Genomic DNA, 57,671 nt, shown 5'->3' on the forward strand with positions numbered 1-57,671 from the left:
GGCTCGTCTTCAACAACTGGCTCGTTTTCAGCAACTGGCTCGTCTTCAACAACTGGCTCGTTTTCAGCAACTGGCTCGTCTTCAACAACTGGCTCGTTTTCAGCAACTAGCTCGTCTTCAACAACGGGGTCGTCTTCAGCAACTAGCTCGTCTTCATCAACGAGTTCGTCTTCAACAACTGGCTCGTCTTCAACAACAGGCTCATCTTCAACAGCGGGCTCGTCTTCTGCAACCAGCTCTTCTTCAGCAACTTGCTCATCTTCAACAACTGCTTCATCTTCAGTAACTAGTTCGTCTTCAGCAACTGGTTCGTCTTCAACAACTGGCTCGTCTTCAGCAACTGGCTCATCTTCAACAACTGCTTCATCTTCAGTAACTAGTTCGTCTTCAGCAACGGGCTCATCTTCAGTAACTAGTTCGTCTTCAGCAACTGACTCATCTTCAGTAATCAGCTCATCTTCGATTAATAATTCATCATCAAAATCTTGCTCTAAACTATCTAAATCGTGGCCTCCCGCCATTGCATTAGCAAGATCTTGCTCAGCTTGACTAAGCTTCAGCTCTGGAGTATCTGATCCTGACGTTTCCAGCTCAGTCTCATCGGCTAATTCTGCGTCACTATCAATCTCTTCATCATCGAGTTCAAGCTCTGGATAATCATCAAGCTCTAAACTTGGTGTTACTGTATCATTGCTAAGAGGTTCGTCTTCCAGTGCTAAATCAAATTCATCACCGAGTTCTTCATCTGCAAGCGGATCATCTCCCAGATCTATTTCAACTTCTTCGATATCATCGTTGAGCTCATCAACATCAGACCATTGTGGAGGCTCTACGTAATCGTCTTCTTGCTGCAGTTCATTGAGTAAATCATCAACACTTTTTAGTGAAGGATCATTATATTCTTCAAGTAAATCATCTTCATCAAGTAAATCGTCGCTTGATTCTTCACTCGTTTGTGCAAATAAATCATCATCTAAACCTTCAAGCTCTGATCCAAGTTCATCTAAAAGCTCAGGCTCTGCTGCAAGCTCTGGCTCTGCTGCAAGCTCTGGCTCTGCTGCAAGCTCTGGCTCTGCTTCAAGCTCTGGTTCTTCTACAAGTTCAGGTTCTTCTTCAAGCTCTGGCTCTGCTTCAAGCTCTGGCTCTGCTGCAAGCTCTGGCTCTTCAACAAGCTCTGGCTCTTCAACAAGCTCTAGCTCTTCAACAAGCTCTGGTTCTTCTGCAAGCTCTGGCTCTGCTGCAAGCTCTGGCTCTGCTTCAAGCTCTGGTTCTTCTACAAGTTCAGGTTCTTCTTCAAGCTCTGGCTCTGCTGCAAGCTCTGGCTCTGCTGCAAGCTCTGGCTCTGCTTCAAGCTCTGGTTCTTCTACAAGTTCAGGTTCTGCTACAAGTTCAGGTTCTTCTGCAAGCTCTGGCTCTTGTTCAATAGTTACTTCTGATTCGTCAACTAAACTTGATGCAATAGATTCAACGTCTTCGACGTCTAGTTCATCTTCTACATTCGATAACTCTTCCATCGAATCAGAAAGAGCTTCATCTAGCTGCGTGCTTTGTGCTTGATCTGTTAAACTTTCAATATCACCGAAGTCAAATTCATCGTCTTCTTCAATAAGTGCAGATCCGGCTTCTGGTTCCGATTTTTCTTCAGCAGCATCCTCTAATAAACTATCGATATCACCTAAATCAAATTCATCATCATCTTCTACTAGTTCAGTCTCTGCGGCAGCTTTTACAGCGTCTTTTGTTACTTGCTCATCACCTTCATCTAGCAGACTGTCAATGTCGTCTAAATCAAGTTCATCTTCTTCAGTCAGTTCCGGCTCAGCAACTGCTTTATCGCCAGCTTCATCAAGCAGACTGTCAATATCGTCTAAATCAAATTCATCTTCTTCAGCCAGCTCCGGCTCTGCTGTTTCTTTATCGCCAGCCTCATCAATTAGGCTGTCAATATCGTCTAAATCAAATTCATCTTCTTCAGCCAGCTCCGGCTCTGCTGTTGCTTTATCGCCAGTCTCATCAATTAGGCTGTCAATATCGTCTAAATCAAATTCATCTTCTTCAGCCAGCTCCGGCTCTGCTGTTGCTTTATCGCCAGTCTCATCAATTAGGCTGTCAATATCGTCTAAATCAAATTCATCTTCTTCAGCCAGCTCTGGCTCTGCTGTTGCTTTATCGCCAGCTTCATCAATTAAACTGTCAATATCGTCTAAATCAAATTCGTCTTCTTCAGCCAGCTCTGGCTCTGCAGTTGCTTTATCGCCAGCTTCATCAATAAGGCTGTCAATATCGTCTAAATCAAATTCGTCATTATCGCCGTCATTCTTATCTGTCGATTGATTACTACTTTGTTCATCAATCAATGCATCAATGTCAAAATCATCACCTTCATCTGCTAACTCTTCACTGAGCGCTGCTAAGTCATCATCTGAATCAAGCGAGTCATCTAATTCAGCAGTCGGTTCATCGCTGTCATTAGCAAATAAATCATCTAGATCTGCTGCACTTAAAATATCGCCATCATTGTTGTCGGCTTTAATATCTAAATCAATGTCGTCGCCTAAGCTATCATCATCTGCTTGATCAAAATCTTGCTGCATGAAGATATCAAGTTCATCATTTTCTTCTTTAGCTTCGTCACTTTCATCAGCAAATACAATGTCGTCGCTCAGTAAGCCATCTAATTCGTCTTGATTTAATAAACTGTCACCATCTTCAAACGCATCATCAATATTGTCATCAAAAATGATATCGTCGTCATCAGGTAAAATATCGTTTTCAAGATCATCAAGCTGAATACTTACATCATCGTCTTCTTGAACTGGATCTGGAATAATTGGATCAAGTGATGGTCCTAAGTCAACATCATCCTCTGTTGTATAACTAGGGCTTTGTGGTAAAAATTCGTCATCATCGGTGCTTTCATCTTCTTTATTACGTTTACGTAAAAACATCACGATTGCAAAGATGATCAATAACGCTGGAATTGTCATTAATAAAATAAGAACTAGCGGATTGGCTAATAGCCCAGCAAAGTCAAATTCACTAGTTTCCTCGAGCTTTTTTGCTTGTTGTTGCTCTATAATTTCGTTCTGTTTTTCAATCAATTCAGAAAGTTGGCGTTGAATTTCACTGTCTTTACCAAGTTGCTCACGAATATTTTCAAGCTCTTTAGACACACCAGTTAACTGTTGCTTTAATTTATTGTTTTCAACTAAGATTTCTTCGACATTATCAACTGACGACTTGAACTGCTTTTGTAATTCAACAAGCTGACTGCCCTGTTGGGTTTTAATGCTGTTGATTTCTTGTTTTAATTCTTGCTTAGCTTCATCAACATCCACTTTGCGTGCTTGAGTTACTTTGGTTTGTGAAGCAGTAATTTCGCTGTTCGTAAGCGTGCCATTTTTCTTTTTTTCCCATAGCTCATCATCTTGCTCTGAGCGCTGTTTGGCAAGCTCAGGGCTTACTGCGCGGATATCGGCTAAGGTAGGAATTTTTAAATACGCGCCATCGCGCATATGATTGAGATTTTGATCTAAAAATGATTGCGGATTTTTTTCATATAGAGCCTGCATAACCTGATAAATACTGACCGAGTTATCTGGTCGCACTTTTGCAGCAATACGCCATAGCGTATCGGTTGGCTTTATTGGCCCAATAGAACGCCCTTGAACGCCATAATCAACGCCTTTAGGGCCTTTAAGTTGGCTGCCGTCTTGGGAGTATATCGGTGTTACCACCAATGCAGACGCTAATAAGAGGAGTGTAGCTAAACCGCGCATGCTGATCCTTTAATGTTTAAATGTTAACGCAGCGCCATTAAATTAGACGCTTAAACATTGATTATTTCTTGCAGAAATAATGAACATAAATAAATAAATAGTTAATTAAGTCTTTCTAGCAAGCTCTATTCCAGTTGCAAACTATAAACCAGTTGCGGCTTAATATCCATCGCAACACTTTGATACGTAATAGCTTAAACTTTATCAGCTGGAAGAATTTTTTATCGTTAAGATTAAGTTTATACGCTTTTAGCAGCTATGCGGCAATTATTTGGCAGTTAAAAAATAAAAAAGCGACAAACTGCCGCTTTTCTTACTTTTAATTAAAGGTAGTTCGCTATCAACTCTTCAGCTATTTGTACGCTGTTCGTTGCGGCCCCTTTTCGGGTATTATCACTTACGACCCACATATTTAAACCATGCGGATGTGAGATATCTTGACGTAAGCGCCCTACATACACAGTGTCATTACCACTTGCATCTGTAACCGGGGTTGGGTAATCCCCTTCGTCTTCTATAAGTTCAAGCCCTGGCGCGTCATTAAGTAACTGTTTTACATGTTCAAAGTCGTACGGCATACGTGTTTCAATGTTAATCGCTTCTGAGTGACCAAAAAATACCGGAACTCGCACACACGTCGGATTAACAGCAATTGTGGTATCACCCAGAATTTTATGGGTTTCGTTAACCAGCTTCATTTCTTCACGGGTGTAACCGTTATCTTCAAAAACATCAATTTGTGGGATAACATTAAACGCCATCTGCTTTGGAAATATTTCGCTATCTACAGGGCGTGCATTCATTAAATTAGCAGTTTGTTTTGCAAGTTCATCAACCGCTTTTTTGCCTGCACCCGATACTGCTTGATAAGTAGATACGTTGATACGGTCGATGCCGTATGCATCATAAATAGGTTTTAATGCCACCATCATTTGAATGGTTGAGCAATTAGGATTAGCAATGATATTGCGATTTCTAAAATCAGCGAGGCTTGCTGCATTTACTTCTGGCACAACCAGTGGTATTTCAAAATCATTTCTAAAGTGCGAAGTGTTATCAATTACTACACATCCTGCATCAGCGGCAATAGGCGCGTACTTTTCTGACACACTGCCACCGGCAGAAAATAAACCAATATGCGCTTGGCTAAAGTCAAACCCTTCAACGTCCTGCACTTCAATAGTTTCACCACGAAACTTAATATCTTCACCAGCGCTGCGACTACTTGCCAATAAAAATAATTGATCAACAGGAAACTTACGATCTTCTAACGTTTCAATAATTTGGCGACCAACAAGACCTGTAGCGCCAAGTACGGCAACATTATATTTTTGTGACATGTGTATTCCTCGTTTAACAGCCGCCATTGTGGCCGCTGTTTAAATTTTAAGTTATTCGACTACGAAACCAAGCCCTTGCAGCAAAGGCGAATATGCGCCTGCACCTAGCACTTTGACTGTGCTAAATTCACGTCGAATGGGGTAGTTTTTACGTAAGCTATCAAACCCTTCACTTGCTAAGTTGCATCGTAAAATACCATCATCACGACGCACATCGTAAACCAGATGGATCAACTGACCTAAATCAGCTTCGCTAAAGGTTTCTTGTAATGTAACTTGGGTAAGCGCGGGCACTGGTAAAAAATCAGCTAATGCTTTGCCTGTTTGCAAACCTTTAAGCTCGCACAACTTTTCATAGAGCATTTGCGTGCCACGTGCTTTACCCTCTAAGGTATGGCCTGCGATATGGACACTGGCATAACGCACAAACTCAAGCAATTCAGTTAATATAGAAGGTTCGTTTTCCCATACATCTAATACCACATCGAGCTTGGCACCACCGCGCATAATTTCCAGTAGAGCATGATTATCAACCACATCGCCGCGACTAGCATTAATCAAAATAGTGCCAGGTTTAAGCGCTGCTAAACGCGCTTTGTTCATTAAATGCAAGGTACTATGTTTACCGGTCGTTACTAACGGCACATGGAAAGTGACGATATCCGCATTACTCAACAACTCATCAATATCTGTATGCTCGGCTAATTGTCCCGCTTCATGCTTAGGTGGATCACATACTAATACAGTGACATTAAGCGCAGCTAATTTATCTCGCAAACAGCTACCAATACTGCCCACTCCGACAATCCCAATGGTTTTGTGTTCCAAGGTGCAGGCATTTTCTTGGCACAGTGCAAACAAGCTACTGATCACGTATTCAGCCACAGCAACGGCATTACAACCAGGTGCACTCGTAAATGCAATATCACGTTGTTTGAGTAAATCAGTATCAATATGATCAACGCCGATTGTCGCCGTACCTACGTAGCGTAATTTATTAGCATGTATTAATAGTGCTTCATTTACTGAGGTTACCGAGCGAGTTAATAATACATCAACATCAATGAGCTGTTCGCTTTGTAATGTACGACCATCAAAACGCGTTACTTCACCAAAATCAGCAAAATATTGCTCAACAAGTGGCATGTTTTGATCTGCAAGAATTTTCATTAACAAGTCCAGTAAGCACTAAGAGCCGCTATTGTAACGAACATAGCCGACTTTGAAAACGAAAAAGCCGAGCAAGTTGCTCGGCTTTTAGTTGTGATGTGGCTTTTTAATTAGCCTTTATATTTACTCATCACTAACGTGGCGTTAGTACCACCAAAACCAAAACTGTTAGACATAACAGTATTTAGTTCAACGTCTTTACGCTCAGTGATAATGTTTAAGCCTGCAGCTTGTTCATCTAGCTCATCAATATTGATTGAAGGCGCAACAAAGCTATGCTCTAACATCAATAGTGAGAAAATAGCTTCATGCACACCAGCGGCGCCCAGTGCATGGCCTGTCATTGCTTTAGTCGCGCTGATCATCGGTGAATTACCACCAAATACTTCTTGAATTGCTCCTAACTCTTTTACATCACCTACTGGTGTAGATGTACCGTGAGTGTTTAGATAATCAATGCTGTCAACGCCTTGCATTGCTTGACGCATACAACGTGCAGCACCTTCACCTGATGGTGCAACCATGTCATAGCCATCAGATGTTGCGCCATAGCCAACAACTTCAGCATAAATGTGTGCACCACGTGCAAGCGCATGTTCAAGTTCTTCAACAACAACAATACCGCCACCACCAGAGATCACAAATCCATCGCGGTTAGCATCATAAGTACGAGAGGCTTTTTCAGGCGTTTCGTTATATTTAGTAGAAAGTGCGCCCATTGCGTCAAATTCCATTGCCAATGTCCAGTGAAGCTCTTCACCGCCACCGGCAAAAACAACGTCTTGTTTGCCTAATTGGATTTGCTCAACTGCGTTACCAATACAGTGTGCAGAGGTTGCACATGCTGAACTGATTGAGTAGTTAACACCTTTAATTTTAAATGGTGTTGCTAAGCATGCCGATGTCGTGCTGGCCATGGTGCGCGGAACCATATAAGGGCCTACACGTTTTACGCCTTTTTCACGTAAAATGTCAGCCGCTTCAACCTGCCATTTAGATGAACCACCACCGGAACCCACAATGATACCCGTGCGCTCATTTGATACTTGATCATCAGACAAACCAGAATCTGCAATTGCTTGTGCCATTGAGATATACGAATACGCAGCGGCATCGCCCATAAAGCGCATTGCTTTACGATCAACAAACTCTTTAACGTCAATATCAATTTTGCCAGATACGTTACTACGTAACTTATATTCAGCAAATTCTGGGTTAAAAGCGATTCCGCTCTTACCTGTTTTTAACGATTCTAATACTTCTTCTTTGTTGTTACCGATGCTTGATACAACACCGATGCCCGTAATAACGGCTCTTCTCATGGGTAATTACCTTAGCTTGATACTAAATTGTGTTCTATTTTACGCTGAAACTTACAACGAAGTGGTCAGCTTTCTAGCGTACACTTGTACTCTGAACCTCTAGCTTATAAATAACGCCAGACTATTTCAAAGAAAACACGTAAAATAATGAAAAAAAGTACTCATTAATTGCATGCCATGATTAAAAACGCTGAAATTCACTTTAATAACTTAGGTACACCTATTGCAGACAACTTTAATGATGTCTACTTTTCGAACGATGATGGCCAAGCTGAGTCTGATTATGTATTCTATCAACAAAATAATATGCCTCATCGATTACAAAATCATGACCGTGCACATTTCGTTATTGCTGAAACTGGTTTTGGTACTGGGCTTAATTTTTTAAATACATGGCAACAATTTAAAAATCATCTAACCAGTAGGCAACATCAAAGCCAAGAAGTTCACAACTCAGCACAACAGAATGTGCAGCGCTTACATTTTATTTCTTTTGAAAAGTATCCGATTAAAACAGACGATCTGCAAAAGGCATTGCAAGTATGGCCTAGTTTAGCACCATTGAGTAAACAGTTACTTGCTAAGTACCCGATTAATTTGGCTGGTTGCCATCGTCTTGAATTTGATAATGGTCGAATTATACTCGATTTATATTTTGGCGATGTGCAAGAATCACTCGCAGCTATAAGCTACCCGCAAACAGGTATTATCGATGCATGGTATCTAGATGGCTTTGCACCGAGTAAAAATCCCGAAATGTGGCAGCCAGCCTTATTTAATTCAATGGTGGATATTTCTCGTAGTAATGCCACGTTTGCAACCTTTACGGTTGCAGGTGTTGTACGTAGAGGTCTTGCTGATGCAGGGTTTGCGGTACAAAAAATCAAAGGTCATGGCAAAAAAAATGAAATGCTGATTGGTTCTTTAGCCCATGCTAACCAAGCACAATCGGCGTCACCTTATCTGGCTCATCAGCAAAGTTCACTTAAAAACGTTGCTGTCATTGGCGGAGGGATAGCCAGCAGCGCTATTTTATATAGCTTGGCGAAACGTGGGGTTAACAGCCAACTTTTTTGCCAAGATCCCCAACTCGCGATGGGCGCATCTCATAATGTGCAAGGTGCGATTTATCCGCACTTACAAGCAAAAAACTCCCCGCACAGTGAGCTTTTTGCGCACAGTTTTTTATATGCGAAACGACTTTATCAGCAACTCACTGAGAATGGCTTTCACTATGATCATCAATGGTGTGGCGTATTACAACACGCGATCAAACAACCCTTAGTTGAGCGCCATCAAAATATTGAACATAAACAGCTGTGGCCAGATGAACTCATGCACGGCATAACGCCTGAGCAAGGTGATGAAATTGCCGGTGTAAGTACAGGCTACTCTGGCGTATATTTCCCGTTAGGTGGATGGGTTAACCCACCACAATTAGTGAGCGCTCTGTTCCAACAAGCCCATAAACTCAAACCAATTAAAAGCCATTTTAATTGTGATATCGAACAGCTTGAGAAAACCCCGCAAGGCTGGCTGCTATTCAGCCAAGGGCAACAGTTTGGCCCATTTAGTGACGTTATTGTATGTGCTGGTGAGCACAGCGACCGTTTTGTACAAACTCAGGCTCTGCCAATTGTTGGCGTGCGTGGTCAAGTATCCCATGTACAAGCAAGTCCTGCATCACGTAAACTAAAAACCGTGCTATGTCATAAAGGCTACTTTACTCCTGCTTATTTAGACCATCACTGTATGGGCGCAACATTCGAGAAAAACTCAAAAAGCCGCGCAGTCAAAGACCAAGACAATCAAACAAATCGCGAGCAACTGCTTCACTTTTATGGACAAACCGACTTTGCCAATAGTCTAGGTGAGATCACGGCAGCTAAAGCTGCTGTACGTTGTAGTTTTATTGATCACCTCCCTATGGCCGGAGAATGGCCGCAGCAAAGTGATTATATTCACGCGTTTGCCAATTTACGCGCAGGGAAACGCTATCAATATCAATCCTTACAAAAACCACAACAAGGACTACACATACTCACAGGCTTTGGGGCTCGTGGCTTATGCAGTGCGCCCCTGTGTGCAGAACAATTAGTTGCTGCACTTAACAATGAACCACAGCCTTTGAGTGAACGAGTAAGCCAAGCGATTCACCCAGCCCGCTTTATTGTAAGAGATTTAATTCGAAATAAAATTTAATTTAGCAAAAATAGCGAGTAGGAACCAATATGATAAAAATAATAACACCACTGATGTTAGCAATAAGCCTAACCTCACTGACTTGCGCTGCAAATTTAGACAGCGTTCCGCTACCAGCTGATTTTAAGTACTCATTACAAATTGCCGATGACTACCCACTGATACAAACTGGCTATGTTGCTCAGTCGATTACACAAGTGAGTGCTTTTTATCAACAAGCTTTAGGTAAGGCTGAGCTTATTACCGGTGATAATAAACGCCGAACGTTGTTTTATACCATCGACAAGAAAACCGTGCGGATCAGCTTATATGCTCGTGACTACCAAACCGAAATAGCGATTATGATCACGCAACCATAATCGCTTGACGGCGAACTGATCTGAATACGTATGCATAAAACAAATTGTTAAGCTTATAGCAAAAGCACCAAAGCAAAACGAGGCCCGATACCGTGAGACCCGAAGCTAATGGCTTAAAGGTGATCACTATCTTAAATACCCTAATTTATTTCCGATGTTAGAAGGTAATCGCCTGCCCAACAAGCGGATCATCTTGATAAGACAGTTAAGCAGCTCAATGATCTTGAAAAAGGCATTGTTGCTAAACTTGGGTTGTTTAAGTATTAAATGTAAAAACGGCTAGAAGGCTAGCCGTTTCATTTACGCTTTAATGACTCCTAAAATTGATATTGGAACCCTAGCGCCCATTCATTTACATCATTTTCTCTTAGCTTATAATGGCTATAGTTAATCGAAACATCTGTATTATCAAGCACTGGATAAGCTAATTGCCCGCCAAAATAAGGGCGTGTATTAGTGTCACTATATGTAATTTTTTGCCCCGTAGATGAGCGGCTATCGATTGAATAATGATAATGGAAAGCCCCTACAAAAACCTTACTCTTAACTTGGCCCAACAGCGGAAATACATAAGCAGTTTGTATCGCAGGTCCTTGTGATAACACCGGCACGGTTTGTGATACATTTAATTGCGCATTACTTGGATCAAGCGTATCTCCAACAAAGGTCATACTACCTTCACCTAAGTTGATATAGCGTACGCCAAATTGCCAATTAGTCGCTAAGGAATAAATTGCGCCTATTGACCAACTAATATCGGTATCATCGTATTCAGTATTCGCTAGTTCGACTGATTGATTAGTTGTGGTCGAGCCTGCAACGGCCGCATAACCAATCGTGCCATCCATAGACCACTCATCAGCTAGTACAGGCTGACTGACTACCGCAGCCGTAGCGAGTAAAGCCCATGGCGTCAGTTTTGATTGGCGACGTATAAAGACTAAACCAATCATTAACAACACCATGGTGCTGCCTAAACTACCTGATGAGCTATTTTTAACCGTGGTGGTTGTATAAGCTTTTACGGTCACTTTTACTTCTCCTTTAGCTTCAGCACCTTTACTGTCAGAAACTGTATACTGAATAAAATCAACACCTTCAAAACCTGCTTTGGGTTGGTAATTCAATGTGCCATCGTTATTGATAGTGACTGTGCCTTGCGTAGCTTGCGCGCTTATTAAACTAAGTGCGTCGCCATCCGCATCGCTGTCATTGGAGAGCACATCAATAACTATTTGCGTGCGATCATTGGTGCTTGCAGTATCAGCAATAGTTGTTGGGGCACTGTTCACAACCACACTAACAGTCGCTGTACCAAAGGCTGTTCCACCTTTACCATCAGACACACTGTAGTTGATTGTTGCGGTACCAATAAAATCGAGTAATGGTTGATAGCTAAGTTGATTATTAACGATTGCTACCTCACCAAAATCAACACTTGCACTGGTGAGCGTCAGTACATCATTATCTGCATCGCTATCATTACTAAGCACATCAATAACAATACTATTACCTAGTGCAATAGTTACTTGATCTGATTGTGTAACAGGCGCGCTGTTATTACTGCTCATAACGCTAACGCCGCCTGGATCAACAATTTGACCATTCGCTACGCCATCAGCATCATTGATACCACCATCAGTTATGCGTAATTGTACACACCAGTCACCTTCTTTTAGACCTTCTTGCCACAGCTGACTATTTGGTGAAGGGCAATACCCTTGCTCACCCTGAGTAGAATAGAGCTTATCGCCGTTGCTGGTATTAAAGTCAATCCACTCATTATTGATAAGCTTTCTATAAATCGCCCCCGCTGGTATTGGCATTCTTTGCGGAAGCACTATGTGGTAGTTTTCACCTTTTTGCTCCATGGCGGTTACGATAAAGCTAAAGTAGCCACCAGAGTTTTCCATACCAACATCTGCAGGTAGTTCACTTTCAAACAATTGTGCTGCACCACTGCTATTTTGTATGCTTGAGAATGCTTTTCTTAAACATGCTCCCGCATCCCCTTCAACAAGGAACTGCGCGGACTCATTTACTTGCTCAGGTAATACATTACACTCATTAATATTATCCAAATAATCAGGAATACCATCACGGTCATTATCTTGTAGACCTTCGATATTGTCTGGTATTAAGTCATTATCAGTATCGGCAGTTGTTAACTCAGGTAACTGAGCTACCACTTCAACATAACTGGTCACTGTAGTTGATAAGCTATCCACAGCGTCATCTGTTGCGGTTACTGCTATTTCATAAATACCAATATCGAGTTCAGCTGTAGAGAACACAAATGTATCAGCCGCATTACCTAGATCAACAATCCGTTCATCTGCTGCTTGCCAACTAAATGAAATATTATCTCCAGGGTTATTATCTGTTGCCAACGCTGTAATTGTTACGAGATCGTCACTGGCTAAAACAAATGGCCGCGGCTGGTCGTTTTGCTCAGTTTTCGTAACTAAGCTTGGTGCTATATTACTCTCTGAAATAGTCATAATATTAGAAGCTTGCGCGCCAGTATTAAGGTTATCGTCAAGCGTTATAACAATTGTTTCATCCGCTTCAACCTCACTATCGGCAAAGACTCTAAAGTTGATCTCACCAACGAGGCCTTGTTCAATAACCACTTCACCGCTGATTAAATCATGATCATCTGATGTTGCGGTTCCAGATACGCTGTAAGGTACAGTGATAGGATAACTTGCCGCTGGTCCATTCAAGTAAACCCGAGTGGTATAACTTTGATCCTCAGCAACAACTTTATTTTTACCTAGTGATATTTGCGGGTGAACCATTACTTGCTGGCTAGCCATTGTGGTTTTACCACTACTGTCTGTCGCTTGCCAATACACTTGATGTACGCCTGGCGTAAACAACATACTTTGATTGATAGTAGTAACAGGTAGAGGGTTTTGCTCGCTATCAAACGCAAGAGCTGTACCCAACTTAACTCGAGTAAACAATCCTGTTGCATCAACATTCACAGCAGCTGGAGGTGTAATAGTTGGTGCATCCGCTTGGCTATCAGTAAAGTTAATATAAGCAAACCCTGTGCTTTGTGCTTGCGCTGGGTCGGCAATAATATACTCAACTTTAATAGTGCCTTGGGTACTTGCGCTAAATTGATAGACAAGCTGCTGGTCAACAATACTCACTGTACCCACTGACGCCCTAGCACCAATAATTGTTATTACATCACCATCAACATCAGTGTCATTCGCCAATACATCAAGTATATAACGGCCGCTTTCAGTTCGCGCTAAGTCAAAGGTATCTTCCACAGCGACCGGTTGATCGTTTACTGACTCAACAGTAATTAACGCCGTAGCTACAGCTGAACTTGCTTTACCATCAGTCACTAAATAGCTAAAGGTGTCGCTACCATGATAATCAGCCTGTGGCTGATAACTAAATACCGTTCCTTGCACCGTTAAGCTACCAAACTGTGGTTGAGTGACCACTTCTATAACTAAATTGTCGTTATCACTGTCGCTAACCTGAGCACTAACACTGAGGTTATTATCTTCTTTAACGCGCATTACCATATCATTAGCAACAGGCGAAGCATTTACATACGTTACATCAATACTAAATGGGTTAAGCGTACTGCTTAACTGCCCATCGCTTACGGTGATCAAAATATTACTATATAGACCAACGTCATCTCGTGTCGGTATACCACTTAATGTACCACTTGTGCTATCAAACGTTGCCCAACTCGGCTTGTTCGAAATCGTCAATGATAAACTGGTATTATCAATATCTGACACAATTGGCGTAAATGAGTAACCTGTATCTTGCGCGATTGATGTTGCAGGTGAACCGCTGATTGTTGGTGCATCGTTAACATTCACTACTGTCAGTGTAAATGGGGTTAAACTTTGGCTTGCAACCCCATCCGTTACACTCACCGTGATGCCTGCATAACTTCCTACATCAGCATTGCTTGGTCTGCCTGATAGCTCCCCTGTGGTGGTATCAAAGTTCAACCAACTTGGTTTATTTTCAATACTGAAGCTGAGGTTATCGCCATCATTATCTGTCGCTAGTGGTACAAAGCTATATAAGTCATTTTCATTAACCGCTAAGCTTGGTACTCCAGTAATCACTGGCAAATCGTTAATACTATTAATCGTTACTGATACTGTGCTCGGTGCTGAATCAAGTAATCCATCATTCGCTATATAACTAAACTGATCGTCACCAAAGTAATTTGCACTGCCTTGATAAGTAACTTGCTCACCTGAGATAGTCGCAGTGCCATGAGTTGGTTGACTAACGATTGTATAGATTAATGTATCACCATCAACATCACTACCGAGTAAGTTCATAACGACTGGCATGTCTTCATCAGTAACGCCGGTTTGTAGACCAACAACTGGCGCGTCATTCACTGCGGTGATAACTAACGATACCGGCGTTATTGTTGAATCTAATAGTCCATCATTAACAACAAAGCTAAAGCCATCACTGCCGTTATAATTGGCGTTTGGCGTATATAACCAACTATCATTACTTTGCTGCACAAGCGAGCCATGTAATGCGCCTTCATCAAGACGATAGCTTAGATCATCGTTCTCAATATCTGAGCCAACCAAGGTGATCAAAACGCTATTATCTTCTGCAAGTATTAAGCTTTGCGGAATACCTAAAGGCGCATCATTGACTGGGTTTACAGTCATGGTGACAGTAGCAAGGTTAGATACCGCGCCATTGCTGTCTTTAACTGTGTAAGTAAAGCTGTCGTCACCATAGTAATCTGCATTGGCGGTGTAAATGATTGCCCCCGTTGCTGTTACTTGAGTTTGCCCATTGCTTGGTGCACTGACAACCGTCACACTGCTCACATCTAAGCTGTCGCCGATATCAACATCACTGTCGTTACCCAATACGTTAACTTCAAATGAACCTTCTTCTTGCAGTTGGGCGGTGTTATCTAGCGCCACTGGTGCATCGTTCACGGCATTAATGGTCAGTGTGACGGTCGCTGGGGTTGAGCTTAAGCCTTCGCTGTCTGTTAATGTGTAGGTAAAACTAAATACCCCATTCACATCTTGGCTTGGCACGATAGCTAAACTACCATCTAGGTTAACACTGACTGTCGCAAAGTCGTACATGCCCGCCCCCGTGCCTTGGTTTTCAAGGCTTACGTTGGCAGCATTAAAGCCACTGTCTTCTACGTCTGAGTCGTTTGCTAAAATAGCTAACGTTGTTGCGGTATCTTCATCGGTCGTCACTGCATCATTAGCAACAACTGGACGGTCATTCACCGCACCTATATTTACCGTAACGGTTCCTGGCAGTGATACACCGCCTTCGCTGTCGGTAATGGTGTACGTGAAACTGTCTTGCCCTGTAACGTTCGCATCTGGGGTATACACAAAGGTGCCCGCGGCTTGGTCAAACACCACTTGCCCTGAGCTTGGCGCTCTGACTAAGTTAATCGTGCCCGTTGGGATGGTGTCTTCCACATCACTGGCCAGTGAACGCACATTGGTCACTGCTGATGCGGTGTCTTCATCCACACTTAAGCTGATAGCTTGTACCTCAGGGAGGTCGTTCACTGGGGTAATGGTGACTGTCACTGTCGCCGCTGTTGAGGTATTCAATGCCGCATCTTTTACCGTATAAGTAAAGGTGTCTGTCCCCGTTACATTGCTATTCGGTGTATACGTGGCAATGCCGTTGGTGATACTTACCGTGCCTTTACTCGCGGGTAATACGATGGCCGCTGAAGCGACCACTAGGTCATTTTCTGCATCACTGTCATTCGCTACCAAGCTAAAGTTCACTGGCGTGTCTTCTGCAGTGGTGGCACTGTCATCCATGGCAACCGGTGCATCAGCAACCGGCGTTACCGTAAGTGTTACTGTCTGTACCGCCGATAACGCACCTGCGCTATCACGAACTTGGAAGGTGAAGCTGTCGCCGTGGTTTTCACTGCCGTCATGTTGATAACTAAAGCTACCATCGCTGTTTAAGCTGACACTACCAAATTGTGGTTGACTGACCAGCTCTGCGCTGAGTGTATCGCCTGCATCATCATCGCTGGCGTTACTTAATAACCCGTTTGCAAGTGCCACGGTTAATGTCGCGGCTTCATCGAGGTTAAACGCGAAGTTTTGCCCTACCGGCGCATCGTTGGTGTTGGTGACCTCTAATGTAAATGGCGTTAAACTGGCGCTATCAGTACCATCGTTAACACTGATAGTAATAGCCGCGTAGCTGCCTACATCCTCGTTCTGTGGCGTGCCCGCTAATTCGCCCGTGCTGGTGTCAAAGCTCGCCCAGCTTGGCTTATTAATGATGCTGAAACTGAGGCTATCACCATCAATATCACGCACTAATGGCGTAAACTGATACTGACTGTCTTCGCTTACCGTGGTGTTCGGTGTACCACTGATTGTCGGTGCATCGTTAACGTTCTTAACTGTGAGATTAAAGCTACTCAGTGCTGTAGTAATCGCGCCGTCTGATACTGAAATAATAATGTTATTATTTACGCCGACATCATCATTACTTGGCGTACCTGACAACTGCCCAGTGCTGCTATCAAAGTTTGCCCAGCTCGGCTTGTTGCTAATGCTAAAGGTTAAGCTGTCGCCATCAATATCGCTGGCTGTTGGGGTAAACCTATAAAGGGTATCTTGATCAACATTTAATGTTGGAGCACCACCAATCGTTGGCGCGTCATTGACGTTGATCACCGTTAAGCTAAATGCCGGTAAGCTTACCGTATCCATGCCATCGCTGACACTGATCACAATATTACTATACACACCCACATCACTGTTACCAGCGGTACCACTGAGCAACCCGGTACTGCTATCAAAACCCAACCAACTTGGTTTATTACTGATGCTAAAGGTTAAATTATCACCCTCGGTGTCAGTTGCCGTTGGCGCAAAACTATAAACGATTTTTTCACTCACTGACACAGTCGGTGAACCGCTGATCACTGGCACATCATTGACACTGCTCACGGTCACTGTGATCACCGCTGGTGCTGAATCCACGCTACCATCGTTAGCAACAAAGCTAAAGCTATCGGTGCCAAAGAAGTCACTCTCACCTTGGTATATTGCTTGCGAGCCAGTCAATGTAACACGGCCATTTTGTGGCTGACTGCTGATTTGATACGTTAAGGTATCGCCTTCGATATCGCTGGCGGCAAGGTTGATAGTCAGTGGCGTATCTTCATTTACTGACACCGCCTCTGCACTGGCAACTGGGGCATCATTTACAGCATTAACGGTTAAGTTAACACTAACAGGAGCTGAATCTAACGCACCATCATTGGCTACAAACGTGAAACTATCACTGCCGTTATAATCTGCCGCAGCTGAATACAACCAACTATCACTGCTTTGTTGAACTAGCGTTCCGTGTGCGACATCAGTATCAATGCGATAAGTTAAGCTGTCATTTTCGATGTCTGTCGCAAGCAATGTGATCAATAAGCTTGCATCTTCATCAAGGCTAAGGGTTTGCGTTTGTGCCACCGGCGCATCATTGACTGGGTTCACGGTCATGGTGACAGTAGCAAGGTTAGATACCGCGCCATTGCTGTCTTTAACTGTGTAAGTAAAGCTGTCGTCACCATAGTAATCTGCATTGGCGGTATAAATGATTGCCCCCGTTGCGGTTACTTGAGTTTGCCCATTGCTTGGTGCACTGACAACCGTCACACTGCTCACATCTAAGCTGTCGCCGATATCAACATCACTGTCGTTACCCAATACGTTAACTTCAAATGAACCTTCTTCTTGCAGTTGGGCGGTGTTATCTAGCGCCACTGGTGCATCGTTCACGGCATTAATGGTCAGTGTGACGGTCGCTGGGGTTGAGCTTAAGCCTTCGCTGTCTGTTAATGTGTAGGTAAAACTAAATACCCCATTCACATCTTGGCTTGGCACGATAGCTAAACTACCATCTAGGTTAACACTGACTGTCGCAAAGTCGTACATGCCCGCCCCCGTGCCTTGGTTTTCAAGGCTTACGTTGGCAGCATTAAAGCCACTGTCTTCTACGTCTGAGTCGTTTGCTAAAATAGCTAACGTTGTTGCGGTATCTTCATCGGTCGTCACTGCATCATTAGCAACAACTGGACGGTCATTCACCGCACCTATATTTACCGTAACGGTTCCTGGCAGTGATACACCGCCTTCGCTGTCGGTAATGGTGTACGTGAAACTGTCTTGCCCTGTAACGTTCGCATCTGGGGTATACACAAAGGTGCCCGCGGCTTGGTCAAACACCACTTGCCCTGAGCTTGGCGCTCTGACTAAGTTAATCGTGCCCGTTGGGATGGTGTCTTCCACATCACTGGCCAGTGAACGCACATTGGTCACTGCTGATGCGGTGTCTTCATCCACACTTAAGCTGATAGCTTGTACCTCAGGGAGGTCGTTCACTGGGGTAATGGTGACTGTCACTGTCGCCGCTGTTGAGGTATTCAATGCCGCATCTTTTACCGTATAAGTAAAGGTGTCTGTCCCCGTTACATTGCTATTCGGTGTATACGTGGCAATGCCGTTGGTGATACTTACCGTGCCTTTACTCGCGGGTAATACGATGGCCGCTGAAGCGACCACTAGGTCATTTTCTGCATCACTGTCATTCGCTACCAAGCTAAAGTTCACTGGCGTGTCTTCTGCAGTGGTGGCACTGTCATCCATGGCAACCGGTGCATCAGCAACCGGCGTTACCGTAAGTGTTACTGTCTGTACCGCCGATAACGCACCTGCGCTATCACGAACTTGGAAGGTGAAGCTGTCGCCGTGGTTTTCACTGCCGTCATGTTGATAACTAAAGCTACCATCGCTGTTTAAGCTGACACTACCAAATTGTGGTTGACTGACCAGCTCTGCGCTGAGTGTATCGCCTGCATCATCATCGCTGGCGTTACTTAATAACCCGTTTGCAAGTGCCACGGTTAAGGTCGCGGCTTCATCGAGATTAAAGGCAAAGTTTTGCCCTACCGGCGCATCATTGGTGTTGGTTACCTCTAATGTAAATGGCGTTAAACTGGCGCTATCTGTGCCATCGTTAACACTGATAGTAATAGCCGCGTAGCTGCCCACATCCTCGTTCTGTGGTGTGCCCGCTAATTCGCCCGTGCTGGTGTCAAAGCTTGCCCAGCTTGGCTTATTAATGATGCTAAAGGTATGGGTATCTTGCGTATCGCTGTCTGTAAGGGTGGGTATAAAACTATATGCTGCATCTTCAGCTGTAGTTGTACTTGGTGAACCACTTAACACCGGTACGACGTTGTATTTTTTAGTTACTGTGGCAGTTACTGCTGCGCTGGCATTGCCTGCGGTGTCTGTAACTATTGCTGAGAACGTTAACACTCCCTCTGCCAATGTTGTAACATCGATACCTGTAATTTGCTGCGTAACAGCACTAATAGTTGCGTTACCAGTAACAGAATTACTGCCATCACTTATCTGGTAACTAAGCGAACCACTTCCTTCAAGCCCAGTAAAACTAACACTCATTGCAGATTCGTTATCCGCATTAATTAAGCTTTGATCAACGCTAACTGCATGCCCGGTTGGGGTGGTATTATCTAAAGTAATTGAGCTGGTCGCCGCTGGTGAAGTATTCCCTGCGGTGTCAGTTTGCGTTACCGATACTGTTAAGGTGCCATTATTAAGTGCACTTATATCTAACTCACTGCCGCTAAGCGTCCAATTACCACCACTACCAGCTGTAACCGTGGCATTTACACCGCCAATATCAACCTTAACTGCAGCGCCTGATTCTGCCCCAGAGCCGGTGATCAATACACTATCATCTTCACTAGCGTTAACTATGCCATCGACTTCGATTGGCGTATTAATAGTAACAACTGGCGGTGCACTGTTATCCAAGGTTATCGTCGTCGTTGCCGCTGGAGAAATATTACCCGCGCTGTCAGTTTGCGTTGCTGATACCGTTAATGTGCCATTATTTAATGCACTGATATCTAACTCATTACCACTGAGAGTCCAACTACCGTTGCTATCAGCAGTCACGGTGGCATTTACACCGCCAACATCAACCTTAACTGCAGCGCCTGACTCTGCCCCAGATCCTACAATTAATAACGCATTATCTTCAGCAGCATTCACAATGCCATCAACAGCGATCGGCGTTGTGATAGCCAATGCATTTGGCGCAACATTATCTAAGGTTATAGTGGTTGTAGCTGCAGATGAAATATTTCCTGCGCTATCGGTTTGCGTTGCAGATACTGTTAATGTGCCATTATTTAACGCGCTAATGTCTAATTCACTGCCATTAAGTGTCCAGTTACCGCTGCTATCAGCTATCACAGTGGCATTTACGCCGCTAATACCCACTGTCACTGTTGCGCCAGCTTCTGCACCTGACCCTGTGATCAACACAGCATTGTCTTCAGCCGCATTTACAATACCATCTACTGCAATCGGCGTTGTAATAGCCACCGCATTTGGTGCGATGTTATCTAATGTAATTGAAGTTGATGCGGCCGTTGAGATATTGCCCGCATCGTCGGTTTGTGTTGCCGAAACTGTCAATATGCCATTATTTAGAGCGCTGATATCCAGCTCATTACCTGATAATGTCCAATTACCACTTGAGTCTGCGGTAGTCGTTTTAGTCACCCCACCGATACTCACAGTGACTGTTGCGCCTGACTCTGCTCCCCCGCCTTGGACTAATACATCATTATCCTCCGCAGCGTTAACTTTACCATCCTCCTCAATAGGCGTAATAAAGGTTGGTGCGTTTGGTGCTTGGTTATCCAACGTTATTGTTGTAGTTGCAGCTATTGAGACATTACCTGCGCTATCGGTCTGAGTTGCCAAGACCGTCAGCGTACCATTATTCAGCGCACTGATATCCAGCTCGTTGCCCGATAATGTCCAATTACCACTTGAATCTGCAGTGGTGGTTTTAGATATACCATCAACATTTACTGTAACTGTTGCACCTGACTCTGCGCCAGATCCTTGCACTAGCACATCGTTATCTTCTACAGCATTAACTTTGCCGTCGCCTTCAATTGGCGTAGTAATCGTCAATGCATTTGGCGCTTGATTATCCAACGTAATTACTGCGGTTGCCGTAGTCGAGGTGTTACCCGCCGCATCAGATTGTGTGGCGCTGACGGTGAGCGTGCCATTATTAAAGCTGCTGACATCAAACTCACTACCACTGATAGTCCATGCCCCAGAGCCATCGGCCGTCACGGTGCGCGATAAGTTATTCGCGCCATCGCTGATAGTTACACTTACACTGGCATTGGCTTCTGCGCCGGAGCCGGTGATCAATACACTGCCATCTTCTACAGCATTGATCCGGCCATCAACCTCAATCGGGGTGGCAATCGTTAAGGCATTCGGTGCTGCGTTATCTAAAATCACTGAGGTGCTGGCTGCACTTGAGGTGTTACCCGCCGCATCACTTTGTGTGGCGCTGACGGTGAGCGTGCCGTTATTAAAGCTGCTGACATCAAACTCACTACCACTGATAGTCCATGCCCCAGAGCCATCAGCCGTCACAGTACGCGATTGGTTATTCGCGCCATCGCTGATAGTCACACTGACGCTGGCATTGGCTTCCGCCCCAGAGCCGGTGATCAATACACTGTCATCTTCTACGGCATTGATCCGGCCATCAACCTCAATCGGGGTCGTTATGGTCAAGGCATTCGGTGCTGCGTTATCTAAAATCACTGAGGTGCTGGCTGCACTTGAAGTATTGCCCGCTGTATCCGATTGTGTGGCGCTGACGGTGAGCGTGCCATCGTTAAAGCTGCTGACATCAAACTCACTACCACTGATAGTCCATGCCCCAGAGCCATCAGCCGTCACAGTACGCGATTGGTTATTCGAACCATCGCTGATAGTCACACTGACGCTGGCATTGGCTTCCGCCCCAGAGCCGGTGATCAATACACTGTCATCTTCTACGGCATTGATCCGGCCATCAACCTCAATCGGGGTGGCGATCGTCAAGGCACTTGGTGCTGCGTTATCTAAAATCACTGAGGTGCTGGCTGCACTTGAAGTATTACCCGCCGAATCACTTTGTGTGGCGCTGACGGTGAGCGTGCCATCATTAAAGCTGCTGACATCAAACTCACTACCACTGATAGTCCATGCCCCAGAGCCATCGGCCGTTACGGTACGTGATAAGTTATTCGCGCCATCGCTGATGGTCACACTGACGCTGGCATTAGCTTCCGCCCCGGAGCCGGTGATCACTACGTCACTGTCTTCCGCTGCGTTAACTTTACCATCGCCCTCTATCGGAGTGGCTATTGTCGGTGAATTCGGTGCTGTATTATCTAAAATCACCGCGGTGCTGGTTGCACTGGAGGTGTTACCCGCCGCATCAGATTGTGTGGCGCTGACGGTGAGCGTGCCGTTATTAAAGCTGCTGACATCAAACTCACTACCACTGATAGTCCATATTCCTGCGCCATCAGCCGTCACAGTACGCGATTGGTTATTCGCGCCATCGCTGATAGTCACACTGACACTGGCATTGGCTTCTGCGCCAGAGCCGGTGATCAATACACTGTCATCTTCTTCGGCATTGATCCGGCCATCAACCTCAATCGGGGTGGCAATAGTTAAAGCATTAGGGGCTGCGTTATCTAAAATCACTGCGGTGCTGGCTGCACTGGAAGTGTTACCCGCCGCATCAGATTGTGCCGCGCTGACGGTGAGCGTGCCATTATTAAAACTGCTGACATCAAACTCGCTACCACTAATAGTCCATGCCCCAGAGCCATCGGCCGTCACAGTGCGCGATTGGTTATTCCCGCCATCGCTGATGGTCACACTGACACTAGCATTGGCTTCTGCCCCAGAGCCAGTGATCAATACACTGTCATCTTCTACGGCATTGATCCGGCCATCAACCTCAATCGGGGTGGCAATAGTTAAAGCATTAGGGGCTGCGTTATCTAAAATCACCGCGGTGCTGGCTGCGCTGGAGGTGTTACCCGCCGCATCACTTTGTGTGGCGCTGACGGTGAGCGTGCCATTATTAAAGCTGCTGACATCAAACTCACTACCACTGATAGTCCATGCCCCAGAGCCATCGGCCGTCACAGTCCGTGATAAGTTATTCGAACCATCGCTGATGGTCACATTAACCGTAGCGCCAGAGTCAGCGCCGCTACCTTGTATAAGCACATGCGCATCTTCCACAGCATTGATCCGACCATCTACTTCAATCGGGGTGGTAATACTCGGTGCACTCACGTTAGTATCAATGGTTATTGTAGTACTCGTTCCATTGGTAATATTACCAGCAGTGTCCGTCGCGCGTGCCACAATAGTATGCGAGCCACTCGTCATTGCTGAGCCTACGGTGATACTCCACACCCCACCACTAACAACAGTACTGCCTATTGAGCCATCAACACTTGAAATAAGAGTAATAGTGTCGCCTGTGGTGCCTGTACCTGTAAAAGTGGGTGTTGTATTATTGGTTATATTATCTGTACTCGAAGAGCCACTATCACTGGCTGCAGTTAGATCGGCTGCACTTGGTGCGCTCGGCGCGATTGTGTCAATTGTCACTGTAAGTGCGCTTGAGCTACTACTGACATTACTTGCTGAGTCTGTTGCTTTTGCTGAAATAGCATGGTCTAAACCGGCAGTTAAAGTGCTAGTGGTAATTTGCCAATTGCCATCGGTCGCTATGCCTGACCCGATTACAGTTGCTCCAGCGCCAACTTGGTCGCTGTAAAGACTAACTGTTGAACCACTCTCAGCAGTGCCACTAAATGTTGGCGTGGTATCGTTGGTAATATTATCCGTAGTAGATAACCCTGAATCAGCCGCCGCATTTAAATCAGGAGTAGATGGCGCACTTGGCGCAACATTATCATTTACCGTTATAGTAAACGCTTTTTGAAAAGTTGTTGTTGCATCGTTACTTTGTACGCACACAATGTAACTTCCTGCACTAAGTGCAGCTTGCGTCTGAATTAAGGTGCCACTGATCTGAAAACTGCTATTGTTTGTGTCAGCGCTACATGTACCGTTTACACTTGCGCCTGAGCTTACAAACGTATAACTATGACTGTCGGTGGTATCTACATCTGAGGTAGTAAGCGCCCCTATATTAGCACCAGGTCCAGTTGATGATTGATTTATACTTGCCGATGAAAGTGAAATATCCGTTGGGGCATCATTTTGCCCAGTAATATTCACTATCGCTTGATTTGTACCCGCGCTGTTTGCTATCCCATCATTAAAGACATAATCCAAAGTCACTGATGATGGAGATTCGGAACTATTTTGATAGGTAATGCTTTGTAAAACTGAGTCTACAATTGCAGATGTAGCATTAGCATTAAAGGTCAGTACCAAGGTACCTGAGGAGTTAGTCGTTACCGTTCCGACTGTGGTCGAATTATAAGTAAACGTATTGCCCTCAATTAGCGCGCCCAATAAGTTATTGTTCGCAAAAACATCTTCAGTACTCGCCCCACCGTTTCGACTAATAGTTAAACTGGCATTATTATAATTACCAATTGCGCCATTAAGGGCATCGAGCTCAGTATCAGCGATAGTCACATCTGAGTCGATAACAATTGCAGAGCCATTTTCAATGAAGGTTGCACCGCCATTCAAACTACTAAATACGGGGGCGCTATTTGGCTCAACAAAAGTTATTATGGTATCGCTACCACTTTCAGCAACGCTAAAAGCTAGACTTGAGCCTGGTGAATTACTTAATGAGAGCGTAAGCTCAGAAATATTAAAATCGGTGGCATCTGTATCAACTTCTAATGTGCTAGTGCCATTAAATCGCACATTTGCACTTGAAAGCCCTGTCACGCCAGTAATCGTTAAGGTATCACCTACGGCTAGATCGGTGATGGTATCCCCTGATAATTGTGATGCACTGCCGACAAAATTATCGTTACCTGCATTGCCCGTCATCGAATCAGTACCACCGCCTGGGCGGATGGTATCTGCGCCGCTACCGCCAACAATAGTATCATCGCCATTGAAATTGCTGGCTGTAATCGTCAACATGTCACTGGCAAAGGCTGAAGCATTTATTGATAGGGCTGCTGTAATTTCACCGCCACTCGCATTTGACACTGATACTGCTTGACCATTGGCATTAAAGTTGTCAGTCAAGGTTATCGTGGCATTATTGTCAGTTCCTATTGCCACGCCTTCAACAGCAGACACTGAGGTACTGGTGAAATCAAACGCCCCACCATCCATAAGTTTCAGTGTTTCAGTGCCCGCACTACCCGTTATAGCAGTGCTAAAATTACCAATATTAGCGGCATCAATAGCCACTGTTGCGCCACTAGCTAACGAAAGAGTGCCTATATTTAAAAATCCACCGCCGCTAATGTCTGCACCATCAGTTACTTGTACTTGGTCGGCAACACTATTCTCGCCAATTAACGTGCCCGTGTATGCACTGTTACCAATTGCAAAAATTATGGCGTCGGTTGATGAACCAGCCGTAACATTAGTGGTCCCTGTTGATACGGTGATTGTTCTGGTATTTGTACTGTCATCAGCTACAGCGTAGCTTTCAATGCCAGTTAACGTTGTAAAATCACCATCACCGGTGATAGTAATAGTTTCTGAACCTGGCGCTGTTATGGTGCCCGTAAAACTACTATGCTGGCTGGCCGTCATCGATACTGACGCACCCGAAGCAAGTGTTAAATTACTTACATTACTAATTGTGGCATTACTAATGTTTGCGCCGCTACTCATAGATAATGTATCAGCAACACTATTTTCGCCAGTAATTGTTCCCGTATAAGCTAGTGTGCCAATATCAAACGTAATGGCATCAGTTACCGAGCTAGCTGTTACTGAGTGCCCCGCGGCGCTAATAGATACTGTACGCGCGTTAGTGCTATCGTCATTTAATGTGTAGCTTTCAATTGCTGATACTGTAGCGAAATTACCATCCCCCAAAATATCCAGCGTCTCATTACCACTGCCTGATACAGTGCCTGAGAACAATCCTAGCTGTGATGCAGCAATACTTGCTGAACCGCCACTTGCTACCGTCAAGTTTTCAAAGCCGCTAATTGTGGCGCCAGAAATACTACCACCACTACCAATAGATAACGTATCAGTGCCGGTGTTGCCCGCTAAAATACCGGTTGCGCTAACTGAGCCAATATTGAGAGTATCGTCTCCGGTGCTACCAGTAAAATTTTGCCCCGCAGCGCCAAGGGTGAATGCATTTGGTGCAGATAAAACATACGTTTCAATCGCACTGTTGCCTGTTAGTCCATCCGTTGCTGAGCTAATAGTTATCGTTTCTGTGCCTGGTGCTGTAAACGTTGTAAAACTATCGTGCTGTGCTTCAGTCATAGTCACACTAGCACCACTGGCAAGTGTTAATGATTCAAAGGCAGATATTGTTGCACCACTAAGATCAGCACCAGTGCCAGCCTGCAATATATCGGTACCCGCAGCGCCGTTCAATGTACCTGTTACCGTGAAGGCATTAATATTAACGGTATCATCTGCGCTGCTGCCAGTTACATTTTGCGCTGCGCTACCAAGCGTAAAGGCCATCGCTGCGCCAAGCACATAAGTTTCAATATCCGCATCACCCGTTAGCGTTTGATCGCCATCGGCACTAGCGATAGTAAATTGATTTGTACCTGTACCATTTATAGTAGTGAAACTATCATGCTGCGTTTCACTCAATGTCAATGAACCATTGTTATATGGCGTTAAGGTTTCAAAATTAGCTAAACTTGTAAGCCCAGTTAAATCTACACCTGACACTACTGACAGTGTATCAGTACCGCCACCGCCATCGGCTGTTGACCCAGTTACGTGGCTAGTATTAGCAATTGTGAGTGTTTCATTCTCGCTAGTAAAAGTAATGCTAGGAGATAAATTAGTTCCGTTTGTCGTATTAAATGCAGTTGCTGAACTGCTTGCGGCTGTAACATTACTTACAAATACAGTTGCTGTACGAACGGTGCTATTGTCGTTACCATCATTGATAACCACCGTCACCGTTCTAGCGGTTTCATCGGGTGTATTTGAAGTGTTATTGTAGGTGATATTCTGCAAAAAGGTGGCCACTTCAGCGGCTGATGCTGTTGCACCGGTGATTGAGATGGCATCTTGTAAAGTGATGTCTGAGGCACCCGATATACCAGTCAATGCATTTTGTGCAGTAGCCGAAACACTCAAGCCTTCTGACGCGCCATCCTGGTCATTGCCAAGATTAACAGTTATCGTCGTGATGGTATCGCTGTCCGATTCAGTTACTACAGCATTTGAGGCTATGTTAACCGCACCACTGCCTTCAGAAAAAGAAAGGCTATTGTCATTACCACCTGTGCCTGAATTTAAATCAACAACAGGCTGAGTATTCGCTGTAGTAAAATTAAATGTGGTATCATCACCAATACCCGCAAAACTATTGCCTGCATTATCATCTACCGCTGTGGCATCAATTCTAATTGCATAATCACGATTACCCGATAAGTCAGTTGTCGGATTAATATAAATTTTATCGTTTGTAATCCCAATACGACCTGCACCAGGGCTTGTAGTCGTGCCATCACTGACTAATGCAACATCAAACACCTCAAAATTGCTGCTGTCTGTCACATTACGAATCGTAATATTTCCCGACCCTAACGCGATGTTTTTACTAAAATCAATCGCAATATTATTGCTTGCAGTTACGTTACTGTCGTTATCATTTGGCGTTGAACTTGCATCATCAAATATGGGAGCCGTTGTATCGATTGTGAATGCAGTAATAGTTATTGGTGTATTAGAATTACCTGCTGCATCAGTAACCGTAATCGTACAATCACTGTAAGTACCTGCACTTAATGCTGAGCTATTGTCTGTCGCAGTCAAAGTAATGGTTTGGTTACCCGTGCTGCTAATCGTTGTTGAGCTTGATGTACCACAACTACCACCGACTGATAACGTCCCTGTCTCTGTGGTACTAAAAGTATAATTTGGTGTTGTGTCATTGGAGGGCGTTATAACCGCCGTCACCTCTGCCACGGTTGGTGCTGTGGTATCAACGGTAAAGCTAGGAATGCTGAGTGCAGAGCTTGCGTTACTGGCAGCATCGGTCACCGTCACGGTACAGTTATTATAAGTACCGTCTGTCAACGCCGAGCTATTGTCTGTTTGCGTTAGTGTTATTATTTGATTACCAGTACTGCTGATCGTTGTTGAAGTAGAAGTACCACAGCTCCCCCCCATAGACAGAGTGCCTGCTTCGTCAGTGCTAAAAACATAGTTTGGGGTATTGTCACTTGTTGGTGTAGTAACCGCTGTAATTTCGCTTAAAGTTGGCGCGGTAGAATCAGAAACAGTAGGATCATCAACAACCATATTTAAAACTGCTATTTCTTGAAAATCAGCAGAACCATTGACGCCACCGCTACCATTACTCACAGTCGCCCAACTTACTACTATTTTATCTAAGTTACTCCAATCGACATCATTCGACTCCCAAGTCCCAGCTCCTTGTGTAAAAACTTCAAGTTCGCTTGAGCCAAATGTACTCCAAATCAATTCATCACTTGCAACAGCAACTCCCCCTCTGTAACCTGTAACAGTAAAACTATTGTTATTTAAATCATTACCAGTCGCCCTTCGACCTAAATTCATTGACTTAATAGCAAAAAAGTTTGTCGCTGTTAATTGAAACCCACCAGTGGAATCATTAAATGCGTTTCCATCTGCGGTACTGTAAGGAAGCATAGCAGCATTACTCGCTATTACTTTCTCATCAGTATATTCATTACTTCCTTGTAACCCTGTTCCCCAATCAATTGTAAAATCGGTACTTGTTGATAAACCGACTGTTGCTGTGTGATTATCTACTGCACCGCCAGTATTAACAGACGTATAATCTATCGTACTTTGCGCCCACGAGTTTGCTGATACAGCAAGAGCAACTGACACGCCAAGCAAATGTAAAGATTGAGTTATTTTGTTTAATTGCATAGCGTGCACGCTCCATTGTATTGTTTAAATCAAGATAGGCCCGTACTATCTTAAGGTCGATGACAAATGTTTAACGAACTAACTTCTTGATGGGTATATACCTTGTAAAACAATCTGCCAATTTATCACCTGAAATGGGCTGATTATACTCACAGCTCTAGACGAGCCAGTATTTGCTATAGTGACCGTGCCCCCCCCACTTCCGCCATCCACTACAAGTCCACTAATAGGCGTCAAATTAGGAGCAGGAGAAAAACCGGATTGTTTATAATACCCAGAACTTGAATTAGCAGCTAAATAAGTGTCATCGCTAGGTACTTGCGTATTTGCACCGTTAGTTGCAGCATGCATTACACCTGACACTGTCCCCCCCCCAGAAGACGAGAATACGGCACCATGGGTATGCGTTGGTAGTTGGTCAATCGATAATGAAGTTGCTTCGCGTCCTTCTTTCCAGCCTAATCTATAATCCATCCCTCCAGGCTGGGTTCCCATGCCTAAAGGACTACGCCCTCTCAAATCAGGTAAACCAAATGTCGTTCTGGCGTCTCCACCAAAATTATCTCCTAGCAGTGAAAATAATGCGGTATTCTCACTAATAGCTTGTAACTGGCCTGAGCAAAGCGCCAAGCGTTCGATCGCAAAGTTCCCGCCAAATGGTGTCATTGTGCCAATATATGCATCTGTAGCCATGTCTATAATCCTCTTTATTTACATTTTGGTGACTGTCGGACTTCAAACTCTACACTCGTGTCACTCACTCATTACTTGTCATACATAACCTGCGCAATAGCACAGTTTTTATTTCAGCTTAACTGGGCTGAGAGTCTTCTTGCTGTTCTTGTGCAAACGGATCTGCAGAAAAGACAGGAGGAATAAATAACTCAGGTATGGATACTTGGCGAATACTGCCAACCGATGTTTTGTCAAAACAAACTGTACCTAATTCATTTACACTGATCTCCAATGATGGCGATTTATCCGAAGTAGGAAAACGCCAATACAGTTCAGTGGTTTTATAGCGAACCAATACCATTTGCTCGCATTGGTCGAATTCATCGGGTTGCTCACAAAATTTATCGTGATAATTAGCAAGCTTTTGCTGCCCTAAAAACATCAGCACCAACGACCCCATTCCAGGGATTTCAATTACCCCAGACTCACCCGTACCTACGGTTAATTCACCACTCCCTTCTAGCTTTGAAACAACCTGACCTGCCTCTTTATTTGGCAATGCACCGTTGTTGTATGGGTATATCGCTATGTCATAACCATATCGATTAGTCACATTAATATTTATCTTCATTTGCCATCTCACATCTGAAGTTATGTTTTAAGCACTGTTTGACCCTAAAGCCGATAACACCCACACACATCTATTTATCGCCCCAGAAAAAACACTGCTCCCGAATAAACTTAAGTTTTAAACATTCAAACACACAGCTAAAAATCTTTCTGTACTAACGACAGACCTGCCTCTAAACCAAATAACACCGCAAATCGATAGCCATCAAACACTCCTTGTTGCGTGCCAATAATATCTAAGCGCAATGCGCCATCAACGGTCTTAATCACGAGTCCATTTTGCCTATCAACTTCAATGACCATGCCTGCTTGCACGCCAGTCAAAGCGCTATCTACAACGCTTGCTTGCAACAATTGAAATGCCTCACTGCGGAACTGAAATAGTGCGCACCCTGAGTCAACATTACCCGCACGAGCCATGTTTACAACTTGCTTGCTTGTTTGCTTGTGCCAATTGACTATAAGCTGCTGTTGCTCTACTTGCGGCGCGCTCTTACTGCCGTTCCCTTCTTGATTACGCCATTTTATTTCTTGTTTTTCATCTAGTTGACAGAATTTTTCAACTAGCCTTGGTAGAGCCTGTGCAACTTTGTACTGCACACAGTTCATGGTATCGAAGGGGTGAATTTCTATCTCAACATCTGCCGCAATATTGCCACAATCAACCGATTCGGTTACTTGGTGTAAGGTTAAAGCGGTTGTGTTTTCACCATTTCTCAACTGCCAATATAGTGGGAAAGGCCCTCTATAATCAGGTAAAGGACTGGGATGAATATTGACAAGGTGACCTGAAAAATACTGGATTAATGCAGGGCGGATTTTGTGCCTGAACAGATAAATTAAACCTCGGTTAACCGCCAACCTATCTAGCTGTGCAATCAAACCTTTATCATCTGAGCATTTATAAGTGAGCGTTTCTATAGCACTTTGCTGCAACCAATGTTGTAACTGCATTAAGTCATAGTTTTGCTGCGTATCAACTAATACCACACAAGCTAATTGATTGGTTTGTAATAAATATTGCACAACAGGTAAGCTTTGACAGCTGCCTGTAAAAACTGCGAATTTTTGCATTACAACCTCCTTACAACTTTACCGGCACAAACCCTGGTAAACCGCTCAATTGATAATAAAACTGCACCATGTCGCCGCTACTAGCGACAAAGTGGGTATGCTCCACATCACGAGGTTTAGCATCTATGTAAAAAGTCATATCCGGCCTAGGATGAGTTACGCCTGAGTCATATTGCTCAACACCTTCATCGGCAAAGGTGTCTATGTGGGCATATATAGCTAAAATACGCTCCCCCATATCTTTCACACCTGTGGGTAATTTAATCTTGCTTGCAGGAATAACCTTCACGCCATCTTGCAATTCAAGTTCTTGCATATTGAGCAATGTTGATTTATTGATGTTTAATATTTCACCCAACTCCACACGATCTTGCTGTGCGCTAGTATTCGTATTGAGCGAATGACTATATTCCACCTCTTTCCATTGCTGATTAAACTCGGTTTCTCCGATCACCAGCATGCCCCTAACCGACACATTTTGTGGGATCATCCAGCCATCTAGTGTTAAAAATTGCACTAAGTGCTTAGCAATACTGAGCTGCCCTTCTTTGGTAAAACCATGCTGCATGGCCTCTAATACTAATAAATCTATCGATTCTGCGGGCTCATACTCGGTTGCATCAGCCGCTTCAATTCGCAATATAAAGTCATCAAGCTGCAAGTCTTTAACTAACTGCTGTAAAGACAATATTGCGCCAGGATGTACATCCACCAAAATGACGTTGATCTGCTTTGATGTGAATATTTGGCTGTCTTTGTAGTAGCTCAACAAAGGCAGTAACAGCGGCGCAAATGGGCCACATGCAGGATATAAAATAGTAATTGATGATGCGTGTTTTAGTTTACTTTGTATCGCTAGATCAATCCCACGCGCATATCCCTTAATGCGATAAACATCTTTAATGGTGTGTTTACAATTATGAGGAGACATAATTAAACCAGATGCTGACACATATTGACGCGTTAACTGCTCTTGGCTGAGCTGCGCCAATGCCATTGATTGTACAGCTTGATCGTACATAGCTTCGAAAGCGTAAACTAACTGAAGGTGTTCAACTTGAGTGTTACTCAATACCAACGTCATCGCATCCACAAAACTTTTTTGCAAAAGTAACTGACGCTGGCCTGTTGTTAATTTAGCTTTCAAAAGAGACTCAAGCTGAGTACGTATTGAATGCTTTAATAACTCATCAACTTGGGGATCCGCGTATTGCAAACTCGCTATAGACTGTGAGCTATGTGCTTCCATACTGAAATATTCCTTTGATATCCAATTATCGTGCTAAATTCTATTAGGGAATTAATACTACATTCAGTTAAGAGCTTAGTTTAAAAGCTATAGGGTACAACTTTAATTTTCATTTATTTTATATAGCTTTAATTTATTTGATTTATATCAAACATCATAAAAAACCATAAAAAATAAAAGGCTTAGTAAATGCAGCTTAATTTAAATTATTTTGAGCATGGCACAGGAGTGTTATAAAAAACATTACACGTTATTACATGGCATCATTTTTATTCTTATAAATAACTGCAGGCTTGATTTTGCTTAGCTTTATAATGAGCTCATATTTATATATTGCACAATTCGAGGACTATTCGTCCTATTTGGACAACTACCATGCGGCAGTGTATGTTGCCAAACAATTAAACTGCCCGCTTTTGCAGGCAAAGGCGTACTGTGCCATTGTTGGCAATTAAAATGATGTGGATTGGTGTTTTTAGGTAAGTTAGCAAGCCAGCCGTCTATTTTTTTATGAAAACCAGGAACACAACTAAACGCACCTTGATCAGCGGTAACGTCAGTAAGGTACAGTAACCCTTGCGTTGCAAAGGTGAGCGGTTTATTAAAATTAATATCCCAGTGCAGATTTGGCCCGGGAAACTGCCAACTCAATGTCTCTGGCGGGTTAAAACCAACCCTATCAGTACTTACAGTTAAATTACTTTTACCCCACAGTTGCTCAAAAACATCCCGCACCTGAGGCTGCTTCCGAATAGCTTGCATTGTTATATCATTAAAAATTTGTACCATAACTCCTTGTTTAAGATCATGATTTCGGTACCATGAAGCAGGATTGTTTTTATCCATATTCAAACGTTCATAAATCATATTACAAACGTTTTCACATAGCGTTTTTTCCACCAACTCAGGAATAATAACGTAACCATTATCATCCCAGCTTTGCCACTGCTGTGACGTTAAAACATAATGACGAGGCTGATTTAGTAATATTTTTTGTTGTTTTGGGTCTTTTTGCTGAAAAAATGCTGCTACCTTTTCATTTAACTTACTTTTTACTGTATTTGAAATAGCTATGCCATAACGCTGTTCTACCCAGTTTTCGAACGTTAAAAAACTATCCGATGAAAAAATGAATTCTATCGTCGGTGTGAGCCCTAAGCCTAAAGTATCCATGATCATGACATCAAGCGACCATTCGCCTTCTATTATTTTTTTATCCGCACAGCCTTGTTTTTGTAATTGCGCTTTGTGCCACATTCGTTTTAATTGAAATAGACCTAAGCGCCCAGTTTCTTTATAACAAGGTAGTATGCTCTGCGCTGTTGTGTGCAGAGATGGCACTTTTGCTATCAATTCATTTTGCATAATAACTCCTTTTTCTTGCCTGATTTTAGACAAGCAAAACACCTTAAATTGATTTATTAACACTAGCTAAACTTAATTAGAATAGAGTGCTATATTATTGCAAGCAACAATTGTAATTGCTAAATACAGGGAGTGGTATGAACACTGAGATTGAAAAAATTCTCGCCTTTGTTACTCATATTGGAATAAAGCACAGGTATGAAACGTTAAACGAAAAGACTTTTTTGCCGGGAATTAAAGTAGCCCAGGGAACTTTACTACTTGATTTAGAAAAATGCCTCTACCCTGGTGACATCCTTCATGAAGCAGGGCATATTGCAGTAACCTCAGAGACAAACAGAACCTGTTTAACCGGCGATATGAAAAACCATGATCACCAAGCCGCTGAAGAAATGACCGCGATTGCATGGTCATGGGCCGCAGCCTGTTACTTAAATATTGCACCCGATGTTTTATTTCATCAACACGGTTATAAAGGCAGTTCAGCTAGCTTAATAACCGCTTTTAGCAATAATACTGGCTTTGGCTATCCGCTGTTGTATTCATGGTTTATGTGCGAACAACCTGATCACCCCAACGGTTATCCAAACATGTTAAGGTGGCTTAGAAATGACGCCTACACACAAGCTCAACTAAAAAAATTACAATAAATACGATAAGGAATATACGTGCTTGATAATAACTTCTCCTCAGAGCAGCTTACTTTACTATGTGCTGACTTAGCGCAACTAAGATTAATAGCCGATTTGACACTTGCGCCTACTATGCCTTACTTTGCTGAAAAACCTTACCCTATTGGCCGCTGTAGAGAAATAAGAGACGAGGTCTTTACATTATTACAAGCACAACTGCCGCACACACAAAAACCAGGGCTCAGCTTATTAAAAGATCTTATTGCCCAAGGCAATCCTTTACAAAAAGCATGGGGCTCACTGCGGGATGAGTATTTTCAAAACGCATTTATTATTGGTCCTTGGTATATTGATGTTTCTAACGACACCGTGAATGCCAATAAACCCAGAGTAGAGATTTTGCCTTTAGCGACATCAAACTTTACCCCAATTAAAGATTTTACTCAGTTTGTAAAAATAGCCCGTAGCTATTGGAAAGTTGAAGTGTATAGAAATGATGTATGTCCAGCAATTGCGCCTTATATGCCACTTTTATGTGTAAGCGATAACGGTACTAGCTGGCTAGGAGCCGCAAACGACGACATGCTAAACATCGCAATACACAGCCAATTTACCCAATCAAAAGCAATATTAAAAAATCTGCCAAGCCCACCAAAAGAAATTATACAGCGCTGGCAATCGCTGTTATTAAACTTCACTCACGACCCTTTATTGATAACAAAAGGAGATGCAATCATCTTTTGTGATGAATACAGTAAGAAGTTACAGCACCCCGATCTAGCACACAGGGATGCCGCTGTGATTGCCTATTCATCGTTACCAAAGTCAGTGTGATTTAGAATATCAGTGCAACACTCATTGTAATGAGGTGTAATAGAAAAACCTGCTCTTGTTCCTATACTCCTTAATGAGTAAAGCAATTAGCTTTTACTCGCCAACCTATTAAAACAATTTAAGGAGAAATTTATGGCTACATTTAAAGTGAATATCCCAGCAGGTCCAATCTGGGATCAAAAAGATGCTGAAGAAAAAGCACCTGCCGTTGCCGCAGCACATCAAGGCACATGGACAGGCCAATGGAATACCGTAGTAGAAAGTCAAATGAGTGTTGTTGAAGTTGAACTTGAAGTGGCAAACTCAGGCAGTAACTCATTCAAAACTACTGTATTAGCCGGCCCTCTTTGGAGCAATGACGAAGCCCAAAAAATAGGTAAAACAATCGCAGCTTCATACGGTGCAGAGTTTACGGGTGAATGGAAGACTATCGTAAATGGTGTGATGAGTGTTATTGAAATAGAGTATAAATTCTAATTAGTTAGAATTTATAAAGCGCTATGACACCTAGGCTTATAGCGCTTTAACTAACTGTTAGTTAGAACGCTTGAAACCCCTGCCATGCCAATTGCAGTGCGAGTAAGGTTAAAACAACCCGAAAAATACGTTTAAACTTATCGGCAGAAATACGATGTAATAACTGTAAACCAAGCCACGTGCCAAGCGCACCACTGATGATCATTGCCGCAACTAAAGGCAACCACTGCCAAAACGAAAAACCTACAAAGCCATACAAAATAGCTTTAAAAGTATGTTGCACACTCATACAAGCGGAAAAAGTAGCGGTATATCTTAGCTTTTCGTAATTATTAACATACAAACAACTGCCCACTAACGGGCCACTCGCGCCAACAAACATTGATAAAAATGTTGTCACAGCACCAGCTGTACTGCGCCATAAAGCAGAGGTTTCACGCAGCTTTGGCGTCATTCCCCACAATAAATAAAGTACAAACCCTGCCACGACAATTTTCATAAATTCAAGTGGAATACGTGTCACAATAGCCGACGCAGCAAACGCACCAATAATCCCACCGAGTGAAAAGTACGCAAACATACTTTTATCAAGGTGCTTAAAAGTCAGCATAAACCTGTTGGCATTTGAGCCCAGCTGCACTAACCCATGCACCGGAATAACAATACTCATAGGCAATAACGACGCCATCACCACCAACAACATCAACCCGCCACCAGCACCAAAAGCCGCCGAAATCATCGAGGTAATGGCCGATAAAACAATCAGCCCAATCACGCTGAGCGGCGTTAATAAATCGCCAGCTAAAAATTCCATCTAAGACCACTTGGCAGGTAAAACAGAATAACGACGTTAGCATGAGTAAAAATAAGATGCGAGTACCTAAAGCACCAGCAAAATGAAGCGCTTATTTCAATAAAATAAAAATAAGCGATGAGCTATTAAAACAATAAAACACCTCGCCTTAAACATAAAAAAACCCACCAACCTGATTGCTCAAATTGGTGGGTTTTTTAGGGTTTTTAAATCAACGAATTTAAAAACCGATATTGGTGGAGCTGGGGGGATTTGAACCCCCGTCCGAAAAGCCTCGACCGTCGGTACTACATGTTTAGTATTGTCATTTAATTAACCTTTAAGTCCCGGACAAACACGGTAAGTAAAGGCGAGGCCGCTTAGTTTTAGCGCTTCAACCCCGGCCAGGGTTTCCGTCGCGATCAGGTGTTAGGGTGACACTCCAAAATCCAGTCCACAAGAATACATGGAAGGAGCGCTAGCCAGCCTAAGCTGCTAGAGAGTAGTTATCGTCGTTTGCGATTACTTTAAATTGCGGCTTTTTAACGAGGCAAACCGCACCTCGACATGCACCTTGGGCTTCTTGAATTCCGTCGAATCCTAATCAGCCCCTGAATTAGTAAACTCATTCAGAGCGTGCAGCCAGTATAACCGAGTAACGCGCTGATACTCAAGGCCCTTTTATGCTTTATTTTATATTGCTATGTAGTTGCTGATTAAACACGCAACAAATGTTACTACCCCCTCCTAGATCAAGCAAATAAATAACATTTACTTAACAATACTTGAAAGTTATGTTCAAATGGTCTGCTACTTTGAAAATGCCTGACTATGGGTTTTAGCCGAGCGGCATATAAATAAAAAACATCTACATCCAAAATAATAAAAACAGGCATATTACATAGGAAATTAATAAATGTCGTTGTTTATACATAACCCTGTAACGGGTTTTGTGTCACTGCTTGAGCACCCTAAAAATAGTGGTTTCCCAGTGACAAGTTCGCAACTTATTGAGTTAATCGAACAGTCTCCGTTTGCTGATTTTGCTATAGTCAGTGCAAATATTGGTAAGCTATTCTCACCGAGCAAAAACTATCAGGATGATTCTTTAATTGTTACTCGTGCACTGGATGCGTCGATATTCATTCAAGTTGATGAGAAAAATATGGTCGCTGAAGCCACATTAACCACGGCTAAAGGTGGGGCCTTAATGTCGATTGACAAGGCTCGCGAAGCACTCGTTGATGCTGGCGTGTTACATGGCATTAGCACTCGTGCACTGGACAATTTTTTAGGTCAGCAATTTGACAAGCCTGCGGGTGTTTCCTATAGAGCGATTGTTGCTCATGGTCGTAGACCAAAAGAAGGCAGCGACGCTAAATTTGTACGTTTGTGCGCTACAGCACAAGATCGTGTATTGAGTCCACAAGCAAAAGAAGGTGGTAAGGTCGATATGCGCAATTTAGGCGCGATCATCACTGTAAAACCGGGCACTCCTCTAATGCAGCGTGTTGCTGCAACTCCTGGGGAAGATGGTTATACGGTATTTGGTGATGTGCTGCCCGCCATACCAGGTAAAGATCTACCATTGCAACCATTTGAAGGCACTAAACTCGATCCAACTAATCCCAATGTACTGATTGCAGATTGTAAAGGTGTGCCTGTCGCCCTCCCTCGTGGTATGCGCGTTGATGACGTGTTGTGTTTTGATAATGTTGATATTGGCACCGGTCATGTTGATTTTGACGGCAGCGTAATTATCAGTGGCGATATAAAAGATGGTATGCACGTGCGTGCCAGTGGTGATATCACGGTATTGGGATTTGTTGAATCAGGCCAGATCGAAAGTGCCAGTGCGGTCACAATTATGCTCGGTGCAATTGGTCGTAAGCGTGAAAATGACGAAGCGTTTACTTGCAAAATTAAAGCCGCTCGGACTATTTCAATTGGCTATGCCCAGTATTGCCATATTCATAGCGAACACGATCTCTTTATTGAACGACAAGCATTACATTGTGACTTGAGTGCTCGGCGGTTGATCCGCGTTGGTAAAGCAAATAATCCGCGCGGTAAAATTATTGGCGGCAATATTTTAGATGCCATGCGAATTGAAACCGGAGAGCTAGGTGCCCCATCGGGCACAAAAACGCGAGTTTTCATCGCGCAGTATTGGCATGACTTGAGACAAAAACAATTGCAAATTGCCGATTTTGAAAAACTGTTAGCCACTAAATCCGCAGCATTAAAGCAAGCACGTAAAAAAGCAGTTAAAATTCCAGCACCAGCAAAACGACAATTATTTTTAGACAAAATTAGTGCCAGCGAGCAACAAATTAATATTCGTATTGCCAACACCAAACGTAAAAAACATTTAGTAAAACAAAAAATAGCTCAGCTTTTAGCTACTAGCCGTTTAAAAATTAATGAGTTAATGCATCCCGGTGTGGAGCTAAAAATCGCAAAAGATTCAAAACAATTTTCGCGTATTTATCCGCCCCACTTAGTTAAAATGAGCGAAGGTAAAATTACTCAGTCGTTTTAACGGCTGAGTCTTCGTTATGACCAGCTTGCTCTGTATCTTCCGGCACTTCTGCAGCTAAAGGCCAGCCACCCAGCTGTTGCCAACGATTAACTATCAAACAATATAGCTCTGCCGTACGTTCGGTGTCATATAATGCTGAATGAGCCTGTTTGTTGTCAAATTCAATGCCAGCTGCACGACATGCTTTAGCAAGTACCGTTTGACCAAGTGCCAAACCCGCTAATGAGGTTGTGTCAAAACTAACAAACGGATGAAATGGCGTACGCTTAATATTATTACGTTCTATTGCTGCATTTAAAAAACCATGGTCGAACGCCGCATTATGAGCCACTATGACTGAACGTTGACAACCCGCAGCTTTTTGAGCTTTACGTACCACTTTACAAATTTCTTTGATCGCTTCCTCTTCAGATACTGCGCCACGTAATGGCGAGAAAGGATCAATACCATTAAAATCAATAGCGGCTTGTTCAATGTTTGCGCCTTCAAATGGCTCAACATGAAAATGCACAGTATGATCAATACTGAGTAGGCCTTCATCATCCATTTTTAATACTGACACCGCAATTTCTAACAGTGCATCGGTTACTTTATTAAAGCCTGCAGTTTCAACATCAATAACCACCGGGAAAAAGCCACGAAAGCGTTTTGCGAAAAGAGTTTGTTCAGTATTTGCCATAGTATTCTTGGTTTGCCAGAGTAAGCTGGCTATTATGTCAAAAATCATAGTGGCTAGGCTAGCGCTTTACAGATTAAATTAACACTTACATTTAGGCATATAACTTGCTTTACTTAACTAGAACTAGAGCTAGCTAACGACACCTTGATGGCTGTTAGCCTCTGTAAATGCAGCTTTTGCCAAGATATTGGCGTAATAAATTGTTGGAGATCCCGTAATGAAGCTTTCAATGCTGTTTATCAGTCTAAGCATTGCAACTGCATGCCTTTCAGATACGGCCAGCGCTGCAATGCGCCAGTACACAGCCACGGCAGATAACTCACAATGGGAAGTTGTAAAAACAACTCGCTTACAATGCCAATTAAATCATGAAGTTCCATATTATGGCGAAGCTATTTTCAGCGCTACCGCGAGCAAAAATAAAGACCTGCTATTTAACTTGGATATGGTTGTCCGTCCTGACAATTACAGTATTGCTGGTTTAAAAGCAGTCCCGCCAATCTGGCGAGCAGGTTTACCAGCACGTGATATTGCTGACATGAAATTACTACGAAAATTTGACGGCGAACTGGGTAACAAAACGGCATGGGAAATGTTGACCGAGCTTGAAAAAGGCTACCAACCTACTTTTTATTACCAAGACTGGCAAAATAGTGCCGATAAAATTGCCGTTGGCTTATCGAACATTAATTTTAAACAAGCCTATTGGGCATTTTTACAATGCCGCGATGAATTACTGCCATACAGCTTTGAAGATATTTCCTTCACGATTATGAATTATCAACCAAATACCAGTAAACTTACTAAATCATCAAAACAACGTTTAGATAAAATTGCTGAGTATTTAAAGTACGATACGACGATTGCGGCTATTTCGATTGACTCATACACAGATAGCTACGGTGGTCGTTGGAACAACTTAGAGCTGTCTAAAAAACGAGCTCAAGCGATCAAAGAATATATGGTGAGCCTAGGAATTGATGAAACTAAAGTTGAAACGCAAGGCTTTGGTGAAAAACGTCACGTAGCGACTAACGATAATATTTTGGGCCGCGATAAAAACCGCCGCTTAGTGATACAAATTGAGAAAATGTAGCTAAAAGAAGTAATGCCTTTTAGCTATATGACGACTGTTGTTAAGGGTTAAGCTTTTTAAACGTGGCTCTTTTTTTCAACCAACCATCACCAAACTGAAACACCGCTAAGCTCAGTAATATAATGACAGCGCCAATAAGTAATTGTTGATCAATTGCTTCATTATTTAACCAGCCCCCTAAGCCAATCGCAAAGCTTGGTGTGATCAAGGTGGTTAGCGCCACGGTACTAGCTGGTAATTTTTGTAACACATGAAAATAAGCAAGCGAACCAACCAATGAGCCAAACACGCCCAAATACACAATTGACCACAGTGATTTTACTGTCCACGTACTCGTATTGAGCTCACCATCGAACAACCACCAAGTAATAAAAAATAAGGGCGTAACAAATACTAATGCACCAAATGTGGTCGCCATTGGATGAATAGCAATTTTTATTCGCTTGATCATCACCCCACTTAAACTAAAAAAGCACACAGCCATAAATACGTAAGCTAAACCCTGCATTTGCATCAATGAGCCTTGCATGTGTTTTTCACTCACCAAAAATAACCCCAATAGCGCAAATGCTAACGCAATTAGTTTAACAACGCTGAATTTTGGCTCGTTGAGTAATCGCTGTGCTAATAAACCAGATAAAATTGGTGCCAGACCAAACATTAATGATATCAGCCCTGATGGAACTGTTTTAGCTGCCATATAACTCAACAGCATGCCACCATATATGCCGATACTCGAATAACCATACAAAAAACACGCACGACGGTGCCAAGGGACACGAATATTAGCAATCGCCACAACTAATGCAGCCAGCACTAATCCTATCGACATCCGTAACAATACCGCGAGCGTTGGTGTAACAGACTCACTGCTCCAAACAATTCCCAAAGGCGTTGTTGACCAAATTAAGACCATTAAAAAATATGATGCTTTAACGCTCACAAGCGGATCCTTTTAGCAAAGTGGCGATAACAAAGAGGAAGGAGATACAGCACTAACCGCTTTGAAATCGCGGTTAGTAAAAAACAACTTAACCGCAGCGCAGCAATGGGCGCACAACTGATAGATTCAGCAATGGGCGCACAACTGATAGATTCAGCCATGGGCGCATGGTTAGGGCTCGGTTAACTTGTTGCATGTAAATAGTATTCTTAATAATAAATTGAATTTATAGAAATAGCAGAACTGGTTAATAAGTCAACTGCTAGAGTGGTTTTTATACCAAAAACTGACTTCACAATGATGGCTTGTAAATCATAAGTTACATTTAATTTCTTTGATTTGTAACAAAACTATTTAAGTTTGTGCCAACTAGTTATATCTTGCCTGCCTCTCACGATGTTTCAGGAGCAAAAAGTGCTTAAAAATAAAACAATAGGCAGCATGTTAATTGTTGCAGGTACCACTATCGGCGCAGGGATGTTGGCGCTACCAATCGCTTCTGCGGGACTTGGCTTTACAACCGCATTAGCATTAATTATTTCAACATGGGCGTTAATGACTTACACCGCATTATTAATGCTCGAATTACATCAACATGCTGATCGTGATGCGACGCTAAATACGTTAGCAAAATCATGGTTAGGTAAACGCGGCCAATATCTGGCTAATTTTTCGGTGATGTTTTTATTCTATGCGCTTTGTGCAGCTTATATTGCGGGTGGTGGCGCGCAACTACAAGAAAAAATAAATAACGGCTTTAGCCTCGATATTGCCCCGCAAGTCGGCTCAGTCATTTTAGCTGTCGTAATAGGCACCGTTGTGACATTAGGCACCAGTAAGGTCGATAAGCTAAACCGAGTGTTATTTAGCATCAAAATTGTGGTACTGGCGAGCTTATTTTATATGTTAACCCCGTATGTTCATGGCCAACATTTACTCGAAATGCCCATTGAACAAGGCCTTATTTTATCAGCTATTCCGGTAGTATTTACCTCTTTTGGTTTTCATGGTTCGATCCCATCGATCGTTAAATATGTTGGTTTAGATATTAAAACCTTACGCCGTGTCATGATCGCCGGAGCAGCTTTGCCGCTGGTTATTTACATTTTTTGGCAGTTGATCAGCCAAGGTATGATGAGTCAAGCTGAATTACTAAAAAGCTCTGGCTTACCAGGCTTTGTGGCAAGTATTGCCAGTATCGCTAATAACGCAGCTGTTGCCACTGCAGTTAAGCTATTTGCAGACTTAGCACTGGCAACATCATTTTTAGGGGTGAGCCTAGGATTATTTGATTTCTTTGCTGATGCCTTTAAAAAAGGAGATGGTAATAAAGATCGGATAAAAACAGCCCTCATTACTTTTATCCCGCCATTAGGATTTGCATTGTTTTACCCACAAGGTTTTATTATGGCGCTTGGCTATGCAGCTATCGCTTTAGTCGTACTAGCAGTGTTTTTACCAGTAGCAATGGTTTATAAGCAGCGTAGCAGCGATAAAGGCGGCTATACAGTGCGTGGTGGTAATTTTGGTCTGGCAGTAGCGGCGCTTTGCGGCGTGCTTATTATCAGCGCCCAAGGGCTGCAGATGGCAGGTTTAATCCCCGCGATAGGTTAATGCAAAAAGGCACCTAAATGGTGCCTTTTGGTATTTTAACTAACTTGAGTTAGATTAAACATGTGTTGTAACTCAATCATCAAGCTTTGCAAATAGCTTCGGCAAATCTTGCTCTGCTATAGGCGGGCTATAATAATAGCCTTGCACTATAAAGCAGTTATTGTTTTGTAAAAACTCCACTTGTTCTATGGTCTCAACGCCTTCGGCTACCACATTCAATTTTAACTTTTGTGCCATCGCTATAATTGCCGCAGTGATCTCCATGTCATTTGGATCATCCGGTATATCTTTAACAAACGAGCGGTCAACTTTTAAAATATCAACCGGGAAACGTTTTAAGTAGCTCAATGACGAATAACCCGTGCCAAAGTCATCTATCGATATTGACACGCCAAGCGCTTTTAGCTGATGTAATTGCGTAATTGCCGCTTCCACATTACCCATTAGCATACTTTCGGTTAATTCCAGGTGTAACCGCTTAGCCGACACCTTGGTTTTCTTAATAATCGATGCCAATAATGGCACTAACTTAGCGTCTTTAAACTGACGAGCAGAGAGATTAATCGAAATATTATTTTCTCGCCCTTGCGCTGCTAATCTTGCTGCAAACTCACACGCTTCTTGTAGCACCCAAGCACCTAACTCAACTATTAAACCTGTTGCTTCAGCTATTGGGATAAACTTGGTAGGTGGGATCATCCCTTCAGTTGGGTGGAACCAGCGGATCAAGGCTTCATAACCGACCACATGCTGAGTGCGACTATCAACTTGTGGTTGATAGAAAATCACAAATTGCCGTGCTTTGATTGCTAAACGCAGTTCGTTTTCAATAAACAGTCGCTCATTTGCAGCAGCATCTAATTCTTGGCTATAAAAGTGATAAGTATTACGCCCTTTTGCTTTAGCCTCATACATAGCTAAATCAGCGTGTTTTAATAACTGGTCTTCTTCTTTGCTATCATATGGTGCCATAGTAATGCCAATACTAGCACTAATAATGACCTCGTTATTGCCAAGCATTATTGGCACATTCAATGTTTTTTGAATCGTGTTAGCAACATCCATTGCATGCTCTTGACGCTCAATACCACTAAGTAAAACTGCAAACTCATCGCCACCTAAACGGGCAATTGTATCTTCCGCTCGCAGTCGTTTTTTCAAACGATTAGCAACCTCAACTAGTAGCTGATCGCCTGCATCATGACCAAGTGTATCGTTAATACGCTTAAACTCATCTAAATCAAAATAGAATAAAGCAAACGCATAATGGCCACGCTCTGCAAGCGCCATTGACTTACGTAATTGCATTCTAAAGAAGGTACGGTTAGCCAGCCCTGTTAAGGTGTCGAAATAAGCCAATTGCTCCATTTTCCGCTGGCTTTCTTTAACAAACGAAATATCCTGTGCTGAGGCAACATAACTGGTGATGCTGCCACCGTCTTCGCGAATTGGTGAGATACTGAGCGATACCCAGATTGGCTTTTTATCTAAACCTTGGATCAAAGTATCGCCACGCCAATAATTTCGGCTGCGTAAATCGATATCAATGTCATCAACCAAAATAGCCATTTCTTTGGCGATAATGCTTAATAGCGGTGACTGCATAAAATGGTTTTCTTCAAACCCAGTCATTTCTAACATTTTTGGATTGACGTATTCAATCACGAAGTTTTGATCGGTGATCACCACTGCAGTGCCAGAAAAAGCAACCGCTTTAGATAATCGATTTGCGGCTTTTTCGGCAATCTCTTTTTCTGTAATACGCTGATTCAGACCATCAATAAGCTTACGAATTTCAATCGCCATATCGCGAAAAGAGCCATTTAAAGTACCAATTTCGTCTTTATTTTCTTTTGGAAATTCAATTTGTAAGTGCCCTTTGCCAAAGCTGGTTACCGCATGTACTAATGAATGAATACGACGTAACACCAGTTGGTAAAGTGCTTGATGTAATAACAGTGCGACTAAAATGGCATATAAAATAAACAATCCAAAAAACTTCACCTTTAGCTCTTCAAGCGCTGAAAGTGCTGATGAACGTTTTTTGTAAATACCAATATACCAGTCTAAATTATCAACTTTACGAATATTAATGATGTGCGTTTCACCATCTTGTACAAAAGAGTCTGCGTATTCTGGTAAATGCATTTTGATAGTCTGATTGATCAGCTCTTGTAGATCGCCATTAACAAAATCATCAGTGCGTAATGGTTTGCCTGCTTTACCGTAGGTTTCGTAAAGGTTTTTATTCAGATCAGGATGAGCAAGTAATTGCCCTTGGCTATCAAAAACAAATAAGTGCTGCTCCTTGTCACCGATCGGTAATTGCGAAATAAGCGTATCGAGTGCTAAATCGCTGCCAGTAACACCTAAAAATTCATTTTCAAGATAAACTGGCACCAGTAAACTCACCACCCATTTATGCCAAATTTTATCGTAGTAAACTTTAGACCACACAGCCGAACGGGTTGGATTAAGCGCTTCTTTAGCGTAATTAAAACTTTGATTATCAATAAACTGATGAGAGCCTGGAACATTCAGAGCCCAATTAGGTGGCGCAATACGGATAAAATTCTCTTTGGTGATTAAATAAAAGTTAAAGAAATCTTGGATCAAGGTAGGCGCTACGATTTTCCATAACGATTCAGAATCATTAATGAGTTTTTTATAAAAAGGTGAGTACTTATCTTGTGGCATAAAAGCCGCAGATAAACCATCATCAGAGGCGCTGCGAATACTGCCATCGGGGTCAAAGCTGAGCTGCGCACTTTGGCTACTGAGCAATTGCGAGGAATTATAGAATAATTGGCTAGAGACGACGTTATTCGCTTGCTCCGCAATATTAATTTTGGTTTTCACCAGAGTATTAAATTGACGGATCAGACGTTCGCTGGAATGCTTGAGAACTTCATGTTCTTCAAATACCAATTGTTTTTCTTCTGATTTTAGCATCAACACCGCCGCACAGATCCCAGCAATTAAACAAATTGCCGAAATTAACAGCGAAAGCTTCATACTCAACGAATTTACACCAAAGCGTGATGGTGGGCGTCTATACACCACAGGACAACCTTATTTTTAATAATTATTTTTATTTAAATTCACCTAAATAAATATACCAGATCCCTATTTAGATTTATAAATTTTTCGTTGAAATTACTGAAAAAATCCCATATCTAAAATAAACTATCCTTTGGCGGCGATAAAACCCGCTAGAGTGTTGACTTTATAGCCCACTCTCCATACATTAAGCCTATGAATATAATATTTTCGCAATTACATTTTTCGTTTTTTAGCTTCTTTAGATAGAAGAGGCTTACCTGTTTGCGAGATTAAATCAACCGAATAGCAAAGCCTCCCAATTGGGAGGCTTTTTTGTTTTTATTACCCAAAAGGTAATTTTTTGGAATGAGGAACCCAAAAATGACTAATGATGTACTTAATTCACTTAGACACGATATCAATGAAATTGATTCTGACCTATTAGTGCTATTAGCAAAACGTCGCCGTATTAGCCACGGCGTTGTAGAATATAAGATTGCTAATAATAAACCGATACGTGATGAGGCCCGTGAACTTGCCTTGTTAGAAAAACTCATCGGTTATGGTAAGTCTCTTGGTTTGGACGCTTATTATGTGAATAACGTTTTCCAAACAATCTTAGAAGATTCAGTACTTAATCAACAAGCCATGTTACAGAAGAACTTAAATCCAGATGCTATGAGTGAAACACACCGTGTTGCTTATTTAGGTGGTCAAGGTTCTTACAGCCAACTTGCTTGTCATAAATATTTTAGCCGTCGCCCAGGTAAACTTGTTGAAATGGGCTGCTCTAGCTTTGAACAGATCACTGGTAAAGTTGAAAATGGTCAAGCAGATTTTGGCTTATTACCCATTGAAAACACCAGCTCTGGCAGTATTAACGAAGTGTTTGATTTACTGCAACACGCACAAGTCTCCATCGTTGGTGAAGTAACCCACAGTGTTGAACATTGCTTATTGGTCACACCGGGTACTGAGCTTAGTCAGATCAGTAAGATTTTTGCTCACCCGCAACCATTCGCTCAATGTAGTCGCTTTTTACAAGGCTTAGGAGATATTCAACACGAAACATGCGATTCAACCTCAAGCGCTCTACAATTAGCATTAGATACCCCTAATAGCGCAGCAATTGGTTCAGCTCAAGCGGGTAAAAATGTGGGTTTAGAAGTGATTAAATCAGGCCTTGCGAATCAACGTGAAAATCATAGCCGTTTTATTGTGGTTGCCCGTAAGCCTCTTTATGTATCAAAACAGATCCCGACTAAAACCAGTTTAATTATGGCAACCAAGCAACAAGCAGGTTCTTTGGCTGATGCGTTGATGATTTTCAAAGAACATAATATCAACTTAGTAAAACTAGAATCACGCCCGGTCCCAGGCAACCCGTGGGAAGAAGTATTCTATGTAGATTTAGAAGCGAACCTAGTTGATAACCATGTTAAACAAGCCTTAGAAGAGCTAAAAGAGCACACCCAATATGTACGCGTACTGGGCTGTTACCAAAGCGAATCGCTGCAAGCTGTTAGTATAGAAAGTTAAGCGCTAAGTAAAATATAAAAAAGGGCTAAAATTAGCCCTTTTTTATTATCTGTTTTTCACACAGCGGTTATCAATCAAGTACTTTCGCATCATTAGCTTTGTTTAACAGGCTGCGACTTTGCGTTAAAAAATGCGCAGTAGCATCTGAAAAATACGCTTTAGCATCCGCAAATGAATCAATTAAAGCGGCCTTATCACCGGCTTTTAATTTTGCCAAGGTACTTGCAAACGTATCTTGATATTGTGCAAGTAAAGGCTCTACGTTATCAAATTGCGCTAGCATAATGTCTGAATAAAGCTCTGGTGATTGTGCGAATAAGCGCCCTACCATCATCAACTCTAATTGGTAAATCGGTGATGAACAACTGCGCAGCTCCTCGAGGGTATGACCTTGTTTTGCTAGAAACTGACCGTATACAAAAGTGGTTAAATGGCGCATAACCTGAATAATTTGCATGGCTTCATCGTGCTTTTGCGCATCGAGTTCAACAAGTTGACAGCCCCACACTTGCAGTTGCGATAATAAACCTTGGGCAATCTCATGGTTACGGCCTTCGCAAACCACCACTGTTTGCTTTACCCAATGAGATATATCAGGACCAAACATTGGATGTAAACCGACTACAGGACCGCTATGCACTGCTTTTAATACTTTTAACGGCGCTTGCTTAACCGAAGTAATATCAACTAATAAACAATCATCATCGAGCTTAGGCAAGGCTTTGACCACTGTTTCTAAAGCATTAATTGGCACACTGATCATCACCAGTTTTGCACCCGCTAATATTTCTTGCGCGTTACTTTGCTGTTCTTTGTCGAGTATTCTAACTTCATACCCTGAGCGGATAAATTGCTGAGCAAACAACTGCCCCATAGCGCCTTGACCACCAACAATTACAATAGGTGATAACTGTGGCGCGCTACATGCTAATTTAGCCTGTTGATTTTGGTAAGCTTCACGCATCATACGGCGTAGGATATCTTCCACCAATTCAGGATTAACACCTTGGTTAATCGCTTCTTGGCGACGAGCTGCTAATAAAGTAGCTTCACGGTCAGGCGCATGCAGTGGCGCACCCGTTTGTTGTTTGATTGCGCCTATCTGCTCGGTAATACTATTACGTCTAGCCAGCAGTGCAACCAACTGGGCATCGCATTCATCGATCCCCTCTCTTAACTTATCTAACTCTTTTATATCCGCCACGCGACTACCACCTTAGAAACTGCAATTTCGTACATTTAAATTTACATAAAAGTAAACTAATCAATACGATAAATACTAACAGGATCGCTTAGTTGTTAAAAGGCTAAATAAGCAAAAGAATGGGATTTGAGTTTTAAGCACTAAGCCATAAGTTATAAGTTGGCCGAGTTGTATTTGATTTATGAGTAATTCTTGGATGGGTATTTTTTTACTGGACCTCTCTGTGCTCTAATCAAGCTATGGTGATCACTTTAACGTTGAGCAATCTTAATCTTTTAACTTTACCCTTTAACCTCACTAGCCTTCTAATTCGATAACTTTACCCTAACTAACTTACTATCTCTAAAAACCAAAACGGGTTGCAGCCCGAAGGTTGCAACCCGTTTTTTTGCGTTGATAAACAGCGCGTATTAGTTAAGTTTTTCTCTAATACGTGCAGATTTACCAGAACGCTCACGTAGATAGTAAAGTTTCGCACGGCGAACTGCACCGCGACGCTTAACTGCTACGCTATCGATAAGAGGGCTGTGCGTTTGGAATACACGCTCAACACCTTCACCGTTCGAAATTTTACGAACTGTGAATGCTGAGTGAAGACCACGGTTACGCTTAGCGATTACAACACCTTCAAAGGCCTGTAGACGCTCTTTAGCACCTTCTTTTACTTTTACCTGTACAACCACTGTATCACCAGGGCCAAATGCAGGTACGTCTGTTTTAAGCTGCTCATCTTCAAGCGCTTTAATAATATTTTGGTTTACTTTTGCCATTATGTTTCTCACTTTCCTAGGTGTAACTGTCTTCTAGCCACAAGCTTTTTGGTACTCTTGCTGAAATTTCGCGAGTAATACCGCTTGCTCCTCAGTCAGAGCTAGGTTATGCAACAAGTCAGGACGGCGTAACCAAGTTCTGCCTAATGACTGCATCAGCCGCCATTTAGCTATCTCTTGGTGGTTTCCGCTGAGTAATACAGCAGGCACCTGTTTGTCGTCCAATGTTTCTGGCCGTGTATAGTGAGGACAATCCAGCAAGCCATCCGAAAATGAGTCTTGCTCTGCTGACTGATTGTGTCCTAATACGCCCGGCACTAATCGCGCTACTGCGTCAATTAATGTCATGGCTGGTAGTTCACCACCACTCAAAATAAAATCACCAATCGACCATTCTTCGTCAACGTATGATTCTATTATTCTCTCGTCTATACCTTCATAGCGACCGGCAATTAAAATCAGTTTTTTAGAGCTTGCGAGTTCGCTTGCCCCTTGCTGATCTAATTTGCGCCCTTGCGGGGACATATAAATTACTTTTGCACCATCGCCTGCCGCCTGTTTGGCGTCAAGAATGGCTTGTTTCAGTGGTTCAACCATCATTAACATACCTGGACCGCCCCCGTAAGGACGATCATCCACGGTTCTATGCTTATCAATAGCATAATCTCGTGGGTTCCAGCAGTTAAAGTCGATCAGACCATTTTTTACTGCTCGACCAGTTACACCTTGCGTTGTAATGGCATCAAACATGTCCGGGAAAAGGCTGATAACCCCTACCCACAACGAACTCGTTTGACTCATTAAAAGCCAGGATCCCAGTCTACTGTAATTTCTTTTGCATCGTGCTTAATCTCTTTAATAACTGAATCAGTTAAAAACGGAATTAAACGCTCTGCTTGGCCAAATGCATCTTTATTGTTTGCTTTCACAACCAATACGTCATTTGAGCCAGTCTCCATCAGGTCATCAACTATGCCCAAGTCATAACCTTTATCGGTTACAACAGACATGCCAATGAGATCTCGCCAATAGAACTCACCTTGCGGGAGTTCTGGTAATTGCGCTGCATCCATTGAGATTTCTGCATGGGTATAAGCCATTGCTTCGTCTCGATCGTTTACTTGCGCAAATTTAGCGATAAAGCCTTTGTTGTGGCGACGCCAGTCGACCACTTCTAAGGTCTGCCATTTACCTTGCTGCCCTATCAACCACGGGCTGAAATCGAAGATCCCTATGGGATCATCAGTAAATGAATGTACCTTAAGCCAGCCCTTTATACCATATGGGGCACCGAGCTTTCCTACGACAATTATTGATGAGGTGTTCTCTTGACTCATGGTTACACTTACGCCTATTAAGCCGCTTTACGAGCGTCTTTAACTAACTTATTTACGCGATCTGAAAGAGATGCGCCCTGACCTACCCAGTGTTCTACACGAGATAAATCTAAACGTACTTTTTCTTCTTGACCACTAGCAATTGGGTTAAAAAAGCCTACTTTCTCGATGAAGCGACCGTCACGCGAGAAACGGCTATCCGCAACCACAATTTGATAGAAAGGGCGTTTTTTAGCGCCACCACGTTGCAAACGAATAGTTACCATACCGTCCTCTAAATAGATTGACTGTTTTCATTAATAAGATTTACTCCCCAGTATGGGGAGCTGGGGAATTGTACGAGTTTTTAGCAACAATGCAAGTAAGAAGTGACTCGAAATGACTGTTAAGTTGATTAAACTATGATCTACGCGTTAAATCAGGCTATATAGAACTTTCAACGCATAATTTATCTACAAAAAAAGAGGCTATTTGCCTCTCTTTTTAGTTAACTGACTCGCTACATCAGCATGGCGTCAGTTAAAACATTAAAATTTAGGGCCACCGCCACCCATCATTCCTGGTGGTAACATGCCTTTCATACCGCGCATCATTTTCATCATGCCGCCTTTACCTTTCATTTTTTTCATCATTTTTTGCATCTGCGTAAACTGTTTTAACAGCTTATTGATCTCTTGTACTTGCGTACCAGAGCCCGCTGCAATACGCTTTTTACGAGAGCCTTTAATGATCTCTGGACGCGCACGCTCTTTTTTCGTCATTGAGCTGATGATCGCTTCCATCTGAATAAAGGTTTTATCACCCATCTGACCTTTCACTGCATCAGGCAGGTTTTGCATACCAGGTAATTTATCAAGCATTGACATCATGCCGCCCATGCTTTTCATTTGCTTTAATTGATCAGCAAAATCATCAAGAGTAAAGCCATCACCTTTAAAAACTTTTTCAGCAACTTTTGCAGCTTGCTCTTTATCGACTTTCATTTCGACTTCTTCGATCAATGAAAGTACATCCCCCATACCAAGTATACGCGATGCGATACGATCTGGATGGAAAGGCTCAAGCGCATCAGTGCGCTCACCAACACCCATAAACTTAATAGGTTTGCCGGTAATATGACGGATTGATAGTGCAGCACCACCGCGCGCATCACCATCAGTCTTGGTTAGTATTACACCGGTCAGAGGTAATGCTTCATCAAACGCTTTGGCAGTATTGGCAGCATCTTGACCTGTCATGGCATCAACCACAAACAAGGTTTCGATTGGGTTAATAGCATGATGAAGATTTTTAATCTCGTCCATCATGTCATTATCAACATGCAAACGACCTGCAGTATCAACTAATACAACATCGATAAATTTCTTTTTCGCATGAGAAATAGCTGCCTTTGCAATATCAACCGGCTGTTGTGAAATGTCACTTGGGAAAAACTCAACACCTACTTCATCGGCCAGTGTTTCCAACTGTTTAATAGCCGCAGGACGATAAACGTCGGCACTGACTACTAATACTGATTTCTTTTTACGTTCTTTTAAAAATTTGGCAAGCTTAGCTACACTGGTCGTTTTACCCGCACCTTGCAGACCCGCCATCATTACAACGGCTGGCGGTTGTGCGTTTAGGCTCAACTCTTCGTTTGCTTCACCCATGGCTTTTTCAAGCTCTTCGCGAACGATTTTAATGAACACTTGCCCAGGACTTAGGCTCTTAGTTACTTCAATACCTACCGCGCGCTCTTTAACTTGTTTAACAAACTCACGAACAACGGGTAAAGCGACGTCGGCTTCTAAAAAAGCCATACGCACTTCGCGTAGTGTATCTTTTATATTGTCTTCAGTAAGGCGTCCACGGCCGCTGATATTCTTTAAGGTTTTACCTAATCGTTCTTGGAGGTTCTCAAACATGTAAAGGTTCCGATCAAACGTGATATACCAATTTCCCAAACAACGTTATTGCCGCAAGTTTAGCACTTACTATTAATAGCGCTGATTTCATATAATCAGTATTAATAAAATTTTAATTAAAAACAGTATACCGTAAATGGTGGCGCACAATACAGTGTTCAAGTGAGCTGTTTGAGTTTCTTTTTACAAACTCTATGCATTTGCCTCACTATAAAATACAATGCCCTTACTCTAACAAGGAATATTTGACTCAAATTGAGTGGCCCAAGCACTATGCTGATTATTAGTTTAACTATTATTGCCAGTTTATTTTATATCTTCGCGACGTCTCACGTGCTGTCTCGGTTATTTCACCAACAAGGTCCGAGCCAAAAGCTGACGGTTATCCTCAGCACGGTGGCAATTTTAGCGCACATGTTATTACTGGTGAATTCAGTGTTTCGCGCCGATGGCCAAGATTTAAGTATTGTTAATGTATCACTGTTAACCTGCTGGGTGATTGTGGTCTCTGTCACTACGGTGTCGTTAAAATTCCCTGCCACATTATTACTGCCTGTTGTCTATGGCTTTGCCGCTTTGCTAACAATTGCCAGCTTATTTATCCCACATCATATTTTATTGCAAAGTATTGATGTTGAAATAGGTTTAGTCACTCATATTTCGCTTTCCCTGCTTGCATACTGTGTGTTAATTATTGCCACTTTATATGGCGTACAGTTTTACTTTATTGATAAACGTTTAAAACGAAAAGACTTAGCGATTGTGCATAGCCATTTACCGCCATTAATGGTGGTTGAACGCCAGCTATATCACTTATTAACACTAGGCACGGTTTTGTTAACCTTAGCGTTATTATCTGGTTTTATTTTTCTTGATGGCATGTTTGCTAGTGAATTTATTCATAAAACTGTTTTATCATTAATTGCTTGGGCTATGTTTGCAACGGTGACAATTGGTCACTTAAAGCAAGGCTGGCGTGGGAAACCGGTCGTACTAGCTATCATGGCTGCTGCTTTTGTTTTAACGCTGGCTTATTTTGGCAGTCGTTTTGTGCAAGAGGTGATCCTGAATAAGTTTTAACTTGACTCAGGCAGCTCACTCCCGCTTAATACGCATTGGTTAAATAAAAAAGGATCCTTCTTTGGACGACATCTCTACAAGTGTTTTGTTTATAATACTTGGAATACTCATACTTTGTTCTGCATATTTTTCTGGTTCTGAAACGGGCATTATGTCAATTAACAGAATCCGCTTACGCCACCTTGCTAAAGAAAATCACCGCGCAGCAAAGCGTGTCAACAAACTTTTGAGCCGTCCTGATAGACTTATTGGCCTTATCCTTATCGGTAATAACTTGGTGAATATTGCTGCCGCGCAGGTTGCAACCATTATCGGTATTCGTTTATATGGTGATTTAGGTATCGCTATTGCCACTGGCGCACTAACTTTAGTAGTGCTTATATTTGCAGAAGTAACGCCTAAAACGCTAGCTGCGCTTTACCCTGAAAAAGTTGCCTTTCCTAGTTCGGTGATACTCAAAGGGTTACTAAAAATTCTCTTTCCATTTGTCGTCGTCGTTAACTGGATGACCAATGGTATATTACGCCTATTTGGTATTAGTGCTGCACAAATAGATGAGCACAGCATGAGTAAAGAAGAATTAAAAACGGTGCTGAATGAATCGGGTGCGCTGATCCCCGCGCGTCACCAAAGTATGTTGACCTCCATTTTAGATTTAGAGCAAGTCACTGTCGAAGATATTATGATCCCGCGCAACGAAATTGTTGCCATTGATATCAATGATGACTGGAAACTAATTAGTAAACAGCTTACCCATGCACAACACACGCGAGTACTTTTATATCGCGACCAAATTGATGATGCGGTAGGCTTTATTCACTCACGGGATGCACTGCGGTTATTAACGAAAGAGCAATTTGATAAACCATCATTGCTTCGCGCAGTTCGTGAGATTTATTTTATTCCTGAAGGTACGTCGCTCAATACTCAGCTATTTAAATTTCAGCAATCAAAAGAGCGTATCGGTTTAGTAGTTGATGAATATGGTGATATTCAAGGATTAGTTACCCTCGAAGATATTCTTGAAGAAGTGGTCGGTGACTTTACCACTACGCAAACACGTACTCCAAGTGAAGAAGTTGTGTCACAAGATGATGGCTCATTTTTAGTTGATGGCGGTGCTAACGTACGCGATCTAAACAAAGAAATGGATTGGGAGTTCCCTCTTGATGGCCCGAAAACATTAAGTGGCTTAATTGTCGAATACTTAGAAGACATTCCTGATGCCAACTTGAGTTTGCGTATTGCAGGCTATCCGATTGAAGTTGTTGAAGTAAAAGAGAACATGATCAAACTGGTGCGCATTCAAGCGAACAAGCGCAAAATATAAGCAATATCTGTAGAGTAACCTATGGTTACTCTACTCCCTCAGCTCATCCCCGCAACAAATTTTTTGTTCATTATTCTCTATAAAGTGTTAATTATTAGGCTATTATATTTGTAACTTTATAGATGTGGAAAATGCAATGGAAGATATCTCTATCGAAACACTGTACACCAAAGCGATTGAAATGCTAATGACCTATGGCCCTCGATTTTTATTGGCAATCTTTGTTTTAATTGTTGGTTGGTGGTTTGTTGGCCGTATTGCCAGTATGGCTGAAAAATCAATGGCAAAGGTAAAATTTGAAGCCGGATTAAGTCATTTTTTGGTCTCCTTCTTATCGGTTATTTTAAAGTTGCTATTACTGATCTCAGTCGCATCAATGATCGGTATAGAAACAACCTCGTTCATTGCTATGCTCGGTGCTGCAGGCTTAGCGGTCGGTATGGCATTACAAGGCAGCCTAGCGAATTTCGCCGGTGGTGTGCTGATCTTATTTTTTAAACCATTTAAAATTGGTGATGTCATTGAAGCCCAAGGCTATATGGGTAAAGTGGTTGAAATTCAAATATTTGTTACCGTACTACTCACTTATGATAATGAAAAAATTATTATCCCAAATGGTGCACTTTCTAATGGCTGTGTAAAAAACAAGTTTGCAGAACCAACTCGCCGCGTCGATATTGAGTTTGGTATTAGCTACAGTGATGATGTGCTTAAAGCGCGAGAAGTACTAATGGGCGTGTTAAATAGCTACGAGTTAGTACTCAAAGATGAAGCAAAACAACCGGTTGTGCATGTAAGTCAGCATGGCGATAGCCATATCGGCATGTTGGTCTGGGCATGGGTTGATTCTGAAAATTACTGGCCAGTGTATTTTGGTTTATACGAACGCGTTAAAATTGCCTTCGATAAAGAAAATATTACCATTCCATTCCCACAGCGCGATGTACATATTCATCAATTCCCAGGGAAATAAACTAATACTAAAAAGCCCGCTGTGCGGGCTTTTTAAAATCTTGAATCTTGTCAGATCAGCTAAATAACCTTTCTAACCACCCTTTATCTAAATCGTCTTCACAACGTTTAAGCTGAGCCGCATAGCGACTTGCACGATTTTTTACTTTATTAGCTACTGCCATTAACCACTTTTTATTTTTATAGGTGCCGCGTTTATAACCGCCCCAGCCTTCGTGGTAATTTAGGTATTGCGCGTAGGCATCCCATTTCGAGATGCCATTAACTTTATGAGTTTTATAAACAAACCAGCCCATAAAGTCGATAGCGTCATCAAAATCATCGCGATCGGCGCCGCTATTACCCGTTTCACGAATATAATCAGACCAGGTGGGAGTTTTTGCTTGTGAGTAGCCGTAAGCTGAACTTGCTCGCCCTGTGGGAATAACCCACAAAAAGTATTCCATTGGCGGTGCAGCATCGTGTTTAAAGGAGCTTTCTTGATACATCATGCTCATTAGTACATGTTTAGGTGAGCCCCATTTTTCTTGGGCATCTTTTGCGTCATAGTACCAATCGCTTTTTTCTTCAAAAATTTTACATATATCATTAGGTTGCTTTGGAGGGGCTGTTGCGCAACCAGTTAACAGAGCCCCCAGCGATAAAATAATTAAACTATTTTTCATTTTTTTTGTTGCTCGCTGAACTTTTTATAAAAGTATAAGTCTTATTTTATGAATGCGCAGTTTA

At 42.6% G+C, this 57,671-nt stretch carries 33 protein-coding genes and 1 other RNA gene (1 of these 34 running past the window's edge); 12 read left to right on the forward strand and 22 right to left on the reverse strand.

The features are described 5' to 3' along the window. The 4 genes from PSR9079_RS06105 to fabB all read right to left on the reverse strand — a co-directional run. Positions 1-3,779: the 5' portion of a FimV/HubP family polar landmark protein gene (locus PSR9079_RS06105; protein ID WP_149980770.1), read on the reverse strand. It extends 769 nt beyond the left edge of the window; only the first 3,779 of its 4,548 coding nucleotides appear in the window; the start codon lies at positions 3,777-3,779; its stop codon lies beyond the left edge, outside the window. A 323-nt stretch (positions 3,780-4,102) separates the two neighbouring features. Next, positions 4,103-5,119: an aspartate-semialdehyde dehydrogenase gene (locus PSR9079_RS06110; RefSeq protein WP_149980771.1), complete on the reverse strand. Its 1,017-nt coding sequence runs from the start codon at positions 5,117-5,119 to the stop codon at positions 4,103-4,105. A 51-nt stretch (positions 5,120-5,170) separates the two neighbouring features. After that, positions 5,171-6,289 (reverse strand): 4-phosphoerythronate dehydrogenase, encoded by a 1,119-nt coding sequence (locus PSR9079_RS06115; RefSeq protein WP_149980772.1) that lies wholly within the window; start codon positions 6,287-6,289, stop codon positions 5,171-5,173. Positions 6,290-6,399: 110 nt separating this feature from the next. Further along, the gene (gene fabB, locus PSR9079_RS06120) at positions 6,400-7,611 is read right to left on the reverse strand and encodes a beta-ketoacyl-ACP synthase I (protein WP_145241506.1); all 1,212 of its coding nucleotides are present in this window, start codon (positions 7,609-7,611) and stop codon (positions 6,400-6,402) included. A 177-nt stretch (positions 7,612-7,788) separates the two neighbouring features. Here fabB and mnmC point away from each other — a divergent pair, with 177 nt between their 5' ends. Next, positions 7,789-9,813: a bifunctional tRNA (5-methylaminomethyl-2-thiouridine)(34)-methyltransferase MnmC2/FAD-dependent 5-carboxymethylaminomethyl-2-thiouridine(34) oxidoreductase MnmC1 gene (mnmC, locus tag PSR9079_RS06125; RefSeq protein WP_149980773.1), complete on the forward strand. Its 2,025-nt coding sequence runs from the start codon at positions 7,789-7,791 to the stop codon at positions 9,811-9,813. A 29-nt stretch (positions 9,814-9,842) separates the two neighbouring features. Next, a complete protein-coding gene (locus PSR9079_RS06130; protein WP_149980774.1) occupies positions 9,843-10,172 on the forward strand; it encodes a hypothetical protein in 330 nt (109 codons plus the stop codon). Between the two features lie 317 nt (positions 10,173-10,489). On the opposite strand, the gene PSR9079_RS06135 is transcribed toward PSR9079_RS06130, so the two are convergent. From PSR9079_RS06135 to PSR9079_RS06160, 6 genes are all read right to left on the reverse strand, one after another. Then, positions 10,490-29,158 (reverse strand): tandem-95 repeat protein, encoded by an 18,669-nt coding sequence (locus PSR9079_RS06135; RefSeq protein WP_149980775.1) that lies wholly within the window; start codon positions 29,156-29,158, stop codon positions 10,490-10,492. A 78-nt stretch (positions 29,159-29,236) separates the two neighbouring features. Further along, entirely contained in the window at positions 29,237-29,851 is a 615-nt protein-coding gene (locus PSR9079_RS06140; protein WP_149980776.1) for a phage tail protein, read from the reverse strand. 118 nt (positions 29,852-29,969) lie between these two features. After that, the gene (locus tag PSR9079_RS06145) at positions 29,970-30,464 is read right to left on the reverse strand and encodes a hypothetical protein (protein WP_149980777.1); all 495 of its coding nucleotides are present in this window, start codon (positions 30,462-30,464) and stop codon (positions 29,970-29,972) included. A 137-nt stretch (positions 30,465-30,601) separates the two neighbouring features. Continuing rightward, a complete protein-coding gene (locus tag PSR9079_RS06150; protein ID WP_149980778.1) occupies positions 30,602-31,537 on the reverse strand; it encodes a formyltransferase family protein in 936 nt (311 codons plus the stop codon). Between the two features lie 10 nt (positions 31,538-31,547). Beyond that, entirely contained in the window at positions 31,548-32,786 is a 1,239-nt protein-coding gene (locus PSR9079_RS06155) for an SAM-dependent methyltransferase (protein ID WP_149980779.1), read from the reverse strand. 309 nt (positions 32,787-33,095) lie between these two features. Then, the gene (locus PSR9079_RS06160; RefSeq protein WP_149980780.1) at positions 33,096-34,151 is read right to left on the reverse strand and encodes a phytanoyl-CoA dioxygenase family protein; all 1,056 of its coding nucleotides are present in this window, start codon (positions 34,149-34,151) and stop codon (positions 33,096-33,098) included. 137 nt (positions 34,152-34,288) lie between these two features. Between PSR9079_RS06160 and PSR9079_RS06165 the strand changes: the two genes are divergently transcribed. From PSR9079_RS06165 to PSR9079_RS06175, 3 genes are all read left to right on the forward strand, one after another. Then, positions 34,289-34,801, forward strand: a complete 513-nt coding sequence (locus tag PSR9079_RS06165) for a hypothetical protein (RefSeq protein WP_149980781.1) — start codon at positions 34,289-34,291, stop codon at positions 34,799-34,801. An 18-nt stretch (positions 34,802-34,819) separates the two neighbouring features. Continuing rightward, on the forward strand, positions 34,820-35,617 hold the full coding sequence (locus PSR9079_RS06170) for a hypothetical protein (protein WP_149980782.1): 798 nt from the start codon (positions 34,820-34,822) through the stop codon (positions 35,615-35,617). 132 nt (positions 35,618-35,749) lie between these two features. Next, the gene (locus tag PSR9079_RS06175) at positions 35,750-36,094 is read left to right on the forward strand and encodes a mannan-binding lectin (protein WP_149980783.1); all 345 of its coding nucleotides are present in this window, start codon (positions 35,750-35,752) and stop codon (positions 36,092-36,094) included. Positions 36,095-36,155: 61 nt separating this feature from the next. Here the strand turns inward: PSR9079_RS06175 and PSR9079_RS06180 are convergent, their stop codons facing one another. Continuing rightward, positions 36,156-36,908, reverse strand: a complete 753-nt coding sequence (locus PSR9079_RS06180; RefSeq protein ID WP_149980784.1) for a sulfite exporter TauE/SafE family protein — start codon at positions 36,906-36,908, stop codon at positions 36,156-36,158. A gap of 234 nt (positions 36,909-37,142) precedes the next feature. Beyond that, positions 37,143-37,499: a transfer-messenger RNA gene (gene ssrA, locus PSR9079_RS06185) on the reverse strand. A 304-nt stretch (positions 37,500-37,803) separates the two neighbouring features. Here ssrA and PSR9079_RS06190 point away from each other — a divergent pair. Next, entirely contained in the window at positions 37,804-39,429 is a 1,626-nt protein-coding gene (locus PSR9079_RS06190) for a flagellar assembly protein A (RefSeq protein WP_149980785.1), read from the forward strand. Here PSR9079_RS06190 and rnt read toward each other — a convergent pair. Then, a complete protein-coding gene (rnt, locus tag PSR9079_RS06195) occupies positions 39,413-40,108 on the reverse strand; it encodes a ribonuclease T (protein ID WP_149980786.1) in 696 nt (231 codons plus the stop codon). The two genes, PSR9079_RS06190 and rnt, sit on opposite strands and share 17 nt — an antisense overlap. Before the next feature lie 217 nt (positions 40,109-40,325). On the opposite strand from rnt, the gene PSR9079_RS06200 reads away from it, so the two are divergent. Further along, the gene (locus PSR9079_RS06200; protein WP_145237165.1) at positions 40,326-41,204 is read left to right on the forward strand and encodes a flagellar protein MotY; all 879 of its coding nucleotides are present in this window, start codon (positions 40,326-40,328) and stop codon (positions 41,202-41,204) included. 40 nt (positions 41,205-41,244) lie between these two features. On the opposite strand, the gene PSR9079_RS06205 is transcribed toward PSR9079_RS06200, so the two are convergent. Next, positions 41,245-42,147 carry a DMT family transporter gene (locus PSR9079_RS06205; protein ID WP_149980787.1) on the reverse strand — a complete coding sequence of 301 codons (903 nt, stop codon included), beginning with the start codon at positions 42,145-42,147 and terminating at the stop codon, positions 41,245-41,247. A 414-nt stretch (positions 42,148-42,561) separates the two neighbouring features. On the opposite strand from PSR9079_RS06205, the gene PSR9079_RS06210 reads away from it, so the two are divergent. Further along, entirely contained in the window at positions 42,562-43,761 is a 1,200-nt protein-coding gene (locus PSR9079_RS06210) for an aromatic amino acid transport family protein (protein WP_149980788.1), read from the forward strand. A gap of 72 nt (positions 43,762-43,833) precedes the next feature. Here the strand turns inward: PSR9079_RS06210 and PSR9079_RS06215 are convergent, their stop codons facing one another. Continuing rightward, positions 43,834-46,824: a bifunctional diguanylate cyclase/phosphodiesterase gene (locus PSR9079_RS06215; RefSeq protein ID WP_149980789.1), complete on the reverse strand. Its 2,991-nt coding sequence runs from the start codon at positions 46,822-46,824 to the stop codon at positions 43,834-43,836. A 360-nt stretch (positions 46,825-47,184) separates the two neighbouring features. Between PSR9079_RS06215 and PSR9079_RS06220 the strand changes: the two genes are divergently transcribed. Beyond that, entirely contained in the window at positions 47,185-48,342 is a 1,158-nt protein-coding gene (locus tag PSR9079_RS06220) for a chorismate mutase (RefSeq protein WP_149980790.1), read from the forward strand. A 70-nt stretch (positions 48,343-48,412) separates the two neighbouring features. On the opposite strand, the gene tyrA is transcribed toward PSR9079_RS06220, so the two are convergent. From tyrA to ffh, 6 genes are all read right to left on the reverse strand, one after another. Then, positions 48,413-49,546, reverse strand: coding sequence for a bifunctional chorismate mutase/prephenate dehydrogenase (gene tyrA, locus PSR9079_RS06225; protein ID WP_149980791.1), 1,134 nt, complete (start codon positions 49,544-49,546; stop codon positions 48,413-48,415). 410 nt (positions 49,547-49,956) lie between these two features. After that, positions 49,957-50,316, reverse strand: a complete 360-nt coding sequence (gene rplS, locus PSR9079_RS06230) for a 50S ribosomal protein L19 (RefSeq protein WP_002962189.1) — start codon at positions 50,314-50,316, stop codon at positions 49,957-49,959. Positions 50,317-50,349: 33 nt separating this feature from the next. Then, entirely contained in the window at positions 50,350-51,117 is a 768-nt protein-coding gene (gene trmD / locus PSR9079_RS06235) for a tRNA (guanosine(37)-N1)-methyltransferase TrmD (RefSeq protein ID WP_145237185.1), read from the reverse strand. Then, complete coding sequence (rimM, locus tag PSR9079_RS06240) at positions 51,117-51,653, reverse strand: ribosome maturation factor RimM (protein ID WP_149980792.1); 537 nt, start codon at positions 51,651-51,653, stop codon at positions 51,117-51,119. Before rimM ends, trmD begins: the two co-directional genes overlap by 1 nt. Before the next feature lie 17 nt (positions 51,654-51,670). Further along, the gene (gene rpsP, locus PSR9079_RS06245; RefSeq protein ID WP_145237191.1) at positions 51,671-51,919 is read right to left on the reverse strand and encodes a 30S ribosomal protein S16; all 249 of its coding nucleotides are present in this window, start codon (positions 51,917-51,919) and stop codon (positions 51,671-51,673) included. Between the two features lie 261 nt (positions 51,920-52,180). Further along, positions 52,181-53,560 (reverse strand): signal recognition particle protein, encoded by a 1,380-nt coding sequence (gene ffh / locus PSR9079_RS06250; protein WP_145237194.1) that lies wholly within the window; start codon positions 53,558-53,560, stop codon positions 52,181-52,183. A 273-nt stretch (positions 53,561-53,833) separates the two neighbouring features. Here ffh and PSR9079_RS06255 point away from each other — a divergent pair, with 273 nt between their 5' ends. The 3 genes from PSR9079_RS06255 (at position 53,834) to PSR9079_RS06265 (ending at position 56,943) form a co-directional block, all read left to right on the forward strand. Then, positions 53,834-54,640: a cytochrome C assembly family protein gene (locus PSR9079_RS06255; RefSeq protein WP_145237197.1), complete on the forward strand. Its 807-nt coding sequence runs from the start codon at positions 53,834-53,836 to the stop codon at positions 54,638-54,640. Between the two features lie 61 nt (positions 54,641-54,701). Beyond that, positions 54,702-55,970: an HlyC/CorC family transporter gene (locus PSR9079_RS06260; protein WP_145237200.1), complete on the forward strand. Its 1,269-nt coding sequence runs from the start codon at positions 54,702-54,704 to the stop codon at positions 55,968-55,970. Positions 55,971-56,106: 136 nt separating this feature from the next. Beyond that, positions 56,107-56,943: a mechanosensitive ion channel family protein gene (locus tag PSR9079_RS06265; protein ID WP_145237203.1), complete on the forward strand. Its 837-nt coding sequence runs from the start codon at positions 56,107-56,109 to the stop codon at positions 56,941-56,943. A 55-nt stretch (positions 56,944-56,998) separates the two neighbouring features. Here PSR9079_RS06265 and PSR9079_RS06270 read toward each other — a convergent pair whose 3' ends face one another. Next, on the reverse strand, positions 56,999-57,607 hold the full coding sequence (locus PSR9079_RS06270; RefSeq protein ID WP_145237206.1) for a transglycosylase SLT domain-containing protein: 609 nt from the start codon (positions 57,605-57,607) through the stop codon (positions 56,999-57,001). Between the last annotated feature and the right edge of the window lie 64 nt (positions 57,608-57,671).

The organism is Pseudoalteromonas rhizosphaerae, assembly GCF_902498845.1.
GTDB lineage: Bacteria > Pseudomonadota > Gammaproteobacteria > Enterobacterales > Alteromonadaceae > Pseudoalteromonas > Pseudoalteromonas rhizosphaerae.

Coding starts and splice junctions, on each gene's coding strand:
- PSR9079_RS06110 (WP_149980771.1), bottom strand. CDS start 5,119: ATGTCACAAAAATATAATGTTGCCGTACTTGGCGCTACAGGTCTTGTT.
- PSR9079_RS06115 (WP_149980772.1), bottom strand. CDS start 6,289: ATGAAAATTCTTGCAGATCAAAACATGCCACTTGTTGAGCAATATTTT.
- fabB (WP_145241506.1), bottom strand. CDS start 7,611: ATGAGAAGAGCCGTTATTACGGGCATCGGTGTTGTATCAAGCATCGGT.
- mnmC (WP_149980773.1), top strand. CDS start 7,789: ATGATTAAAAACGCTGAAATTCACTTTAATAACTTAGGTACACCTATT.
- PSR9079_RS06130 (WP_149980774.1), top strand. CDS start 9,843: ATGATAAAAATAATAACACCACTGATGTTAGCAATAAGCCTAACCTCA.
- PSR9079_RS06135 (WP_149980775.1), bottom strand. CDS start 29,158: ATGCAATTAAACAAAATAACTCAATCTTTACATTTGCTTGGCGTGTCA.
- PSR9079_RS06140 (WP_149980776.1), bottom strand. CDS start 29,851: ATGGCTACAGATGCATATATTGGCACAATGACACCATTTGGCGGGAAC.
- PSR9079_RS06145 (WP_149980777.1), bottom strand. CDS start 30,464: ATGAAGATAAATATTAATGTGACTAATCGATATGGTTATGACATAGCG.
- PSR9079_RS06150 (WP_149980778.1), bottom strand. CDS start 31,537: ATGCAAAAATTCGCAGTTTTTACAGGCAGCTGTCAAAGCTTACCTGTT.
- PSR9079_RS06155 (WP_149980779.1), bottom strand. CDS start 32,786: ATGGAAGCACATAGCTCACAGTCTATAGCGAGTTTGCAATACGCGGAT.
- PSR9079_RS06160 (WP_149980780.1), bottom strand. CDS start 34,151: ATGCAAAATGAATTGATAGCAAAAGTGCCATCTCTGCACACAACAGCG.
- PSR9079_RS06165 (WP_149980781.1), top strand. CDS start 34,289: ATGAACACTGAGATTGAAAAAATTCTCGCCTTTGTTACTCATATTGGA.
- PSR9079_RS06175 (WP_149980783.1), top strand. CDS start 35,750: ATGGCTACATTTAAAGTGAATATCCCAGCAGGTCCAATCTGGGATCAA.
- PSR9079_RS06180 (WP_149980784.1), bottom strand. CDS start 36,908: ATGGAATTTTTAGCTGGCGATTTATTAACGCCGCTCAGCGTGATTGGG.
- PSR9079_RS06190 (WP_149980785.1), top strand. CDS start 37,804: ATGTCGTTGTTTATACATAACCCTGTAACGGGTTTTGTGTCACTGCTT.
- rnt (WP_149980786.1), bottom strand. CDS start 40,108: ATGGCAAATACTGAACAAACTCTTTTCGCAAAACGCTTTCGTGGCTTT.
- PSR9079_RS06200 (WP_145237165.1), top strand. CDS start 40,326: ATGAAGCTTTCAATGCTGTTTATCAGTCTAAGCATTGCAACTGCATGC.
- PSR9079_RS06220 (WP_149980790.1), top strand. CDS start 47,185: ATGACTAATGATGTACTTAATTCACTTAGACACGATATCAATGAAATT.
- rplS (WP_002962189.1), bottom strand. CDS start 50,316: ATGGCAAAAGTAAACCAAAATATTATTAAAGCGCTTGAAGATGAGCAG.
- trmD (WP_145237185.1), bottom strand. CDS start 51,117: ATGAGTCAAACGAGTTCGTTGTGGGTAGGGGTTATCAGCCTTTTCCCG.
- rimM (WP_149980792.1), bottom strand. CDS start 51,653: ATGAGTCAAGAGAACACCTCATCAATAATTGTCGTAGGAAAGCTCGGT.
- rpsP (WP_145237191.1), bottom strand. CDS start 51,919: ATGGTAACTATTCGTTTGCAACGTGGTGGCGCTAAAAAACGCCCTTTC.
- ffh (WP_145237194.1), bottom strand. CDS start 53,560: ATGTTTGAGAACCTCCAAGAACGATTAGGTAAAACCTTAAAGAATATC.
- PSR9079_RS06255 (WP_145237197.1), top strand. CDS start 53,834: ATGCTGATTATTAGTTTAACTATTATTGCCAGTTTATTTTATATCTTC.
- PSR9079_RS06265 (WP_145237203.1), top strand. CDS start 56,107: ATGGAAGATATCTCTATCGAAACACTGTACACCAAAGCGATTGAAATG.
- PSR9079_RS06270 (WP_145237206.1), bottom strand. CDS start 57,607: ATGAAAAATAGTTTAATTATTTTATCGCTGGGGGCTCTGTTAACTGGT.